General features: G+C 62.0%; 59 protein-coding genes and 1 tRNA gene (2 of these 60 cut by a window edge). 30 read left to right on the top strand and 30 right to left on the bottom strand.

All coding sequences use genetic code 11. The features are described from left to right. Positions 1-139: the 5' portion of a PAS domain-containing methyl-accepting chemotaxis protein gene (locus GH983_RS18430; protein WP_069042897.1), read on the bottom strand. Its footprint begins 1646 nt before the window's first position; the window shows 139 of its 1785 coding nt (coding positions 1-139); its start codon is at positions 137-139; the stop codon falls past the left edge of the window. A 235-nt stretch (positions 140-374) separates the two neighbouring features. Further along, positions 375-1310 (bottom strand): arginase, encoded by a 936-nt coding sequence (rocF, locus tag GH983_RS18425; protein ID WP_153763189.1) that lies wholly within the window; start codon positions 1308-1310, stop codon positions 375-377. 122 nt (positions 1311-1432) lie between these two features. Here rocF and GH983_RS18420 point away from each other — a divergent pair, with 122 nt between their 5' ends. Next, a complete protein-coding gene (locus GH983_RS18420) occupies positions 1433-1858 on the top strand; it encodes an Lrp/AsnC family transcriptional regulator (RefSeq protein WP_054149868.1) in 426 nt (141 codons plus the stop codon). 24 nt (positions 1859-1882) lie between these two features. On the opposite strand, the gene GH983_RS18415 is transcribed toward GH983_RS18420, so the two are convergent. From GH983_RS18415 to GH983_RS18405, 3 genes are all read right to left on the bottom strand, one after another. Then, a complete protein-coding gene (locus tag GH983_RS18415; RefSeq protein ID WP_153763188.1) occupies positions 1883-6043 on the bottom strand; it encodes a translocation/assembly module TamB domain-containing protein in 4161 nt (1386 codons plus the stop codon). 26 nt (positions 6044-6069) lie between these two features. Continuing rightward, on the bottom strand, positions 6070-8004 hold the full coding sequence (locus GH983_RS18410; protein ID WP_194842751.1) for an autotransporter assembly complex family protein: 1935 nt from the start codon (positions 8002-8004) through the stop codon (positions 6070-6072). Positions 8005-8151: 147 nt separating this feature from the next. Beyond that, on the bottom strand, positions 8152-8415 hold the full coding sequence (locus tag GH983_RS18405; RefSeq protein ID WP_054149957.1) for a glycine zipper domain-containing protein: 264 nt from the start codon (positions 8413-8415) through the stop codon (positions 8152-8154). A 318-nt stretch (positions 8416-8733) separates the two neighbouring features. Here GH983_RS18405 and GH983_RS18400 point away from each other — a divergent pair, with 318 nt between their 5' ends. The 4 genes from GH983_RS18400 to hemA all read left to right on the top strand — a co-directional run bounded on the left by GH983_RS18400 (position 8734) and on the right by hemA (position 13958). Beyond that, a complete protein-coding gene (locus tag GH983_RS18400) occupies positions 8734-9222 on the top strand; it encodes a (2Fe-2S)-binding protein (protein WP_054149870.1) in 489 nt (162 codons plus the stop codon). 118 nt (positions 9223-9340) lie between these two features. After that, positions 9341-11707, top strand: a complete 2367-nt coding sequence (locus GH983_RS18395) for a xanthine dehydrogenase family protein molybdopterin-binding subunit (protein ID WP_153763186.1) — start codon at positions 9341-9343, stop codon at positions 11705-11707. 14 nt (positions 11708-11721) lie between these two features. Continuing rightward, positions 11722-12522, top strand: a complete 801-nt coding sequence (locus tag GH983_RS18390; RefSeq protein WP_153763185.1) for a xanthine dehydrogenase family protein subunit M — start codon at positions 11722-11724, stop codon at positions 12520-12522. A gap of 221 nt (positions 12523-12743) precedes the next feature. Beyond that, positions 12744-13958, top strand: coding sequence for a 5-aminolevulinate synthase (gene hemA, locus GH983_RS18385; protein ID WP_153763184.1), 1215 nt, complete (start codon positions 12744-12746; stop codon positions 13956-13958). 74 nt (positions 13959-14032) lie between these two features. Here hemA and GH983_RS18380 read toward each other — a convergent pair whose 3' ends face one another. Further along, positions 14033-15022, bottom strand: a complete 990-nt coding sequence (locus GH983_RS18380; protein ID WP_153763183.1) for a GlxA family transcriptional regulator — start codon at positions 15020-15022, stop codon at positions 14033-14035. 69 nt (positions 15023-15091) lie between these two features. Here GH983_RS18380 and GH983_RS18375 point away from each other — a divergent pair, with 69 nt between their 5' ends. Then, positions 15092-15406, top strand: a complete 315-nt coding sequence (locus GH983_RS18375) for a DUF1272 domain-containing protein (RefSeq protein WP_153763182.1) — start codon at positions 15092-15094, stop codon at positions 15404-15406. Positions 15407-15608: 202 nt separating this feature from the next. Here GH983_RS18375 and dxr read toward each other — a convergent pair whose 3' ends face one another. Continuing rightward, the gene (dxr, locus tag GH983_RS18370; protein WP_153763181.1) at positions 15609-16793 is read right to left on the bottom strand and encodes a 1-deoxy-D-xylulose-5-phosphate reductoisomerase; all 1185 of its coding nucleotides are present in this window, start codon (positions 16791-16793) and stop codon (positions 15609-15611) included. A gap of 108 nt (positions 16794-16901) precedes the next feature. Here dxr and GH983_RS18365 point away from each other — a divergent pair, with 108 nt between their 5' ends. Next, positions 16902-18749 carry a heavy metal translocating P-type ATPase gene (locus tag GH983_RS18365; protein ID WP_153763180.1) on the top strand — a complete coding sequence of 616 codons (1848 nt, stop codon included), beginning with the start codon at positions 16902-16904 and terminating at the stop codon, positions 18747-18749. A gap of 7 nt (positions 18750-18756) precedes the next feature. Here the strand turns inward: GH983_RS18365 and GH983_RS18360 are convergent, their stop codons facing one another. Next, a complete protein-coding gene (locus GH983_RS18360) occupies positions 18757-19353 on the bottom strand; it encodes a BON domain-containing protein (RefSeq protein ID WP_153763641.1) in 597 nt (198 codons plus the stop codon). 312 nt (positions 19354-19665) lie between these two features. On the opposite strand from GH983_RS18360, the gene GH983_RS18355 reads away from it, so the two are divergent. Further along, positions 19666-20166, top strand: a complete 501-nt coding sequence (locus GH983_RS18355) for a ferritin-like domain-containing protein (protein ID WP_054149877.1) — start codon at positions 19666-19668, stop codon at positions 20164-20166. Between the two features lie 80 nt (positions 20167-20246). Here GH983_RS18355 and GH983_RS18350 read toward each other — a convergent pair whose 3' ends face one another. From GH983_RS18350 to GH983_RS18340, 3 genes are all read right to left on the bottom strand, one after another. After that, positions 20247-21344, bottom strand: a complete 1098-nt coding sequence (locus GH983_RS18350; RefSeq protein WP_153763179.1) for a DNA topoisomerase IB — start codon at positions 21342-21344, stop codon at positions 20247-20249. Continuing rightward, on the bottom strand, positions 21341-21868 hold the full coding sequence (locus tag GH983_RS18345; RefSeq protein WP_069042905.1) for a sigma-70 family RNA polymerase sigma factor: 528 nt from the start codon (positions 21866-21868) through the stop codon (positions 21341-21343). The genes GH983_RS18350 and GH983_RS18345 overlap by 4 nt, the downstream gene beginning before the upstream one ends. Before the next feature lie 98 nt (positions 21869-21966). Further along, complete coding sequence (locus GH983_RS18340) at positions 21967-22230, bottom strand: hypothetical protein (RefSeq protein WP_153763178.1); 264 nt, start codon at positions 22228-22230, stop codon at positions 21967-21969. A 156-nt stretch (positions 22231-22386) separates the two neighbouring features. Between GH983_RS18340 and GH983_RS18335 the strand changes: the two genes are divergently transcribed. From GH983_RS18335 to GH983_RS18325, 3 genes are all read left to right on the top strand, one after another. Continuing rightward, positions 22387-22719: a hypothetical protein gene (locus GH983_RS18335; RefSeq protein ID WP_153763177.1), complete on the top strand. Its 333-nt coding sequence runs from the start codon at positions 22387-22389 to the stop codon at positions 22717-22719. 119 nt (positions 22720-22838) lie between these two features. After that, positions 22839-23027, top strand: a complete 189-nt coding sequence (locus tag GH983_RS18330) for a hypothetical protein (RefSeq protein ID WP_153763176.1) — start codon at positions 22839-22841, stop codon at positions 23025-23027. 77 nt (positions 23028-23104) lie between these two features. Continuing rightward, complete coding sequence (locus GH983_RS18325; protein ID WP_153763175.1) at positions 23105-23293, top strand: hypothetical protein; 189 nt, start codon at positions 23105-23107, stop codon at positions 23291-23293. A gap of 21 nt (positions 23294-23314) precedes the next feature. On the opposite strand, the gene GH983_RS18320 is transcribed toward GH983_RS18325, so the two are convergent. The 3 genes from GH983_RS18320 to GH983_RS18310 all read right to left on the bottom strand — a co-directional run bounded on the left by GH983_RS18320 (position 23315) and on the right by GH983_RS18310 (position 24980). Beyond that, positions 23315-23542, bottom strand: coding sequence for a hypothetical protein (locus GH983_RS18320; RefSeq protein ID WP_069042909.1), 228 nt, complete (start codon positions 23540-23542; stop codon positions 23315-23317). 131 nt (positions 23543-23673) lie between these two features. Then, positions 23674-23750: transfer RNA gene (locus GH983_RS18315), tRNA-Arg, on the bottom strand. Between the two features lie 66 nt (positions 23751-23816). Beyond that, positions 23817-24980, bottom strand: coding sequence for a M20 aminoacylase family protein (locus GH983_RS18310; RefSeq protein ID WP_153763174.1), 1164 nt, complete (start codon positions 24978-24980; stop codon positions 23817-23819). 187 nt (positions 24981-25167) lie between these two features. On the opposite strand from GH983_RS18310, the gene GH983_RS18305 reads away from it, so the two are divergent. Together GH983_RS18305 and GH983_RS18300 are read left to right on the top strand one after the other, a co-directional pair. After that, positions 25168-26259, top strand: coding sequence for a D-alanyl-D-alanine carboxypeptidase family protein (locus GH983_RS18305; protein WP_153763173.1), 1092 nt, complete (start codon positions 25168-25170; stop codon positions 26257-26259). An 8-nt stretch (positions 26260-26267) separates the two neighbouring features. Beyond that, entirely contained in the window at positions 26268-27413 is a 1146-nt protein-coding gene (locus GH983_RS18300; RefSeq protein WP_153763172.1) for a GTP-binding protein, read from the top strand. Here GH983_RS18300 and GH983_RS18295 read toward each other — a convergent pair. The 5 genes from GH983_RS18295 to GH983_RS24160 form a co-directional block, all read right to left on the bottom strand. After that, a complete protein-coding gene (locus GH983_RS18295) occupies positions 27410-27652 on the bottom strand; it encodes a sulfurtransferase TusA family protein (protein WP_153763171.1) in 243 nt (80 codons plus the stop codon). The two genes, GH983_RS18300 and GH983_RS18295, sit on opposite strands and share 4 nt — an antisense overlap. 4 nt (positions 27653-27656) lie before the next feature. Continuing rightward, the gene (locus GH983_RS18290) at positions 27657-28895 is read right to left on the bottom strand and encodes a murein L,D-transpeptidase family protein (RefSeq protein ID WP_153763170.1); all 1239 of its coding nucleotides are present in this window, start codon (positions 28893-28895) and stop codon (positions 27657-27659) included. A gap of 182 nt (positions 28896-29077) precedes the next feature. Continuing rightward, a complete protein-coding gene (locus tag GH983_RS18285; protein ID WP_054149889.1) occupies positions 29078-30031 on the bottom strand; it encodes an acetyl-CoA carboxylase carboxyltransferase subunit alpha in 954 nt (317 codons plus the stop codon). 62 nt (positions 30032-30093) lie between these two features. Continuing rightward, entirely contained in the window at positions 30094-31035 is a 942-nt protein-coding gene (xerD, locus tag GH983_RS18280) for a site-specific tyrosine recombinase XerD (RefSeq protein WP_153763169.1), read from the bottom strand. A 13-nt stretch (positions 31036-31048) separates the two neighbouring features. Next, the gene (locus GH983_RS24160; protein WP_194842750.1) at positions 31049-31201 is read right to left on the bottom strand and encodes a hypothetical protein; all 153 of its coding nucleotides are present in this window, start codon (positions 31199-31201) and stop codon (positions 31049-31051) included. 144 nt (positions 31202-31345) lie between these two features. On the opposite strand from GH983_RS24160, the gene GH983_RS18275 reads away from it, so the two are divergent. From GH983_RS18275 to GH983_RS18265, 3 genes are read left to right on the top strand one after another with little or no spacing between them, the layout of a single operon-like run. Continuing rightward, positions 31346-31936, top strand: a complete 591-nt coding sequence (locus GH983_RS18275; protein WP_153763168.1) for a shikimate kinase — start codon at positions 31346-31348, stop codon at positions 31934-31936. Then, positions 31933-33060 (top strand): 3-dehydroquinate synthase, encoded by a 1128-nt coding sequence (gene aroB, locus GH983_RS18270; RefSeq protein WP_054149892.1) that lies wholly within the window; start codon positions 31933-31935, stop codon positions 33058-33060. Before GH983_RS18275 ends, aroB begins: the two co-directional genes overlap by 4 nt. Beyond that, positions 33057-34361 (top strand): HlyC/CorC family transporter, encoded by a 1305-nt coding sequence (locus GH983_RS18265; protein WP_054149893.1) that lies wholly within the window; start codon positions 33057-33059, stop codon positions 34359-34361. The genes aroB and GH983_RS18265 overlap by 4 nt, the downstream gene beginning before the upstream one ends. A gap of 13 nt (positions 34362-34374) precedes the next feature. Here GH983_RS18265 and GH983_RS18260 read toward each other — a convergent pair whose 3' ends face one another. Further along, complete coding sequence (locus GH983_RS18260) at positions 34375-34656, bottom strand: BolA family transcriptional regulator (protein WP_054149894.1); 282 nt, start codon at positions 34654-34656, stop codon at positions 34375-34377. 103 nt (positions 34657-34759) lie between these two features. Here GH983_RS18260 and GH983_RS18255 point away from each other — a divergent pair, with 103 nt between their 5' ends. Genes GH983_RS18255 through GH983_RS18240 form a run of 4 tightly spaced genes read left to right on the top strand, consistent with a single transcriptional unit; the run spans position 34760 to position 39370 of the window. Next, complete coding sequence (locus tag GH983_RS18255; RefSeq protein ID WP_069042914.1) at positions 34760-35386, top strand: J domain-containing protein; 627 nt, start codon at positions 34760-34762, stop codon at positions 35384-35386. A 59-nt stretch (positions 35387-35445) separates the two neighbouring features. Beyond that, the gene (gene cobS, locus GH983_RS18250; protein ID WP_054149896.1) at positions 35446-36438 is read left to right on the top strand and encodes a cobaltochelatase subunit CobS; all 993 of its coding nucleotides are present in this window, start codon (positions 35446-35448) and stop codon (positions 36436-36438) included. 12 nt (positions 36439-36450) lie between these two features. Further along, the gene (cobT, locus tag GH983_RS18245) at positions 36451-38346 is read left to right on the top strand and encodes a cobaltochelatase subunit CobT (RefSeq protein ID WP_054149897.1); all 1896 of its coding nucleotides are present in this window, start codon (positions 36451-36453) and stop codon (positions 38344-38346) included. Beyond that, the gene (locus tag GH983_RS18240; RefSeq protein WP_153763167.1) at positions 38315-39370 is read left to right on the top strand and encodes an esterase-like activity of phytase family protein; all 1056 of its coding nucleotides are present in this window, start codon (positions 38315-38317) and stop codon (positions 39368-39370) included. The genes cobT and GH983_RS18240 overlap by 32 nt, the downstream gene beginning before the upstream one ends. A gap of 72 nt (positions 39371-39442) precedes the next feature. Here GH983_RS18240 and GH983_RS18235 read toward each other — a convergent pair whose 3' ends face one another. Both GH983_RS18235 and rpmB read right to left on the bottom strand, forming a co-directional pair. After that, on the bottom strand, positions 39443-40081 hold the full coding sequence (locus GH983_RS18235; RefSeq protein ID WP_054149898.1) for a VUT family protein: 639 nt from the start codon (positions 40079-40081) through the stop codon (positions 39443-39445). Between the two features lie 150 nt (positions 40082-40231). After that, complete coding sequence (rpmB, locus tag GH983_RS18230; RefSeq protein ID WP_006724535.1) at positions 40232-40522, bottom strand: 50S ribosomal protein L28; 291 nt, start codon at positions 40520-40522, stop codon at positions 40232-40234. 239 nt (positions 40523-40761) lie between these two features. Here rpmB and GH983_RS18225 point away from each other — a divergent pair, with 239 nt between their 5' ends. From GH983_RS18225 to GH983_RS18215, 3 genes are read left to right on the top strand one after another with little or no spacing between them, the layout of a single operon-like run. Further along, positions 40762-41523: a DUF3108 domain-containing protein gene (locus GH983_RS18225; protein WP_153763166.1), complete on the top strand. Its 762-nt coding sequence runs from the start codon at positions 40762-40764 to the stop codon at positions 41521-41523. 33 nt (positions 41524-41556) lie between these two features. Beyond that, on the top strand, positions 41557-42435 hold the full coding sequence (locus tag GH983_RS18220) for a DMT family transporter (protein ID WP_153763165.1): 879 nt from the start codon (positions 41557-41559) through the stop codon (positions 42433-42435). An 11-nt stretch (positions 42436-42446) separates the two neighbouring features. Next, positions 42447-43088 carry a lysoplasmalogenase gene (locus GH983_RS18215; RefSeq protein ID WP_153763164.1) on the top strand — a complete coding sequence of 214 codons (642 nt, stop codon included), beginning with the start codon at positions 42447-42449 and terminating at the stop codon, positions 43086-43088. Between the two features lie 9 nt (positions 43089-43097). On the opposite strand, the gene GH983_RS18210 is transcribed toward GH983_RS18215, so the two are convergent. Then, a complete protein-coding gene (locus tag GH983_RS18210) occupies positions 43098-43520 on the bottom strand; it encodes a cupin domain-containing protein (protein ID WP_153763163.1) in 423 nt (140 codons plus the stop codon). After that, positions 43520-44290 carry a hydroxyacylglutathione hydrolase gene (gene gloB / locus GH983_RS18205; protein WP_153763162.1) on the bottom strand — a complete coding sequence of 257 codons (771 nt, stop codon included), beginning with the start codon at positions 44288-44290 and terminating at the stop codon, positions 43520-43522. Before gloB ends, GH983_RS18210 begins: the two co-directional genes overlap by 1 nt. 91 nt (positions 44291-44381) lie before the next feature. Between gloB and GH983_RS18200 the strand changes: the two genes are divergently transcribed. The 3 genes from GH983_RS18200 to GH983_RS18190 all read left to right on the top strand — a co-directional run bounded on the left by GH983_RS18200 (position 44382) and on the right by GH983_RS18190 (position 47295). Further along, a complete protein-coding gene (locus GH983_RS18200; protein ID WP_054149904.1) occupies positions 44382-45134 on the top strand; it encodes a class I SAM-dependent methyltransferase in 753 nt (250 codons plus the stop codon). Between the two features lie 134 nt (positions 45135-45268). Then, entirely contained in the window at positions 45269-46372 is a 1104-nt protein-coding gene (gene hisC / locus GH983_RS18195) for a histidinol-phosphate transaminase (RefSeq protein ID WP_153763161.1), read from the top strand. Continuing rightward, positions 46354-47295 (top strand): prephenate/arogenate dehydrogenase family protein, encoded by a 942-nt coding sequence (locus tag GH983_RS18190; RefSeq protein ID WP_245280860.1) that lies wholly within the window; start codon positions 46354-46356, stop codon positions 47293-47295. Before hisC ends, GH983_RS18190 begins: the two co-directional genes overlap by 19 nt. A gap of 15 nt (positions 47296-47310) precedes the next feature. Here the strand turns inward: GH983_RS18190 and GH983_RS18185 are convergent, their stop codons facing one another. Continuing rightward, complete coding sequence (locus tag GH983_RS18185; RefSeq protein ID WP_069042920.1) at positions 47311-48321, bottom strand: DUF2125 domain-containing protein; 1011 nt, start codon at positions 48319-48321, stop codon at positions 47311-47313. Between the two features lie 50 nt (positions 48322-48371). Between GH983_RS18185 and GH983_RS18180 the strand changes: the two genes are divergently transcribed. Continuing rightward, the gene (locus GH983_RS18180; protein ID WP_069042921.1) at positions 48372-48899 is read left to right on the top strand and encodes a gamma-glutamylcyclotransferase; all 528 of its coding nucleotides are present in this window, start codon (positions 48372-48374) and stop codon (positions 48897-48899) included. Between the two features lie 31 nt (positions 48900-48930). Here GH983_RS18180 and GH983_RS18175 read toward each other — a convergent pair whose 3' ends face one another. The 4 genes from GH983_RS18175 to ftsE all read right to left on the bottom strand — a co-directional run bounded on the left by GH983_RS18175 (position 48931) and on the right by ftsE (position 52274). Then, the gene (locus tag GH983_RS18175; RefSeq protein ID WP_153763160.1) at positions 48931-49716 is read right to left on the bottom strand and encodes a 1-acyl-sn-glycerol-3-phosphate acyltransferase; all 786 of its coding nucleotides are present in this window, start codon (positions 49714-49716) and stop codon (positions 48931-48933) included. Between the two features lie 81 nt (positions 49717-49797). Then, positions 49798-50514 carry a YdcF family protein gene (locus GH983_RS18170; RefSeq protein WP_153763159.1) on the bottom strand — a complete coding sequence of 239 codons (717 nt, stop codon included), beginning with the start codon at positions 50512-50514 and terminating at the stop codon, positions 49798-49800. Between the two features lie 85 nt (positions 50515-50599). Beyond that, positions 50600-51622, bottom strand: coding sequence for an ABC transporter permease (locus tag GH983_RS18165; RefSeq protein ID WP_153763158.1), 1023 nt, complete (start codon positions 51620-51622; stop codon positions 50600-50602). Next, entirely contained in the window at positions 51615-52274 is a 660-nt protein-coding gene (gene ftsE / locus GH983_RS18160) for a cell division ATP-binding protein FtsE (protein WP_054149910.1), read from the bottom strand. The genes GH983_RS18165 and ftsE overlap by 8 nt, the downstream gene beginning before the upstream one ends. A 200-nt stretch (positions 52275-52474) precedes the next feature. Between ftsE and GH983_RS18155 the strand changes: the two genes are divergently transcribed. The 3 genes from GH983_RS18155 to GH983_RS18145 all read left to right on the top strand — a co-directional run bounded on the left by GH983_RS18155 (position 52475) and on the right by GH983_RS18145 (position 54263). After that, positions 52475-53128, top strand: a complete 654-nt coding sequence (locus tag GH983_RS18155) for a hypothetical protein (RefSeq protein WP_153763157.1) — start codon at positions 52475-52477, stop codon at positions 53126-53128. A gap of 82 nt (positions 53129-53210) precedes the next feature. Then, positions 53211-53753 (top strand): hypoxanthine phosphoribosyltransferase, encoded by a 543-nt coding sequence (gene hpt / locus GH983_RS18150; RefSeq protein WP_006724552.1) that lies wholly within the window; start codon positions 53211-53213, stop codon positions 53751-53753. 150 nt (positions 53754-53903) lie between these two features. After that, positions 53904-54263, top strand: coding sequence for a response regulator (locus GH983_RS18145; protein ID WP_006724553.1), 360 nt, complete (start codon positions 53904-53906; stop codon positions 54261-54263). A 76-nt stretch (positions 54264-54339) separates the two neighbouring features. On the opposite strand, the gene GH983_RS18140 is transcribed toward GH983_RS18145, so the two are convergent. Beyond that, positions 54340-54377, bottom strand: the end of a protein-coding gene (locus GH983_RS18140; RefSeq protein ID WP_153763156.1) for a TIGR02302 family protein. The gene runs 2635 nt beyond the window's last position; only the last 38 of its 2673 coding nucleotides appear in the window; the start codon falls outside the window, past its right edge; its stop codon occupies positions 54340-54342.

The raw sequence follows: 54377 nt of genomic DNA, 5'->3' as shown, positions 1-54377 counted from the left end.
TATAGCCGAGCGCCCGACAGAAATTCTCGTTCGCTGTGATGATCGTACCGTCGAGCTTGAATTCGATGACTGCCTGTGACCTCCCCAATGACTCAAGGATCGCCTTTGACTCCGCCCCAGGCAACGCTATCAATCCCATCTGTATTCCCCCTCACAAGGATCCCTGCATGCACCGCTGACCAGTGCTCCTACGTGAATATTAGCCTTGTGGGTTTAAGCAATCGTCAATGTTCAACGATTTTCTGAGGTGTCAGTGAGCGAAATTCGGTCATTTACCCTAAGAATTTGGGGGTTCTGGATTGACAAAAGGCAATCTTGAATCGAAAAATGCGCATATTATAATGCTATAATGTTGAGTGCGTGGCTGGTGGCAGTCATCCGCCACGGGTCGGACGGTCAAGAATGCGGCGGCCGAAGAGGCTCGCAGCCAGCTCCACCATGACGCGGGCGCTGCGGCCTCGGTCATCGAGAAACGGGTTGAGCTCGACGAGGTCGAGGGATGAGACAAGCCCGCTGTCGTGCAAGAGCTCCATGATCAGATGCGCCTCGCGGAAGGTCGCACCCCCCGGAACCGTGGTGCCGACGCCGGGTGCAACGTCGGGATCGAGGAAGTCGACGTCGAGGCTGACATGCAGCAGCGCGTTGGCCTCGCGGACATCTGCCAGGATGCGTTTGACGATGCTGCCCATCCCCTCTTCATCGATAGCGCGCATATCATAGACATTGACGGCATTCTCGGAGATCAGCCGGCGTTCCTCCTCGTCGACCGAACGGATGCCGACCTGGTAGACATGCCGTGGATCGACGAATGGCCGCTCGCTCGGAAGGATCGGGGCAAATTCAGCCTTGCCGCAGAAGAACGCGACGGGCATGCCATGGATATTGCCGGACGGAGAGGTCTCAGGCGCATTGAAGTCCGAATGGGCATCCAACCAGAGAACATAGAGCGGTCGGCCCACCTCACTTGCATAACGTGCCATGCCGGAAACGCTGCCCATGGAGAGGCTGTGATCGCCGCCGAGCAGGATCGGGACGGCACCGCTTGCCGCCGCCTCGTAAGTGGCGGCCTCGATCGCACGGGTGAAGGCGCCGACAACAGGCAGGTTCTTGGCGCGTGGCATGTCCGCCAGATCCGATGCCGGCTCCGGCCGAAGATCGCCGCGATCCTCGACGGTATAGCCGAGGTCACGCATGGCCGGACCGATCCCGGCAATGCGATAGGCTGCAGGCCCCATGGCACACCCGCCGCGGCCCGATCCTTCCTCGAGCGTTACCCCGATGAGGGCGACAGTCTTCTGTTGCATGGCCATGTCTCGTCCTTCTCTTTATTGACCCGCATGATCGGGCAAAGCGACGTTCTCAAAAAGGTGGAACTTCGTCACAAAGCGCTATAGTTTGCGCAGATCGCAACCATCATGTGACAGTTTGTAAAATGGACGACCTCGATCGCACGATCCTCGGCGCATTACGCCAGAACGCCCGCCTGCCCGTCGCTTCGCTAGCGGCTATGAGCGGGGCTTCGCGCGCGACTATTTCGGCCCGTATCGACCGGCTGGTGGCGAACGGAACGATCGCGGCCTTCACCATCCTGACCGGCAGCGAGATCCAGCCCAGCGGTGTCAGGGCGATCATCATGATTGAAGTGGTCGGGAAGTTTCACGACCGGGTGGCCCATCAGTTGCGCGGCATGCCACAGGTGCGTTCCCTGCACAGCACGAACGGCAAGTGGGACTTCATTGCCGAGCTGGAGGAGCGGGATCTCGCGAGTTTCGACGAGACGCTCAGACGGATCCGGCTGATCGAGGGGATCAACTTCACCGAAACCAATATTCTCCTGAAGACCAGCAAGGTCGCCTGACGGAGTTGGCCATCGGCGACCGGCTCAGTATTCCTTCTCATAGAAGATGCCGCCGCCAGCTCCGGATCCACCTGCCTCGCCCTTCAGTTTCAATCCCCGGCCGATATCCAGGTTGATCGTCGCCTTGGCGCCGCCGTTGCCGCCCTGTTCCAGCTCGATATAGGTCCGGTCGTTCAGATACTTGCCGGCACTGATGCTGGTTCCCCCGGTCTCATCGGTGGAGATGTCGAGATCATCGATGCCGAGCGTGTTGCGCAGCGACTGGAAGAGCGAGGTGCCCTGTCCGCCGGCCAACTGCGCAGCCGCATCGGCAAGCTGGGCGATCTGCAGCGGCGACAGTCGCGACAGGGACTGGCCGAAGATCAACTGGGCCAGAATTTCGTCCTGGGGCAGGGCAGGGGTCGAGCTGAAGGTCACCTGCGGATTGCTGGCGAGCCCTGTCAGCAGGATGACGATTGTGGCGTTGCCGGATGTGGTTGTTGCTTCCAGATCGAGCAATGGCACGAGATCGCCGCCAAAGGTGATGGTGGCGCGAGTGATGTCCAGCCGCTTGGTCAGGATCTGCATGCGACCGCGCCTGAGTTCGAACGCGCCCGAGACCACCGGGGCGGCAGCGTTGCCGGTCAGGTTGATTGTTCCGCCGAGTTCCGCGTCGATACCGCGACCCCGGATGAAGGTCTGGGACGGCGAGGAAATGGTGAGGTCGAGTGCGATGGGGGCGCTTGCAGAGCGGCCCTCCGCCGGCGTCTGATCAGGTTGCTGCCGCAAGATTGCCGGCGGTGCATGGCGGTGTTCTATATCCAACGCCTCGAGGCTGGCAGGGCGGCTCTCGGAGAGGGTGATCGACGTGCGTGAAAGGTTGATCGCGCCGGCGAGTGTCGGGCCGTTCAGCAATTGCCCCGTGAGCGTGAGCCGGCCATCCGCCGTGCTGGTCACCGTATTGCCATCGACATAGACGGCCTGGTCCAGGTTGATCGTCAGGTCTGCCGGCAGCCCCGGGTTTGCGATATCGATGAAACCGCTTGCCGATATCCGTCCGCCGGTCGCGAGGTTTCCGGTGAGGCTCCCGATTTCGGCGCGCGTGCCGGTGAGGTTGACCGTCGTTGCAATCTGCTCGATCGCGAGGTTGCGTCTCACGTCGACGATACGGGCGCCGCTGGTGGACACGGTGCCAGTGATGTTCGGCTGTGCGCCGGTTCCCCCGATCGTCAGGTTGACGCTGGCATTGCCCTCGGCGACGAAACCCTGGGCGGCCAGCTGGCCGTTGGCCGCGGACAGGGGGACATCACCCTGGACCTGGATATCGAGGCCAGGACCGCTCTGCAACGAGACCGCGCCGCCCGCCGTGAGGCCGATGCCAGCGCCATTGATGCGGCTGTCCAGGGTCAGGTTCTGGTTTTCGAACCGGCCGTTTGCCGTGATGCCGAGCGGAGGCACCCCAGCGCCCCGCGTCTGGGCGATTGCCGCGTTCTGCCAGTCGAGGCGATAATCCGCAACGGGCGCCGCTGCCGTGCCACGCACCGTGACCGTGCCGGAAATCGTGCCTTCCGGCGCGATGTCGGGTGCAAGCGCTGCTGCGAGCGAGGCGGGAAGGGCGGTGATGTCGGCTGCGAGATCCAGCCTTTCACCCACGGTTCCAGACACTGCAATCCGGCCTGAACCTGCGGAAATGACGGTCTCGGCGATCGAGACCTGCCCGTCCGCGACGCGAACCGAGGTGGGGGATGCCAACGCGAGCGCAATGCCACGCGGTGCAGCGCTCAGTTCTTCGATCGCGACAGCGAGGCCTGCATCTCCCTGGTTCAGCGCGCCCCGGAGGAGCACAGGGGCATTGTCATAACGTCCGGTGATGTCGAAATCCGTGTCGGTGCCCGATCGCGTGAAGGCTAGTGTCACCGTATCCAGGCGGTTGGCGCCGGATGCAATACTCGCGGCGCGCACCGTGCCCTCGGCCGCAAGGACCATCACGTCGGACAGCCGAAGATCGATGGTCGGCTCCGCAATCGTCAGCGCACCTTGCCGGATTGCCGCGCCGGAAGCCTGAACGTCAGCCGCGAGCCTGCCCTCGCGAGATGCGAGCGTCACCTCTCCCTTGAGATCGCCCGCGACGGTCTGGCCGGCAAGTGCGGCAAGCAGGCTCAGATCCGGAAAGTCGAATGCAATGTCGCCGCTTGGCAGCATGTCCGGGCCGAGATCGAGCGCGCCGGTCAGCCGGTTCGGACCGATGGCCAGATCGAGTGCGTCGACCCGCGTCACGCCATCGGCGCTGACGACCTGCGCCTTCGCATCGACCGGTTTCCCATCGATCTGGCCGCTTGCCGTGAGGTTGGCGGAGGGCGCCTCACGGTTTGCCACGCCGTCGAGCTGGAGCGTCAGATCGTCAATACGATAACCGGCGGCTTGACCCTCCTCGACCACAAGGGTGACGGATGCCTCGATCGCATCGAGTGGGCCGGACGCCGACAGGTTGAAGGAGGCAGGTGCTTCAAGTCGTTCGACGAAAAGTCCGATGTCCCGCAGCTGGCCGGTCAGGTCGGTGGCGATCATGCCGTTCTGATCGAGGGAGAGGGAGCCTTCGGCCTGGGCAATGTCACTCGTCAGCACGATCTCCCGCAGCGCCACCGCACTCGGGGCGACGAAATCGACCCGGGCGGACAGATCGACAGGACCGTTGAGCCGGCTTGAAAGTGCGGGAGGCAGCAGGTCGGGTTCGGCCCGAACGGCAAGACGCCCGGAAAATCCGTTGCTCGCCAGCGTGTATTCGCCAGAGCCTTGCAGATCGAGACCGTTGCTGTCGAAAACCAGTTGCTCGAAGGCGATCGTCTCCGAGCTCACGGTGAGCGGCGCTGTCAGCGTCAGCGGGCCCCTGACATAAGGGCGAACGGACTCGTCGCGGATGTCTGTTTCCTTGACCGATGCCTGGAGGTTGACCGGTCCCGCGCGGTTTGCAAGGTCGAAGCTGTCACTGTCGGCCGACAGCGTCAGATCCGAGAAGCTGCCTTGGGGAACGGTGATTTCTGCCAGATCGGCGCGCAACGAAAGGCTTGCGGCCGGTGCCTGTCCGGTCACGGCAAGATCGAGGCTCCGCAGCCTCACGCCGCCGGTGAAATCTGATGACTGCGAGGTGATGCCGACCGGCTCACCGGTTGCACGGGCCGCCAGCCTGAGATCGTTTTGACCGTTCGGATCGTAAAGACCGGCGGCCTCGACTTCGGCCGTAGCGGTGGCAAACCGGCCCCGTTCGATGGCAACCGATCCGTCTGCACCCAGTCGGGCCGCGACATCGATCGCCGTTTCCCCGGCCAGGACGTCTCGCAGTTCGGGTGGAACGAGCCCGGCAAAAAGGCCGCCGCCATTTGCGGTCAGCACTCGCGTTCCGTCCTCGGCGAGTTTGTGGCTGACGTCGACTGTAATCGTGCGTTCGCCGTCGAGCGACGCCATGACTTCGCCTGCCCAGTCATCGAGCGGTCCGTCGCCGTCCACCTTGATCGCCAGCGCCGGGAGACCGGGCAGCTGCAGCCTTTCGCCGAGAAGACCTGCCGCCGGCTCCTGATAGTCCAGGTTGATGCGCAACTGGTTGTCGTTCGGTGCATAGAGCAGGTCGACCACGGCACTATTGCCGGGATCGTCCAGCCGTGTTGCGGTCAGTCGGCTTGCGATGGTTTCGCCGACGATCGTCAGTGACCCCAGTGCCGAAAGGTCAAGATCGCGCTCTGCGAGGGCCGCCCCGATTTCAATCGAGGGGAGGTCGATCGAGGCGACATCTATCTCGACCGGCAACGAGAAACGCTCTTCCGTTTGTGGCGTCTCTGCGGACGGAAGCGGTGCGCGCTCGACAGTCACCTGTCGTGCCGTGATGCGTTCGGCCGTGAAACGCTTGCGGATGAGATCGCGCGGCGTCCAGTCAAGCGAAAGATCATCTATGGTCGCATAGATGCCCTGACTGTCCGCCACCGTAATCTGATCGACGGAAAACTGGCTGCTGAGCAGTGGTCCGGTGCCGGTCAAAGTGATCTGCTGATTGTCGGTCGAGATGAGCTTGGCAATCTGGTCGGCGAGAAACTGGCTTCCCGTGCGCGACAAGCCGCCGACGAGAATGACCACCACAAAGAGCGCGATCAGCGCAGCCACCAGGCCGCCCAGCAGGCGAATCGTCCAGGTCAGGATGCGCTTCAACCAGATCATGTTCACTATCGTCCTGTCTTGCCCGGTCAGAAGCTCTGGCCGATGCCGGCATAGATTGCATAACGGCTGCTGCCATCATTCGGGTCCAGGGGAACCGCTACATCGAGCCGCAAAGGACCGAAGGGGGTCATGTAGCGCAGGCCGACCCCTGCGCCCATCTTGATATCCGAGAAATCGGGCACTGTGGTGTCGGTGACCGTGCCGATGTCGAGAAAGGGCACGATGCCGATCGTGTCGGTCACACCGATACGGGCTTCGAGATTGGCCGTCACATAGGATCGGCCGCCAGTGCCCTCGTCAGACGCTGTCCGCGGCGTGATCTCCTGGAAGGAATAACCGCGCACCGAGCCACCACCGCCGGCGAAGAAGCGTCGGGTCGCGGGGATAGCAGAGAGATCGCCACCGCCAACCAGCGTGCCTGCGTTCAGACGACCGGCAAGCACGAAGCGGTCCTCCTCGCCGAAGCCGAGATAGGCCGAAATCGAGCCCTCGAGCGAAGTGAAGAAGGTCTGGCCGAAGAAATCGTAGCTCGGTGTCAGCGAGATGGTGCCGTAATGGCCCTCGGTGGCGTTCAGCCGGTTGTCCCGCGTGTCCCTGATGTAGCCGAGCGGTACGCCGAAGGTCAGGTATTCATTACCATCGCCGAAGGCGTCGTCGATGCTGTCATAAGCCAAGGATATACCGGCATTGACGATGTCGGTGTCGGTCAGTTCATAGGCATAGGATACCTTGCCCGTCACCGTTGCGGCATCATAGTAATCGGTTTCGAGCGTGCTGCCCTTGATGCTCGCCTCGAGCGTTCCCGAGGGGACGAAGGCGCCCGGCTTGATGAAGGTGATGCCGGCCGTGTAGTCGAGCGAGGTGACGTCGCTGACGTCCTTCAATTCTCCAAGTCCACGCACCGCGCCTTCGATCCTGAGCGATTCCGCCTGGCCGAACAGATTGCGGTGGCCCCAATAGCCTTCGATGCCGCCGCCATCGAGCGAAGAGTAACTCGCGCCGACGCCGAAGTAGCGGTGTTTGCCTTCGGAGACGGTGATGCCGATCGGCAGGGATCCGCTCGGGTCCAGCCCGTCCGCTTCGTTGACGGTGACCGAGGAGAAGACGCCGAGTGTGCGCAGTCTCTCGCCTGCCTTTCGCAGCTGCTCGGGCGAATAGGTCTGGCCTGGCCTCAGCCGCGAGTAGTAGGCGATGAAGTCCGAATCGACTGCCCGAGCGCCCTTGACGGTGACGGCGCCGAGCGGCGCGACGGGGCCTGCTTCAACGGCGATGGTCACATCGACAGTGTTGGTCTCGTGGTCGGCGACGACTTGACGGCGGGTCACGTTGGTCAGTGGCCTGCCTTGCTCCTTGAGGCGCTCGGCCATCTGTTCCGCTGCGCGCAGGATCACCAGCGAGCCCGCATTGCCGCCCGGGGCAAGATCGAATTCTTCCGGGTCGAGACGCGCCGCATCTCCCTCGAGGCTGATATCGCCGAGTTCAAATGTCGGACCGGGCTGCACGGAGATGGCGACCGGGACGGGGCGTGAGCGGTCGAAGACCGGGTTCGGCGGCAGACTGTCGATGTCGCGACCGTCGATCGTCACGGTGACAATGCCGCCATAGAGCGCGTTTTCATAGAGTGTCGCAATAAGGCGATCACGATCGTCACGCGCCTTGATGACCAGGCCAAGATCGCCGGATACCGGTTGATCTTCGTCAGCAATCAGCAACGATGTACGTTCCAGAGATTTCTTCAGGGCGCGATCGGCGTCCCCGGTGTCAAGGGCAATGCTGAAATCGACGGGATCGATGATGTCGCGGTCGGCTTCGTCGCTGCCGAATAGACGTATTCCAAATAGCTCGAAAGCGTAGGCTTGCGAGGTTATGCCGACGGACAGGGGGCTCGCGACGGTCAGTAACAGCCCGAGCCGGAACGCATGACTAAATTTCGGCAATGTCCATCCACTCGGTCTCGGCATGTCGCTTTCATCGCGATCCGTCAGGCACTCCCCACCCGGCGGACAACTTAGGCGGAAATGCGCCTCATAGCATACCCCCTTTTTAAGCACTCATGAAAAAAGGCGGGAAGTGTTGCTTCCCGCCCTGTCTCGTTTGCGGCAAATGCGTCAGTAGCTGCGCGGGCAGGCGTCGATGTAACGGTTGCCGTAGCGGTCGCGGTAGTAGCACTGGCCCGGCTGTTCCGAGACGCGACCGATCACGGCACCTGCAACGCCGCCGATGGCCGCACCGACAGCGGCACCCCGGACGTTGCCCGTGGCAATGCCACCGATGATGGCGCCAGAGGCAGCGCCGATGCCGGCACCTCGTTCCGTCTGGCTGCAGCCTGCGACCGAAAGGCCGACCAGCATCAGCACAAGAGCTTTCTTCATCTTCATCTCTCCAAGTTCCACGCGTCCGGTCGATCCGGTCTTGTTTTGACACTTTGCCCCGCCGCTCGAGCACTCCCCACGCGGCTTCAGGCTTTCATCAGCATAGCCCCGACTCTTGGAAAGTCCATGGTCGTGGCTCACACCCTCGCGGGTGGTTCCATTACATGAGACACCGAAGATGAACCCAGGATTTACAGTCGGTTTAATGCTGCAATGCGTCACAGAATTTTTCGTTTGCGACCTTCTGGACAGTTGCACATGTCACATAAAACTCACACCATGCTTCCCGTGTCCGGGAGAGACACGAGGAGGAACAACATGGCTAAAGTGACACTGACGGTGAATGGCCGGACAGTGAGCGGAGAGTGCGAGGATCGCACCCTGCTCGTGCATTTCATTCGCGAAAAACTTGGTCTGACGGGAACGCATGTGGGCTGCGATACCACGCAATGCGGCACCTGCGTCGTTCACATGGACGGCAAGTCGATCAAGAGCTGTTCGATCCTGGCTGTTCAGGCGTCGGGATCCTCGATTACCACGATCGAGGGCCTTTCTTCCGGTGGCGAGCTGCATCCGGTGCAGGCTGCCTTCAAGGAGCATCATGGTCTGCAATGCGGCTTCTGTACGCCGGGCATGGTGATGACGGCGCTGGACATGATCTGTCGTCACAACGGCGCGCTCGACGAGGCCACCGTCCGCCATGAGCTTGAAGGCAATATCTGTCGCTGCACGGGCTACCACAACATCGTCAAGGCCGTGCTCTCGGCCAACGAAGCGATGACCGCCGGCCGTCAGGCCGCCGAGTGACGTCCAAGCGAGTAGGGAACAGTGAGTAGCGAAGAGAGCGTCGCGCCGCGACGCTAACTGAACGCACTCCGTACTCTATTCGCCATTCGCTATTCGCTCACTTCTGGAGGAGAAGACAATGGGTGTTGAAGGAATCGGCGCGCGTGTGGCGCGCAAGGAAGACAAACGTTTCCTGACCGGCAAGGGCCGGTATACCGACGACATGGTCGTCCCAGGCATGAAATATGCCTATTTCGTCCGTTCGCCTTATGCACATGCCAAGATCAAGTCGATCGATGTCGCCGCCGCCAAGGCCATGCCCGGTGTCATCGACGTGCTCGACGGCAAGCAGCTGCTCGCCGACGGTATCGGCAACCTGATCTGTGGCTGGATGATCCATTCGAAGGACGGCACGCCGATGAAGATGGGCGCCTGGCGTCCACTGGCACATGAAACCGTTCGCTACGTCGGTGACGCGGTCGCCATCGTGGTTGCCGACAGCATCGGCGAGGCACGTGATGCCTCGGAGGCCGTTTCGGTCGAGTATGAAGAACTGCCGGTCGTGACCGGTGCGGTCGACGCTCTGAAGTCCGGCGCGCCGCAGCTGCATCCGGAAGCCCCTGGCAACCTGATCTTCGACTGGGAGATCGGTGACAGCGCTGCGGCCGATGCCGCGATCGCCAGTGCCGCCCATGTCACCGAGATTGACATCTTCAATAACCGTCTCTCGCCGAACCCGATGGAGCCGCGCGCGACGCTCGGCATCTACGACACGGCGGAAGATCACTTCACCTGCTACACGACCTCGCAGAACCCGCATGTCGCGCGTCTCGTGATGAGCGCCTTCTACAATGTGGCGCCCGAGCACAAGCTGCGTGTGATCGCACCTGACGTCGGCGGCGGCTTCGGATCGAAGATCTATATCTATCCGGAAGAGGTGGTCTGTCTCTGGGCCTCCAAGAAGACGGGGGTCCCGGTCAAGTGGACTTCGGATCGCACCGAGGCCTTCCTGACGGACGCCCACGGTCGCGATCATGTGTCCAAGGTCAAGATGGCATTTGACAAGGACAACAATATCATCGGCCTCAAGGTCGACACGGTCGCCAATCTCGGCGCCTATATGTCGCTGTTCTCGTCTTCGGTCCCGACCTATCTCTACGCGACCCTCCTGTCCGGCCAGTATGCGATCCCGGCGATCCACGCCAATGTCCGCACCGTCTATACCAATACTGTGCCGGTCGATGCCTATCGTGGTGCCGGTCGCCCAGAGGCGACTTATCTCCTCGAACGTACCGTCGAAACGGCAGCCCGCGAACTCGGCATCTCGCCGGCAGAACTGCGCCGCAAGAACTTCGTGCGCACCTTCCCGTACCAGACGCCTGTGATCATGTGCTACGACGCCGGTGACTACGACGCCTCGCTGGAGGCGGCGATGTCTGCAGCCGATTGGAACGGTTTCCCCGCTCGCAAGGCCGAAGCCGCAGGGCGTGGTAAGCTGCGCGGCATAGGCATGAGCTGCTATATCGAGGCCTGCGGCATTGCGCCGTCGGCGGCGGTCGGCTCGCTCGGGGCAGGCGTGGGTCTCTGGGAATCCGCCGAAGTCCGCGTCAATGCGGTCGGCACGGTCGAAGTGCTCACCGGCTCGCATAGCCACGGCCAGGGTCACGAGACCACCTTCGCCCAGCTTGTCTCCGAACGCTTCGGCCTGCCGATCGACAATGTCTCGATCGTGCATGGTGACACCGACAAGGTGCAGATGGGCATGGGCACCTATGGTTCCCGTTCCGGTGCCGTCGGCATGTCGGCCATCGTCAAGGCGCTCGACAAGGTCGAGGCGAAAGCCAAGAAGATCGCGGCGCATCTGATGGAAGCTGACGAGAGCGATATCGTCATCGACAATGGCGAACTGAAGGTCGCCGGGACCGACAAGTCTGTGCCGTGGTTCCAGGTGGCGCTTGCAGCCTATACCGCCCACAACCTGCCGTCGGGCATGGAGCCCGGACTGAAGGAGGGCGCCTTCTACGATCCCTCAAACTTCACCTTCCCCGCCGGCTGCTACATCGCGGAAGTCGAGGTCGATCCGGAAACCGGCAAGACCGAGATCGTGCAGTTCGTCGCAGCCGACGACTTCGGCAATATCATCAATCCGATGATCGTCGAGGGACAGGTGCATGGCGGTATCGCGCAGGGCATTGGCCAGGCGCTGCTGGAAAGCGTGCATTACGATCCGCAGACCGGGCAGCTTCTGACCGCGAGCTACATGGATTATGCCATGCCGCGCGCCGACGACCTGCCGTCGTTCAATGTTTCGCACCAGAACACGCCTTGCCCGGGCAATCCGCTCGGCATCAAGGGCTGCGGCGAGGCAGGCGCCATCGGGTCTCCGCCGGCACTGATCAACGCGATCACCGACGCGATCGGCAATAACGACCTCAACATGCCGGCGACGCCGCTTGCCGTCTGGAGTGCGCTCCAGGCCAATGCGACCCGCCAGGCTGCCGAATAAGGAAGGAGAGAACCATGCAGCTCTATTCCACCAGCTATCACCGCGCCTCGTCGATCGAGGATGCCGGAAAACTTCTTTCTGGTGCCGAAGACGGCAAGTTTATCGCCGGCGGCCAGACGCTGATCGCGGCGCTGAAGCAGCGCCTCGCCCAGCCGTCGGATCTTGTCGATCTCAGGCACATCGACACCCTCAAGGGCATCAAGGTGGATGGTCGCCGCGTCACGATCGGCGCTGCCACCACTCATGCCGAGGTCGCCTCTTCGGCGGCCATCCGCGCGGTGTGCCCGGCGATTTGCCATCTCGCCTCGATGATCGGCGATCCGCATGTGCGCCACATGGGCACGATCGGCGGCTCTGTCGCCAATGACGATCCGGCTGCCGACTATCCGTCGGCCGTGCTCGGCCTCGGGGCGACTGTCGTCACCAACACGCGCGAGATCGCGGCTGACGACTTCTTCGTCGGCCTGTTCGAAACAGCGCTTGCCGAAGACGAGATCATCACGGCGATCCGTTTCGACGCTCCGGAAAAGGCAGGCTATGCGAAGTTCGCCAATCCGGCCTCGCGCTATGCGATGACCGGTGTCTTCGTGTCGAAAGGTGCAGGGGGCGTTCGTGTCGCCGTGACCGGTGCCGGATCGTCAGGCGTCTTCCGCCATGCCGGACTTGAAACCGCACTCTCGGCCAACTGGTCACCGGAGGCTGTCGCAGGTGTCGAGATCGATTCGTCGGAGCTGATGTCGGACCTGCATTGCACGGCCGAATACCGGGCAAACCTCATCCGGGTCATGGCCAAGCGCGCCGTCCAGGCATCTTGATGCCTGGCGTCTCATCAAAAACGGAAAAGGACGGCCTCGGTCGTCCTTTTTCTCTGCGGCTTGACGCAGATCAAGTTTCGCCAGCTGCAATCCATTAGGATTTACGTGAGAAAGTTCTGAAATTCGCGCCTTTTGTCGCAGTTTAGAATGAATATACACAAGCAGGGTTGACCGGAACCGCGGACGGACCCAAAAGAGGCTGAAAGACTGGAGTGACAGGCATGGATTTCGAGGCGTTTTTCAAGGATCAGCTCGCGGGGCTTCACGAGGAAGGCCGATACCGCGTCTTCGCTGATTTGGAACGCCAGCGCGGCAACTTCCCGCGCGCGACCCGCTACACCGAAAACGGCACCCAGGAAGTCACCGTCTGGTGCTCCAACGACTATCTCGGCATGGGCCAGAATCAGCTCGTGATCGATGCCATGAAGCAGGCGATCGACGACTGTGGCGCCGGTGCCGGCGGCACTCGCAACATTTCCGGCACCAATCATTACCATGTCCTGCTTGAGCGCGAACTTGCTGATCTGCACGGCAAGGAATCGGCGCTGATCTTCACTTCGGGTTACGTCTCGAACTGGGCAGCGCTCGGCACGCTCGGCGCCAAGATTCCCGGTCTCATCATCTTCTCCGACGCCCTCAACCATGCTTCGATGATCGAGGGCATTCGCCATTCCAAGGCCGAACGCGTCATCTGGAAGCACAACGACGTCAAGGATCTGGAAGCGAAGCTTGCTGCCGCCGATCCGCGCGCGCCGAAGATGATCGCGTTTGAGTCCGTCTACTCGATGGATGGCGACATCGCCCCGATCAAGGAGATCTGTGATCTCGCTGACAAATATGGCGCGATGACCTATCTCGACGAAGTCCATGCGGTCGGCATGTACGGCGCGCATGGTGGCGGTATCGCCGAGCGCGAAGGTCTGATGGATCGCCTGACGATCATCGAAGGCACGCTCGGCAAGGCCTTCGGCGTCATGGGTGGTTATATCGCCGCTTCGACCGCTCTTTGTGATTTCGTCCGTTCGTTTGCTTCGGGCTTCATCTTCACTACGGCGCTTCCGCCGGCGCTCGCTGCCGGCGCTGTCGCCTCGATCCGCCATCTGAAGACCAGCCAGGTGGAGCGCTTCGCCCATCAGGAGCGCGTGCGTCGCCTGCGTGCCATGCTCGACAAGGCTGGCATTCCGCATATGCCGAATCCGAGCCATATCGTGCCGGTCATGGTCGGCGATGCCGCCAAGTGCAAGTGGATCTCCGACCTGCTGCTCGATAACTGTTCCATCTACGTGCAGCCGATCAACTATCCAACGGTCCCGAAAAAGACCGAGCGGCTGCGCATTACCCCGACGCCCCTGCATTCCGATGCCGATCTCGAACATCTGGTCGGTTCGCTTCACCAGCTCTGGTCGCGCTGCGCGCTGGCACGTGCGGTGGCTTGATCGGGCTAAAACCTTCAGAAGTGTAAAACGGGCTGCGGTGACGCGGCCCGTAACCGAGATATCGAAATCCAAACCTACTTACCAAAGCGGATTAGATAGTCTGAGGGAGCAATCCCCTTGTTTCTGTGAAAAGCCCGGCGCATTCGTTCCGCGTTACCGAAGCCGAAAAGAAGCGGTAGTTCCGACAGGCGGGCTTCTCCCCTTTGGAGAGCTTCGCAAGCTGCATCGACCCGCAGATCTTCCACGAAACGAGCCGGGGCGGTGCCCATCGTAGCAGTGAACTTGCGGGCAAAGCTTCTCTCGCTCATCCGTGCCATCGCGGCCAGACGGGGCACAGACAAGTCGGATGACAGGTGCGCAAGCATCTTGGCAATGAGGTCATCAAACTCCCCGCCTTTGCTCTGCATCTGCCTCGTGAGAGCTGCACTGAACTGGCGCTGCCCTCCTGTTCGCCTGACATAGAGAACAAGAGACTGAGCCAGCCGTAGTGCTTCTGAACGACCCAAGTCTTGCTCGATCATCTCCAGTGCCATGTCTATGCCTGCGGTGACGCCGGCAGAGGTCCAGATCCCGCCATCCTCTTCAAAAATGGCGTCACTGCGCACGTCGATTTGTGGAAATTCCTCTCGGAGTTGCGCGCAGTTTTCCCAATGGGTCGTCGCGCGCCGCCCGTTCAGATGGCCGCCATGCGCAAGCACGAACGCGCCGAGACATACCGAGGCGAGGCGGCGGCATTGCCCCGCCATCTCACCCAGGAAAGACAGCAGCGCGGCTGATCGCGCGGCAAGGATGGCACTGTCGCCACCGGATACGATCACTGTATCCGGCATCCTTGCCCGGCATGCCTCAAACGGCTGGGTTTCCAGTGCAAAGCCCGTGTCAGTCACAACAGAGCCGCCGGCTTCGGAAACGAGCGATACCCAGTAGGCTTTTTCGCCATTAGACAGCCGAGCATCGTTGAAAACCTGCAAAGGTCCGGTGACGTCTATAAGCTTGGTGCGGTCGAACAGCACAATGGCGACATGGCGCTGGAACGGAAGACGATTGGCGGAAAACGAGGGCATATTGTCATTTCTGCCAAAATCGTCCCGATGTAGCAATATGGGCTGACGTTGTTGTTGAAGGAGGCCCCTTTGCTGGAATTGCGCCCCAACTGCGAACTCTGCGACCGTGACTTGCCCCCGGATTCCGCCGATGCTCGCATTTGCACCTATGAATGCACCTACTGCGTGGCCTGTGTGGAATCCGTCCTGCAAAACGTCTGCCCGACCTGCGGCGGTGGGTTCGCACCACGTCCGATCCGACCCGCCAATGCGTGGCGCCCTGAAAAGCGATTAGGGCTGCGCTATCATCCAGCAACCACAACCCGTCGTTATACCCCCTTCACGCTCGACGACATAAAGGCACATGTCGAACGCATCAAAGACTTGCCGCCAGCGGATCGTTGAGGTCGCCGGCTCTCGGTGTGCCGGCAATCCTGAATTCTGAAGCAAAAACTGGGTCACTGAGTTCTGAGCGGAGGTCTGAGGAGAGGTCTGCCACAACAGTGAGGTGCAAAAAAACCGAGTTTCGGGTTAGGCAGCACTCCACCTTCACCGTTCGGGTTAGGCGGTAACGCGGCCCTTTTGTGTTTGTGTCGGTCGTTTCAGGTCAGGCGGCGCGCCTATCTATCACCTCAGCCGCCATGCGCCTCGCCTCGCGATCCGCCGCATAGACGTCAGCGATCGTATCCGCCGGAACGCCCTCGACCATCGCGTCCATAACGGCCTCAACGACATCTGCCATGTCGAGGAAGCGGATCTTGTCCTCGACGAAGGCGTTGAAGGCGGTTTCTTCAGCGGCGTTCAGGATCGCCCCTTGCAATCCGCCACGCTCCAGCGCCGTGCGGGCAAGCCGCAGGGCCGGGAAGCGTGTTTCGTCCGGGGCTTCGAAATCGAGCCTTGCCAGTTTGGCAAAATCGAGCCGGTCGACATTGAGCGCCGGACGCTTCGGATAGGTCAGCGCATAGCCAATGGCGGTGCGCATATCCGGCACGCCGAGCTGGGCGATGACGGAGCCGTCGGTGTAACCGACCATCGAATGGATGATCGACTGGGGATGCACGACAACCTCGATCTGGTCTGGGCGGACATCGAAGAGGTGCTTTGCCTCGATCATCTCCAGCGCCTTGTTGAACATCGAGGCGCTGCCGACAGATATCTTCAGGCCCATCGACCAGTTGGGATGGGTGCGTGCCGTCTGCACCGTGACATTGGCCATCTGCTCGCGGCTATGGGTGCGGAAAGGGCCACCGGAGGCGGTCAGCACGATCCGCTCAAGCGCGTGGCGCTGGTCCTGCTCCAGACACTGGAAGATCGCCGAGTGTTCGCTGTCGACCGGGATCAGCCGTCCACCGCCATGTCTCACAGCATCGACGAAAAGGTGGCCGGCAGAGACGAGGCATTCCTTGTTGGCAAGTGCGATATCGGCGCCGCGGGCGGCAGCCTTCAGGGTCGGCGCGAGGCCGGCGGTGCCGACGATGGCTGCCATGACCCAGCCGGCTTCCATGTCGGCAGCCTCTTCCAGTCCGCTTGCGCCGGCTGCGACATCCGTGCCGGTGCCCGCCAGCAGGTCCTTCAACGTCCTATACTGGCTTTCGTCGGCGGTGACGGCCAGCTTTGCCCCCGTGCGGCGCGCCTGTTCGGCCAGCAGATCGAGATTGCCGTTGCCGGTCAGCGCCATCACCTCGAAGCTGTCGCGACCGCCGAGCTGTTCGATCACGTCGAGCGTGTTGACGCCAATCGAGCCGGTCGAGCCGAGGACTGAAAGGCGCCGGGGCCGGGCATTGTCGATCATGCTGCTTACGTCCGATTGCTTCATGCTTAGAAGGCTCTACAAGGGAAAGGGAAGACCAGCAAGAGAGGTCGATCCCGACCCCTCGCCAGCCCGCTTGGGAATATGAGAATGCCGGACATTTTGCAGTCGACACGTTTGCGTGAGAGCCTGCCGGTCCTGCTCGCGGCGCTTGCCTTTCTCTGTCTTACCGGCGGCGGCATTCTTGCGTTGACGGATTATCCCGAGCTTGCGCGTCAGGTCTGGCTGGTCGGTGCTGGTTCCGTCTTCATCGTCCTCGTCATCGATATCCTGCGGGCGCTTCTCAACGGCCGGATGGGCGTCGATGCCATCGCTGCGCTTTCGATCGGTGTTGGCCTCGCGCTCGGAGAGAACCTTGCCGCGGCCATCGTCGCTGTCATGTATGCCGGCGGCCAATTGCTCGAAAGCTTCGCCGAGGGCCGCGCCCGACGCGACATGACGGCGCTGCTCGGTCGTGTCTCGCGTACGGCCATGCTCTATCGTGGCGATGCGCTCGAAAGCGTGCCGATCGAAGCGCTCAAGCCGCAGGACCGAATACTCGTGCGCAAGGGTGAGGTCGTGCCGGTCGACGGGCGCCTGCTGGCCGCGACTGCTGTCCTCGATCTTTCGGCGCTCACTGGCGAATCGCTGCCCGTCCCCATCCAGATGGGCCATGAAGTGCCGAGCGGCTGCACGGTGCTTGGCGACGCCTTCGATCTTCTGGTGCTGCGCGAATCCAAAGCAAGCACCTATGCCGGTATCGTCCGCCTCGTCGAACAAGCGCAGGCCAGCCGGGCGCCGATGGCGCGGCTTGCGGATCGTTATGCCCTCGTCTTCCTCGGCATCACGCTTCTGCTCGCCGGTGGCGCCTGGTGGTGGAGCGGAGAGGCAACGCGGGCGCTTGCCGTGCTCGTCGTCGCCACCCCCTGTCCGCTGATCCTTGCCGTGCCGGTTGCCGTCATCGCCGGCATGTCGCGGGCTGCGTCGCTTGGCGTGCTGGTCAAGACGGCCGGCGCGCTCGAGGCGCTGGCTGCGGTGACCACCGTCGTTGTCGACAAGACGGGGACCGTGACATCCGCACGACCCGAAGTGTCCGAGGTCCGGCCGCAACCGGGCTTCACGTCTGATCAGGTGCTGGCGCTGGCTGCCTCTCTCGATCAGGCCTCCGGCCATGTCGCGGCAGAAGCGCTTGTACGCGCCGCCACCGCGCGGGGTCTCGGCCTGACCCTGCCACAGGGCGTCATCGAAGAGGCAGGGCGGGGGCTCTCCGGCTTGGTCGGAGGTGTCAAGGTGGTGCTCGGTGGCAGCGGCTATGTCCGCTCGCAGTTGGTTGCCGGCGAGGATTTCGCCAGAGGCGGCATCGAAGGCGGCACGGCAGTGGTCGCCGTCGGCATTGATGGGCGGGCAGCTGGCCTCATTCTCCTCTCCGATCCGTTGCGTGCGGATGCCGGGGCATCAATCTCCGCCTTTCGGGCCGGTGGTATCAGTCGGATCGTCATGGCCTCCGGGGACCGCAGCGATGTGGCGGAAAAGGCCTCGGCCAGTCTCAGCCTTGATGCTGTCGCCGGGGATCTCACTCCTGAAGGCAAGGTCGATCTCATTCGCAGGGAACGCGCCGGTGGCGTGGTGATGATGGTGGGAGACGGGGTCAATGATGCCCCGGCGCTGGCGCTTGCCGATGTCGGCGTGGCGATCGGTGCGCGGGGTTCGGCGGCTTCGTCGGAAGCGGCCGATGTCGTGTTGCTGGCGGACGATCTTTCGCGGTTGCCGCTTGCCTGCGGGATCGCCAGACGTTCCCGCAACATTGCCCGGCAAAGTGCGATTGCCGGGCTGCTGCTCTCTTTCGGCGCTATGGTCTTTGCCGCCTTCGGTTATCTGTCGCCCGTTCAGGGCGCGCTGCTTCAAGAGGTCATCGACGTTGCCGTCATCCTCAACGCCTTGCGCGCCCTTCGGGGCTAGCTGCACCTCAGGCCTGCGTCATGACGCTGCCTTCGCCAGAAATCCGCACACGCAGATTGTTCTGCACATGGGTGACGCCGCTGACGCGATCGGCGCAGTCTTCGGCGCGGCGCTTTTCCCAGCGATCCGTCACATGACCGGATAGGGTCACCTCGGCGTCCTTCACCGTCACCTCGATATCGGAGGCATCGACGGCGGGGTCGTCGGCCAAACGGTCGTTGGTGTCCTCGAGAATGCGGGCATCCGAGCGGCGATAGCCCTTGGGGCCCTTGCCGCGGTGGTTGTCCATCTCGCGACGCCGGGCGGCCTCCTCGTCGCCGAACCAGGATGCAACCTCGTCGCTGGCACGGTCGACAAAGCCACGATCGTCATCATGGTCGCGACTGCTGCGGCCATAACCACCGCGATAGGATGGTTTGTCGGACGGGTGGGAGCCTCGTCCGGCACCCCGGGCATAGCGGCGTTCGTCGTCTCCGTATCCACGGTCGCTCAGGTCGCCGTAGTAGCCCAGATCATCCGTCGTCCAGTCGGAGCGCCCCGTGCGGGGATAACGCGACCCGCTGGCTCTGTCACCGCCGTCCATGCCGTGGTCGCGCTGGCGCATGGCGTCGTAGCGATCAGCGTCCGGTCGATTGTCGCCATAGCCACCGACGAAGCCGCTGTCGCCGGGGCCGTAGTCACCGGTCGGGCTGCGGCGCGTGTTGCGGTTTCGGCCGTCTCCGGCATCCCAGTTGTCGTTGCGATTGACCATTGTTTCCTCCTTCGGGTCTGGAGGGTGGCGTCCTGCGCCACCTGCGAAACTAACCCTGCGGAGCTCTTGATCGTTCCCGTCGGCGCGGCAAAAACAAGTCAGGAACAAAGCGCCATCCGGCCGGTTCTTTTCTCGCCACAACCGATAACCGAGGAGATACCGACAATGGCTACCAAGACACTCGAAGACCTGTTCCACGAGACCCTCAAGGATATCTACTACGCCGAACGGAAGATCCTGAAGGCACTGCCGAAAATGGCGCGTGGCGCTCAGGACGAGAAGCTGAAGGCTGCCTTCCTGCAGCACAAGGAAGAAACCGAAGGCCAGGTCGAGCGCCTGCAGCAGGTGTTCGAGATCATCGGCAAGCGTCCGCGCGCCAAGACCTGCCCCGCCATTGACGGCATCGTCGAAGAGGGTGAGGAGATTATGGAAGAGTTCAAGGGCTCGCCCGCCCTCGACGCCGGCCTGCTTGCCGCCGCCCAGGCAGTCGAGCACTACGAAATCAGCCGCTATGGCACGCTGCGCGCCTGGGCGCAGCAGCTCGGCTACAAGGATGCGGTCAAGCTGCTCGACGAGACGCTGGCGGAAGAATCCAAGACCGACGAAGCGCTGACCAAGCTTGCCGAAAAGGCGGTCAATGCCGCAGCCCAGAAGAAGGCGGCCTGATAGCAGTTGCTTGCCAATTCAAGGAAGGGGTCGGATCTGTCCGGCCCCTTTTTCCGTGCTTTTGTCCTGCCGGGACGCACTCAGTCTTTGTCTTCGTCCTTCCGGGCATAATGAGCCTGAAGAAACGTCATGAGCCTGTTCTCGTCGGCGCGGAGCAGGGCGCGGGCCGGCGCTGCCTGGATGAGTTCGCGGACTTGATCCAGGTCCGTGTTCTTGTCGGCCAGGTTGAGGATCGCCGGATGCACATAGCTCGAGCGGCACATCGTCGGCGTGTTGTGCAGGCGGTCGGAGGCGATCTCACACATTTGTCGTATCGTCGGTCGTTCCGACGCATCGATGTGCTTCCAGGCTTCGGCAAATGCGGCGACGGATCCGCCCCAGGTGCGGAAGGTCTTGGCCGAGAGCCGTCTGCTGGTGATCTCCGTGAGGTAGGTGTTGAGCCGGCCCGAATCGATGCGATGCAACTGCCCCTCCTGATCCCGCCAGGAAAAAAGATCGCGTCCGGGCAGGTCGGCAATCTCTTCGAGGATCTTCTGCAGTTTCGGATGACGAAGCTTTCGGCGCACCCGCTTGCCGCCCTTGGCGATGAAGCTCAGCCGGATGCCATCCGGCTCGAAGGTCAGATGGCGCTTCTGAAGCGTGGTTGCGCCATAGGTCTTGTTTTCCTGCGCATAAGCGCGGTTGCCGACGCGCATGCAGGTCACGTCCAGCAGGCTGATCAGGGCTGAGAGCAGGAAATAACTTGAATCGGCGTGTTCGGCGATGTCGCGGGCGATCCTCCGCCGGATGGTCGGCAGAGCCTCACCGAAGCCGATGAGATCGTCAAACTTCCGCTCGCTGCGCCATGTGGCCCAGTCAACATGGTAGCGATACTGCTTGCGCCCCTTGGCATCGTAACCCGTCGCCTGCAGGTGGCTGCGCGGGTCGAGGCTGATCCAGACGCGTTCATAGGCTGGCGGCAGCGCGAGCCTGCGGATGCGTGTGAGGAGGGGCTGATCAGCGATGACGGTGCCGTCTGGAAGGTGATAGGAAAAGCCCTTGCCGCGGCGGCGGCGACTGATGCCGGGCTCCGCATCGGTGCCGTAGACCAGACCGATCTCGGTCAGCTCAGGCACATCGTCCGTCGAAGGCGGAGGTCCCGCACTCGCGTCTGCATCCCCGCTGTCGGACTTGCTCATCCGACGGGACTGTCCGTCCCGGTTTCACCGAGTTCACGGCGCAATTGCTGGCGCGCGCGGCTCAGGCGGCTCTTGACCGTGCCCACGGCACAGCCACAGATTTCGGCTGCATCTTCGTAGCGTTCGCCGAGCATGACGATGAGGACCAGCATTTCCCGGTGATGTTCGGGCAATCGGTTCAGAGCCCTGCGGACCTCGTCGGCCTGCACGGTCCACTCCTGGCTCGCCTCGCTGGTCAGTCGCGAGGCTATACCCTCGGGCAAGCCAACGGTCTCGCGGCTGCTCTTCTTGAAGCGCGTGCAGAAAGTGTTGCGCATGATGGTGAAGAGCCAGGACTTCAGGCGTGTTCCAGGCTCGAATTTGTCGAGGTTAGCTAGCGCCTTGGTCAGCGTCTCCTGGACGAGATCATCCGCCTCTTCAGGCTTGTTGCAAAAGGTCCGCGCAAAGGCGCGCAATGCCGGTATCAACTCGACCACTTCAGACTGTGCGGCAAGCTCGGCTCTACGGGTCGTCAAGATCGCCATCCTCCGATGTCTGTGGTACCAGGCAGAACGACGCAGAAACGCGCGTCATTTACCTTGGTTCCCGAAATTGTGAGTGGTCAGCCAGGCCGGCGACCATGTCAGCTACGGCTTACAAACTTGCTGAAGCGGCTCAGTTCGCCGTCGGCGGTTTTGTCCTGGTGGACAAAGGCGAGGTCGTTCTTTTCAAAGATCTGAAAGAATTCCTCCCACTCAATCTTCTCCAGCGCCTCCTCCGGCTTGCCGAAATCCACCCTCAGAATGCCGCCGTCGCCGCTGTCCTTGACGCGCGTTGGCATGCCATTCCGCTCCTCGATCCAGCGGCGTATCTCGTCATGGTCCGTCGTTTGACGCGCACTGCTCATGGTGTGTCTCGCTCGTTCTCATTCCTCCCCTTGACCCGTTGATTGAACGCCTCTGTCAGCCAGTGGTTCCCGCGTCTGGGCCGCTTTTTCCGACGGAACAGAGAGCGTCTCCGGATGTTCTCTTTTGCGAGAGATCCGCAAGCGAGAGTGAGAAACATGACACATGTGCAGAATGTCGACGGCCAGGGACAGTTGCTGATCGGCGATCGCGTCTCGCCCATCACCTACCACGTGGCGGTCGAACGCCGCGGAGAAGGCTATAGCGCCAAGGTCGAGATACAGGCGCCGCGCGACTGGCTGCTGCGGCAGGGCTTCGAGACACGCGCAACACTGGTGTTTGCATCGGGGGAGCAGGCCGAGCTTGAACACGACGGCCGGCTCGACGTATCCGAAAGCATCAGTGTGATCCTTCAGGCCGAGCCGCTTGAATACAAGGATCGCCAGAAGCTGATCGAAGCCTTTCCCGAAGCGGACCGGAGCGTACACTGACCGCGGCAGGTGATGTCTGCAAAAGATGACTGATCCGAGATGGTCCGGATGGCGTAGAAGACGCATCAAGGACAAGTCGAATTCAACATGCCAGCAATGCCGTCAAGTCGGAGGTCCACATGGAAGAACAGAAAACCTCGTCTCCGGAGACGCGACGCGACAGGACGGGCGGAATCGTACGCGACAAGCTGGACCTGCTGATGCACGAGACGCGCCGGGAAGCGGTCCCGGGGCATCTGATCGCCTTGGCGGAAGAGCTGCAATCGGCCCTCGACGAGAAGGCCGCACTCTCAAAGAAACCTGCCTGATTCCTCTCGGAACCTTTTCCCTCCGCGACAGGTTGCAATCCTGAACGTGCACCCAGATTTGAGGAAAAGGGTATTTCATGATCAACTATTTATGGTTGTTTGTCGTCATGCTTGGGCCGATCCTGCTCGGCGCTGCCGTTTTCTATGCCATCATGCGGCAGAGACGGCTCACGGGGCGGGAGCGCGTCAATCAGGATGCGGCCACGCGAGAACTGTATGAAAAAGATGAAAGGGCCGATACCGGCCCTTATGGCGGCCGCCGATAGGCACCGGCGGCGCATTGGCCTTTACAGGAAACTTCCGTTGTTCGGGTCGTAACGCTTCCCGTTCGCAATGCTGGCAAGTTCGACGAGATCGTCTTCGTCACGAATGCCGCTCTTCACAAGATAGCTGACAAGCGCCTCGGCATTTTCCTGCACATGCCTGTCGGCATGCATACGCTCGTACAATCGCCGTACGGCCCGCTCCACGATTGCGTTTTCTTCATTGCTCTTGCCCGGGGGTCTTGGTGCCATGGCATTCCCTCCGTTCGAGGCCGACGATAAAAAGAATAAGCACCCGTCGGCGTGGCATGAAATCATCATGCCGTATAACGGCACGAACGCAACCCTAGATTCGTAATGGCGAGATGTGGGCAGTGAGAGGATGGTGATCCCGACGCGATTCGAACGCGTGACCCTCAGATTAGGAATCTGATGCTCTATCCTGCTGAGCTACGGGACCACTTCCTCCTCCATACAAAAGCAGAGCCTTCAAGCCAAGCGGTTTTGCATGGTCGAAATGCCGTGTTCAGCGCGGCAGGCGTTGCTCGGCCAGACGCACCCAATAGGATATCCCCGCCGCGATTGCCTCGTCGTTGAAGTCGTAAGCCGGATTGTGCAGGCCCGCCGTTTCCCCATTGCCGATCATGATGTAGGCGCCGGGGCGCGACTGGAGCATGAAGGCGAAATCCTCGCCGGCCATGCTCGGATCCACTTCGGTGTCGACATTGTCAGGGCCGACCACGTCGATCGCTGCGCGCGTGGCATAATCCGTCTCGGCGGGATGGTTGACGGTGACGGGGCAGGCGCGCTCGTATTCGTATTCGATGGTCGCGCCATGGGCGGCCGCAATGCCGGTTGCGATCTCGCCGATGCGCCGCTCCGCCAGATCGCGCACGCCTTCGTCCAGCGACCGTACTGTGCCGGAGATGAAGGCTTCTTCGGGAATGATGTTATGGGTCGTGCCAGCATGAAACTGGGTGACGGAGACCACGACCGAGCGTAGCGGATTGGCGTTGCGAGCAGCAATGGTCTGAAGGGCGCCGACGATCTGGGCCCCGATGACGATCGTGTCTGCCGTGTTGTGCGGTTCGGCAGCATGGCCGCCGACGCCGGTCAGCTTGAGCTGGAACTTGTCCGGAGCCGCCATGATGCCACCCTTGCGGATGGCGAAGGTGCCGACAGGTTTTCCGGGCATGTTGTGCATGCCGTAGATCTCGTCGATGCCAAAGCGCTCCATCATTCCGTCTTCGACCATGGCGAGCGCCCCGCGCCCACCTTCTTCGGCCGGCTGGAAGACAACGGCAACGCTGCCGGAAAAATTGCGGGTTTCCGCGAGGTACTTGGCCGCGCCCAGTAACATGGCGGTGTGACCGTCATGGCCGCAGGCATGCATGCGGCCTGCAATGGTCGAAGCCCAGGGCTTGCCCGTGATTTCGTCGAGGGGAAGCGCATCCATGTCGGCGCGAAGGCCGATGGTCCGGCCTTCGCCGCCAGAGCCCTTGATGATCCCGACGACGCCCGTGCGCCCGAGGCCGGTTGCGATCTCGTCGACGCCGAATTCCCGCAGCTTTGCCTCGACAAAGGCTGCAGTGTTTTCAACGTCGTAAAGGATTTCCGGATTGGCATGCAGATGGCGGCGCCATTCGGTGGCTTCCGACTGGAGTTCGGAAGCGCGGTTCAGAAGCGGCATTCTCTCGTCCTGCGTTTATTCTTGATCACGGTCGCGGGGATCACGTGATTGTCGGCATGAATGTGCGCCTTTCAATTGACGTATTCAATGGGCTTTGCCATTCCTTCCCTACATAAGATCTCGTCATGCGTTGACGAGAGCCCAGCCGAACAAGAGGATCGAAGTCGTGTTTGCGAAACGTCCCCGCATGTTGTCTTCAACTGGATACGTTCGCCGAGTGGCGGTCGCCGTCTCGCTGGTGGCGATGGTTCTGCCGGGTCTGGCTGCCGCCAATCCGATGATGGTGGTCGATGTCGGCAGTGGCCGGGTCATCGCCCATGAAGAAGCCTTCCGCAAATGGTATCCGGCCTCTCTGACCAAGCTGATGACGGCTTACACGACCTTCCGTTCGATGCGCTCAGGCGAGCTTTCGCCCGAGACCGTGGTCGTCATGAGCAAACATGCCGCCGATCAGCCGGCAAGCAAGATGTATTTCAGGCCGGGCTCCAAGCTGACGCTCGACAGTGCCTTGAAACTTCTGATCATCAAGTCTGCCAACGACGTGGCGGTCGCCATCGGGGAGACGGTCAGCGGCAGCGAAGCGGCCTTCGTGCAGCGCATGAACCAGGAAGCCGCCCGGCTCGGCATGACGTCGACGCGGTTCGTCAATCCGAATGGTCTGCCGGGCAAGGGGCAGTATACGACTGCCCGCGACATGGCCGTGCTTGCGACGACCATCCGGCGTGAATTCCCTGAATATGCGGGTTATTTCGCGCTGGAAGGCGTGACGACCGGCAAGAAGGATTATCCGAATTTCAACCTGCTCGTCGGCCGCTTCCCAGGCGCTGATGGCATGAAGACCGGCTATGTCTGTGCCTCCGGCTTCAACCAGGTCTCGTCTGCCACGCGCAATGGACGCACCGTGATCTCCGTGGTGCTCGGTTCCGACAGCCTCGGTGCGCGTGCCGATCTTTCGGCCGAGCTGCTGCAGAAGGGGCTGACCACCTCGGTGGCCGGCAACCGGCTGGATCAGCTCGCGCCCTATGGCGAAGGGCAGGATCAAGTGACCGACATCAGCGCCGAGATCTGCAATCCGAAGGCGCGCCAGATCCGCAGCGAAGGTCGTGACGAAGCCGGGCGCATGAAGCTGACCTCTCCTTACATCCAGGAAATGGGTCGCCCGCCGGCGATGAGCTTTGCCGGCCTCATTCCCGGCAGTGAGCCGGTAGCGACAAAACAGGGCTCCGGCACGGGCGAGATCGCCAATGTGCCGATCCCGAGGCCCCGTCCCACATTCTGAGTATCGCAATGAGCCAGTCGCGCATTCCCGTCTCCATCCTCACCGGCTTCCTCGGGGCCGGCAAGTCGACGCTTCTCAACCGCCTGCTCAAGGATCCGGCGATGAAGGATGCGGCCGTCATCATCAACGAGTTCGGCGAAGTGGGTATCGATCATCTGCTGGTCGGGACCTCGAACGACGCGGTGGTGGAACTCGCCGACGGTTGCCTTTGCTGCACGGTGCGGGGCGAACTGGTCGATACGCTGGCGGAACTGATCGACGGCATGCAGACCGGCAAGGTGAAGCCGCTGTCGCGCGTCGTCATCGAGACGACGGGCCTTGCCGATCCAGCACCCGTGATGCAGTCGGTCATGGGCCATCCGTCGATCGCCCAGCATTTCGATCTAGACGGTGTCGTGACGGTCGTCGACGCGGTCAATGGCCTCTCGACCATCGATACCTTTCCGGAGGCCTACAAGCAGGTCGCGGTCGCCGACCGGCTGATCCTGACCAAGAAGACACTCGCTGACGAGGCCGCCGTCTCTGCCATCACGCAGCGCCTGCGCTCGCTCAATCCCCGCGCGCCGATCACCGATGGCGATGCTGATGATGCGGGCTCTGCCGCCATGCTGATCAACGGGCTCTACGATGCCTCAACCAAGATCGCCGATGTCGATCGCTGGCTGAAGGACGAAATGGCGGCGGCCGGCGATCACCATCACCACGATCATCATCATGATCACCACAGCCACTCCCATGGTCACGGCCACCATCACCATCATGATGTGAACCGACACGGTGCTTCGATCCGCTCCTATTCCATCCTCCATGACGAGCCGATCGATCCGATGGCGATCAACATGTTCATCGATCTCCTGCGCTCCACGCATGGCGAGAAGCTCCTCAGGATGAAGGCGATCGTGGCGCTCACCGACCGGCCGGACAAGCCGCTGGTGCTGCATGGCGTGCAGTCGATCTTTCATCCGCCCGTGCGCCTGACGGCCTGGCCTGAAGGGTCCGACCGCAAGACGCGGCTGGTGCTGATCACCAGGGATTTGTCGGAAAGTTATGTGCGGGACCTGTTCGGTGCTTTCACCGGCAAGGTGGCGATCGACCGCCCGGATCGCGCGGCGATGATGGACAATCCGCTGTCGGTTCCCGGCCTCAAGTTCTAGCCGAGCGTCACGCCGCCCTTGCGGATGTGAAAGCGGTGACCGGCGTCGAGCCGTTCCTGCGCGACCAGTTCATGGCCGTCTTCATTGCAGAAATGCGGAATGTCGATGCCGGCGAGGGGGTCGCTGGTCTGCACCACGAGTTCGTCACCGTGCTTCATGTCGGCCATACGCCGACGGGTCTTCAAAACGGGAAGGGGGCATTTCAGCCCCCTGAGGTCGTAGATCACCGTCTCGGTCATGCCCTTACCAGAGCTTCCAGAAGGGCTTCTTGTCGGCCGGTGCCGGAGCTGCAACGGCCGCCTCGGCCGTCTGGGGTGCGAGCGGATTGGGCTGCGGCACCGGGACGGCATTGGTGGCCGGCGCGGCGGGTGCGGCCGTCGTCGTCTGTGCAGCCTGTGCCTGCGGGTCACCGTTCGGGTTGGTCGCCATCTGGTTGACGGCAGCCGTGCCGTTGGCGGCAGGCAGCCTGGCCGGATCGACGTCGTCGAGGTCGAGCAGCTTGCCCGCCTTCAAGGCCGAACCCGTGGGCGCGAAAGCGAGGTCGTGCGAGCGCGACTTGCGCAGATCCGCCACCAGCGCCTTGCGCTCGGCTTCCGTCGGGTCGTACCAAATCTTGCCGTCGTATTTTTTCATCGCCTTGGCATAGGCGGCATCATAGGCTTCGTTGAAGCCGTTAAGTGCGACCGAGAGTGCAGGGGGCGTGCTCATCGGTGGGCACGAGGCCTGCGGATTGAAGCTCGATCCGGCCGGGACCGACTGGTTGAAGACGTATTTCTTCTCGCAGACATTGACTTCGGGTGGTCGCTTGGTGACCTCGAAATTGTCGTAGCCGACCTTCAGCATTTTCCAGAAATCGAAGTGCGGGCTATGGCGATGACGCGCCATGTTTTCAGCGGTCATGCGGAAGGGGAAGGCCTGCAATTGCACCGCCTGCTGGCCGCCCTTGAAAGCGTCGCGCGCAAACGCATAGATCTCCAGCATCTGCGCATCGGTCATCGAATAGCAGCCTGACGAAGAGCAGGCGCCGTGGATCATCAGGTGTGAACCTGTGCGGCCGTTGGCGCGGTCGAACTGGTTCGGAAAGCCGGTGTTGATCGCCAGGAAATACTTGGAATTCGGGTTCAGGTGATACGGCGTCAGCGGGTAGAAGCCTTCCGGCGCCTGGCGGTCACCTTCCTTCACCTTCGGGCCGAGGCGACCCGACCAGGCGCAGATATCGTATTCCACGACCTTGTCGAAGCGGCCGTTGGTCTTGGCTTTCCAGACCTCGAGCTTGCCTTCTTCCTTGAAGATGCGGATCATGATCGGCGAATTGCGATCCATGCCCTTCTTCTGGATTTCGGCAACGAGGCGCGCCGGCAGCGGCTGCTGGACCTTGTTGGAAACCCGCGGCGTGTCATAGGCCGCGCTCTCGAGCGCGTCATTGCAGCCTGCCAGAGCCGCAGCGAAAACCAGAACCAGGGCCGTTGATGTCAAACGCATGCGCGAAGGCTCTTTCCAGAAACACATGTTGGTGGCTCAAATCGAGCCGATCATGCGTAGTTTAGAACTGCTTTCTTCACAAATTATAAACCAATGGCCGTCGATTTCGCCATCCGTCTTCCGCCGCTACCGCTGCAAAGCGGCGGAGTGATGGCAAATTGCCGCAGTCGCAACCTTCAATCTCAGAGGTTGCGGCCGATATCGAGGAATTTCTGGCGTCGATCGGCGCGCAGCTTGTCGCCCGGAAGCGGCGTCAGTTCGGCCAGTGCGCTGGCGATCACGTCGCCGGTCATGCCGATGACCCGGTCTGGTGCGCGATGGGCGCCGCCGACGGGCTCGGGGATGATGGCGTCAATGATGCCGAGCCCCTTCAGGTCCTCCGCCGTGATCTTCATGTTGGTCGCGGCTTCCTTGGCGCGGGTGGAATCGCGCCAGAGAATGGAGGCGGCGCCTTCCGGCGAGATCACCGAATAGATCGCATGCTCGAGCATGTAGACGCGGTTGCCGGTGGCAATCGCGATCGCGCCACCCGAGCCGCCTTCGCCGATGACGACGGAGACCATCGGCACCTTGAGGCCGAGGCACATCTCGGTGGAGCGGGCAATGGCTTCCGCCTGGCCGCGTTCTTCTGCTCCAACGCCCGGATAGGCGCCGGCCGTATCGATCAGTGTGATGACTGGCAGGCCGAAGCGGTCGGCCATTTCCATGACGCGGATCGCCTTGCGATAGCCTTCAGGGCGCGGGCTGCCGAAGTTGTGCTTGATGCGCGACTTGGTGTCGTTGCCCTTTTCCTGGCCGATCACGGCGACAGGCTGGCCGCGGAAGCGGGCGAGGCCGGCCTGGATGGCGGCGTCCTCGGCAAACTTGCGGTCACCGGCCAGCGGTGTGAATTCTGTGAACAGCGCTTCGGCATAGTCGACGAAATGCGGACGCTGCGGATGCCGCGCGACCTGCGTCTTCTGCCAGGCGTTGAGCTTCGAATAGATCTCCACCATCGCCTCATCGACGCGGCTTTCCAGCCGGCTGATCTCTTCCGAGGTGTCGATGCTCTCGTCCTCTTCCGCGATCTTCTTCAGTTCGCGGATCTTGGCCTCGAGGTCGGAGATGGGCTTTTCGAAGTCGAGATAGTTGTGCATGAACTCCGTTCCGATCGTTCGTTCCTGGCGCTCGCCGCCCGCAGGAACCGGCTTTGCCGGTCCTAATCGGGGTTTTTGGCCTGTTTTGCAAGGGGGTGATGCGTATGCACCAGTTGCTGCAGGCGCTCGTCGAGCACATGCGTATAGATTTGTGTCGTTGAAATGTCGCTGTGGCCGAGCAGTTCCTGCACGGCGCGAAGGTCCGCACCATTGCCGAGAAGGTGGCTGGCAAAGGCATGTCGCAGAACATGTGGAGACACGGCATTCGCCGATAACCCCGCCCGGATGGCGAGATCCTTGAGTTCACGGGCGAAGACCTGGCGGGGCAGATGGCCTTCCTTGCTCGCCGCAGGAAAGAGGAAGGGGCTGTCTGCCTGTGTCGGGTCAGCTCCCCGGATTTTACCGTATCGTGCCAGCGCTTCGATTGCTGTCCGCGACAGCGGCACCAGCCGCTCCTTGTTGCCCTTGCCGCGCACCAGAAGGAAACGGCCCTCCTGCGTCAGCACCTTTACCGGCAGCGATACGAGTTCGCTGACGCGCATGCCGGTCGCATAGAGAAGCTCGATCAGCGCCAGTCGCCGGATCCGTGCTCCCTGATCCGGTCCTTCGAGGTTTGCTTCCTGCTCGGCGAGCGACAGAAGCCCCGTGACATCCTCGACGGTCAGCACCTTGGGCAGGGGGCGGGTCTTCTTCGGCGCGTCGAGGATCGCGGTCGGATCATCGCCCCGCAGCCCTTCCGCATAGAGAAACTTGTAGAACTGGCGCATCGCCGACAGGCGTCTTGCCTGGGACGTCGGCTGGAAGCCGCGTCGCGCGAGATCGGAGAGATAGGCGGCGAGATCTTCCCGTGTCGCTGCACCCAGGGTAACCTTGCGGCCGGAAAGAAAATCGGCGAGGTCGTCGAGGTCTCGCTCATAGGAGATGAGCGTGTTCTGGGCTGCTCCGCGCTCGGCGCTCAGCATTTCCAGAAAGGCTTCGACGCGAGCCCGGCTCAGATCCGACATGTCCTGTTTCCCGCTATTGCTCGACCGGATTGATCCGCTCGGAAGGAATGCGCACCGTCACGTCGCGTTCCCGCGGTTCGACGAAGACGGCAAAGGACCACATGGTGACATAGACCAGACCGACGATGGTCCCGCAGATGAACATGAAGCGAAACAGAGTGGGCATGGTCGGTCCTTCACCGGTTCCGAGAATAAATAGGTAGAAACATGGAGTTTACCAAGGCCGGGACAGGCCTTGCGGAAATGCTGCCATGGCTTGACGCTAGCCCTCTATATGTCAATAGGTCATGAAACAGTCGTGAACAGGCCGATGACCGATACGATCCTCAACCTTGCTCCCAGTCTGGGTGTGCGTGCCAAGACGGCGCTCGGCAAACGCAATCTTGTTCTCGTTGGTCTGATGGGGGCCGGCAAGTCGGCGATCGGTCGGATTGTCGCGCAGCAACTCGGTCTGCCCTTCGTCGATACCGATACGGAGATCGAGCGGGTGTCGCGGATGACCATCGCCGAACTCTTTGCCGCCTATGGCGAAGAGGAGTTCCGCGCGCTCGAAACCCGTGTCATCAAGCGCCTGTTGCGGACGGGGCCGCGGGTCGTGTCGACCGGCGGCGGCGCCTTCATCAACGAGAGGACCCGCAAGCAGATCGAGCGTGGCGGGCTTTCGGTGTGGCTCAATGCCGATCTCGACGTTCTCTGGGAGCGGGTGAACAAGCGCGATCACCGGCCCCTGTTGAAGACCGAGAACCCGAAGCAGACGCTGAAGGATCTGATGGACAAGCGATATCCGATCTATGCACTGGCGGATATCACTGTCCAGTCGCGTGACGTGCGTAAGGAAGTGATCGCCAACGAGGTCCTGACCTCTGTGATCGAACATATCGGCAAGGACAAGACGCAATGACGAAGCTCGAGACATCGGAACGCCTGGTGCATGTGCCGCTGGGCGAGCGCTCCTATGACATCCTCATCGGGCCTGGCCTGATGGCGCGTGCCGGCGGCGAAATCTCGACCCGCATCAAGGGTCGCCGTGCGGCCATCGTCACCGACGAGAATGTCGGTGCGCGCTATCTCGACGGCCTGATGGACAGCCTCCAGACCGATGGCATCGAGGCAGTCTCGGTCACGCTTCCCGCCGGCGAGAAGACCAAGAGCTTCGACTATCTCACCAAGGTCTGCGACGTGCTGCTTGAAGCGCGCATCGAGCGCAACGACACGGTGATTGCGCTTGGCGGCGGTGTCATCGGCGATCTCACCGGTTTTGCCGCCGGCATCGTCCGGCGTGGTGTGCGTTTCGTGCAGATCCCGACATCGCTGCTCTCGCAGGTCGACAGTTCGGTCGGCGGCAAGACCGGCATCAATGCGCGGCAGGGCAAGAACCTCGTCGGCATCTTCAATCAGCCGGATCTGGTGCTCGCCGATACCGACGTGCTCGACACGCTGTCGGAGCGAGAATTCCGCGCCGGCTATGCGGAAGTGGCAAAATACGGCCTGATCGACAAGCCAGACTTTTTTGAATGGCTGGAGACGAACTGGCGCGAGGTGTTTGCGGGCGGTGCGGCCCGTATCGAAGCGATCGCCGTCTCCTGTCAGGCCAAGGCCGACGTGGTCGCCGCCGACGAGCGGGAGAACGGCCGTCGTGCTCTGCTCAACCTCGGCCACACCTTCGGGCATGCGCTCGAAGCCGCAACACAGTATGACAGCAGCCGGCTCGTGCATGGCGAGGGGGTCTCGATCGGCATGGTGCTTGCGCATCGCTTCTCGGCGCGCATGAACCTGGTCAGTCCAGATCTCGCGGATCGCGTCGAGGCGCATCTGAAGGCCGTCGGCCTGCCAACGCGCATGGATCAGATCCCCGGCGAATTGCCGCCGACCGGTGTCCTGATGGATGCCATCGCCCAGGACAAGAAGGTCAAGAGCGGTCAGCTCACCTTCATCCTCACCCGTGGTCTCGGCCAATCCTTCGTCGCAGACGATGTGCCGGCATCCGAAGTTCAGCGTTTCATTGAGGAGATGCGCCCATCATGATCGAGCAAATCCTTGCCGGCCTCGCCGAGTATTGGCTGACGCTGGTCGCCATCCTGTTGTTGATCTGCTGTTCTGGTTTCTTCTCCGGCTCCGAGACAGCGCTGACCGCAACGTCGCGTGCGCGCATGCACACATTGGAGGTCAATGGCGACGACCGCGCCGGGGTGGTCAACATCCTGATCGAACGGCGCGACCGGCTGATCGGCGCTCTGCTGATCGGCAACAACCTGGTCAACATTCTCGCCTCGTCACTGACGACCAGCCTGTTTCTCGGCCTTTTCGGCGATTCCGGCGTGGCGATCGCAACGCTCTTGATGACCGTTCTGCTCGTCATCTTCTCGGAAGTCCTGCCGAAGAGCTGGGCGATTTCTGCGCCGGAACGTTTCGCGCTGTTTGTTGCCCCGCTCGTTCGCCCGTTCGTCGCCGTGGTTGGGCCGCTTTCCAGCCTTGTCAACTGGATCGTGCGCAAGCTGCTTGGCATGTTCGGTGTTTCGATCTCCGGCGAAGCGTCGATGCTTTCTGCGCATGAGGAACTGCGCGGCGCAGTCGCCCTCCTGCATCGCGAGGGATCGGTGATCAAGGCCGACCGCGACCGCCTCGGGGGTGTCCTCGATCTGGGCGAACTCGAAGTGTCAGATATCATGATCCATCGCACGGCCATGCGGGCGGTCAATGCCGACGAGGCGCCGGAGACCGCGATCCGCAACATTCTCGAAAGTCCTTACACCCGCATGCCGGTCTGGCGTGGCGCGACCGACAACATCATCGGCGTGATCCATGCCAAGGATCTGATCCGCGCGCTCGCCGAGCCGAATGTCGAGCCGCAGGACATCGACATCGTCAAGATTGCCCAGAAGCCGTGGTTCGTGCCTGACACCACCAACCTCAAGGACCAGCTCAACGCCTTCCTGCGCCGTAAGACCCATTTCGCCGTGGTCGTCGACGAATATGGTGAAGTGCAGGGTGTGGTGACGCTGGAAGATATCCTGGAGGAGATCGTCGGCGATATCTCCGACGAACATGATCTGGAGATCCAGGGTGTGCGTCAGGACAGCGACGGGTCGATCGTCGTCGATGGCGGCGTGCCGATCCGCGACCTCAACCGTGCCATGGACTGGCTGCTGCCGGATGAGGAGGCAACGACGATTGCCGGTCTCGTCATCCACGAGTCGAAGTCGATCCCCGAGGAGCGCCAGGCCTTTACCTTCTACGGCAAGCGCTTCATCGTCTTGAAGCGGGAGAAGAACCGCATCACGCGTCTGCGCATCCGGCCGATCGATGCGGCCGAGCCGGAGGTCTGATTTCAGACGAAAACTACCAGCGTGTGGGCTCGCCGGGGGCGGCGGGCTCGATGGCCAGCGCATGCAGGCCGGCGTCCAGTTCGGGTTTCAGCAGATCGGTCACGGCCCGGTGGCGCGCAAGCCGCGTCATGCCCTCAAAGGCGGATGCGACGATGCGAACACGCATATGTGTTTCACCCGTGCCGGTGATGTCGGGCTGGTGGCCGGCATGGTGCTGGCTCTCGTCGATCACGACGAGCCGTTCGGGGCTGAAAGCCTCCGTCAGACGGGTCTCGATCCGGCTCTTTACCGACATGGTCTTACCTCTTTCTGCTGCTTCGCAAAACGCCCCACAAAGCGCGCAACAAACCGGTTTGTCAATTCTTGTCCGACCCCTTCCTGAGCCCCATAATTAGCGCATGAAACTCGACTCGAAATATTTCGACGGGATACGTACCCGGCGAAAGCGGGCAGCGGAGCCCGAACCATCCAATCCTGTGTGCCAATGGGACGGCTGCGACAAGCCGGGGGCCCATCGCGCGCCTGTGGGTCGGCATGCCGAGGGCCAGTTCTTCCTGTTCTGCTTCGAGCACGTGAAGGACTACAACAAGGGCTATAACTACTTCTCCGGCCTCTCGGACACCGAGATCGCGCGTTACCAGAAGGAGGCGATCACCGGTCATCGCCCGACCTGGACCGTGGGAGTCAACAAGGCGGCGAAGGCGAGCCCGCTTCACTCCACCATGCGTTCCGGTTCGGCTGCGTCACAGGCGCGCATGAAGGACCCGTTCGGCTTCGTGCAGCAAGGCCGCGGCGGTGCGTCGCGCTATCAAGCGGCGGATCGAAAACTCAAGGCCCTTGAGGCAAAAGCGCTTGATACGCTTGGACTTACCGTCAGCTCCACGCCGACCGACATCAAGACCCGCTACAAGGAGCTTGTAAAAAAACACCATCCCGACGCAAATGGCGGAGACAGGGCTTCGGAAGAGCGTTTTCGCGCTGTTATTGAAGCCTACAAATTGTTAAAGCAGGCCGGTTTCTGTTAATCCGAACACACAGCAGCGATGAGATGCGGCCGGTCGGTGGCGCCCGGCATGGAGAAACGATGAGCAAAATTGATCTTGATATTACCAATCTCCCCGACACCACCGTGTCGGTGCGCGAAGTGTTTGGTATCGACAGTGACATCCGGGTGCCGGCCTATTCCAAGGGTGACGCCTATGTGCCGGACCTCGATCCGGACTATCTTTTCGACCGTGAAACCACGCTCGCCATCCTCGCCGGCTTTGCCCACAATCGCCGCGTCATGGTCTCCGGCTTCCACGGCACGGGCAAGTCGACGCATATCGAACAGGTTGCGGCCCGCCTCAACTGGCCTTGCGTGCGCGTCAACCTCGACAGCCATGTCAGCCGTATCGATCTCGTCGGCAAGGACGCCATCGTCCTCAAGGACGGCAAGCAGATCACCGAATTCAAGGACGGCATCCTGCCCTGGGCCTATCAGCACAATGTCGCGCTCGTCTTCGACGAATACGACGCAGGCCGCCCGGATGTCATGTTCGTCATCCAGCGCGTGCTGGAATCGGCCGGCCGCCTGACGCTGCTCGACCAGAGCCGCGTCATCCGCCCGCATCCCGCCTTCCGCATCTTCGCGACCGCCAACACGGTTGGCCTCGGCGACACGACGGGCCTCTATCACGGCACGCAGCAGATCAACCAGGCGCAGATGGACCGCTGGTCGATCGTGACGACGCTGAACTATCTGCCGCATGACAAGGAAGTCGATATCGTCTGCGCCAAGGTGAAGAGTTTCGGCTCGACCGCCGAGGGTCGCGACACCGTTTCGCGCATGGTCCGCCTTGCAGACCTGACACGTGCCGCCTTCGTCAACGGCGATCTTTCGACCGTCATGAGCCCGCGTACAGTCATCACCTGGGCCGAGAACGCCGAGATCTTCGGCGATGTCGCCTTCGCCTTCCGCGTCACCTTCCTCAACAAGTGTGATGAACTTGAGCGGACGTTGGTGGCCGAGCAGTATCAGCGCGCCTTCGGCGTGGAACTCAAGGAAAGTGCGGCCAATATCGTACTCGGCGCATAAGGACTGAGAAGCATGGCAGGGCGCGGCGACAATTCGAAGGCGAGAGCCGGCGGTGGAGTAGACACGGAACCGATGCGCCGGGCCATCACGGGCTGCGTCCGTTCGATTGCGGGTGATCCGCAGGTCGAGGTCGCCTTCGCCAACGAGCGTCCTGGTCTTGCCGGCGAGCGCATTCGCCTGCCGGAACTCTCCAAGCGTCCGACCGCCCATGAGCTCGCCGTGACCCGCGGTCTTGGCGATTCCATGGCCCTCAGGCTCGCCTGCCACGACCAGAAGGTCCATGCGGCACTGGCACCGCAGGGCACAGATGCCCGCGCCATCTTCGATGCGGTCGAACAGGCTCGTGTGGAATCGCTCGGGTCGCTGCGCATGCCAGGCGTGGCCTCCAACATCCAGTCGATGAACACCGAGAAATACGCGAAAGCGAATTTCTCGACGATCAGCCGGCAGGAAGATGCGCCGATCGGCGAGGCCGTCGCCATGCTGGTGCGCGAAAAGCTCACCGGCCAGAAGGCGCCGGAAACGGCCGGCAAGGTGCTTGATCTCTGGCGTCCCTTCATCGAGGACAAGGCCGGTGCCGACCTCGACAATCTCTCGTCCGTCATCGAAGACCAGCAGGCCTTTTCCCGCGTGATCCGCCACATGCTGTCGGCCATGGACATGGCAGAGGACATGGGCGACGATCAGGAGCAGAGCGAGGACGAGCAGTCCACCGACGAGGAGCAGCCGCGCAGCGGCGAGCAGGACCAAGAAACGTCCGAAGACGAAGCCGGTCAGGATTCCGCGCCTGCGGAAGAAAGCGAAGCCTCGCAGGAACAGCTCGACGACGGCGAGATGGACGGTGCCGAAATCTCCGAAGAGGAGATGTCGGACGAGGGCGACGACGACAGCGAGACGCCCGGCGAAATGCGCCGTCCGGCGACCCCGTTCGACGATTTCAACGAGAAGGTCGACTACAAGATCTTCACCCAGGAATTCGACGAGGAGATCACGGCTGAAGAGCTTTGCGATGAGGCCGAGCTCGAGCGCCTGCGCGCTTTCCTCGACAAGCAGCTCGCGCACCTGCAGGGTGCCGTGGGCCGGCTCGCAAACCGCCTGCAGCGCCGCCTGATGGCGCAGCAGAACCGCTCCTGGGACTTCGATCTGGAAGAAGGTTATCTTGATCCGGCGCGTCTCACCCGCCTGATCATCGACCCCATGCAGCCGCTCTCCTTCAAGAAGGAGAAGGACACCAAGTTCCGCGATACCGTCGTGACGCTGGTCATCGACAATTCCGGCTCGATGCGCGGCCGTCCGATCACGGTTGCCGCCTCCTGTGCCGACATCCTTGCCCGCACGCTCGAGCGCTGCGGCGTCAAGGTCGAGATCCTCGGCTTCACCACCAAGGCCTGGAAGGGCGGACAGGGCCGAGAGAAGTGGCTTGCGAGCGGCAAACCGCCAGCGCCCGGCCGCCTCAACGATTTGCGCCACATCATCTACAAGTCTGCCGACGCCCCTTGGCGCCGGTCGCGCCGCAATCTCGGCCTGATGATGCGCGAGGGCCTGCTCAAGGAAAACATCGACGGCGAAGCGCTGATGTGGGCGCATAACCGCCTGATCGGGCGGCGCGAGCAGCGCAAGATCCTGATGATGATCTCGGATGGTGCTCCGGTCGACGATTCGACGCTGTCGGTGAACCCGGGCAACTATCTCGAGCGCCATCTGCGCGCCGTCATCGAGCAGATCGAGACGCGGTCTCCGGTTGAGCTTCTGGCGATCGGCATCGGCCACGATGTCACGCGCTACTATCGCCGCGCTGTCACCATCGTGGACGCTGACGAACTGGCCGGCGCCATGACCGAACAGCTCGCCTCGCTCTTCGAGGAAAAGCCGTCCGGTGGCACAGGCCGGGCGCGCCTGCGTGCCTGAGCGATCGATCTATGGGCGGCGTCTTGGCCTGAGCTCTGCGCTGGCAGGCCTGCTTGCGCTCTCCGCCTGTACGCCTTCGGTCATCCCGCCCGGTCAGACCTTGTCCATCCCGGTCGACAGCGACATGTTCACTGAACTCGGCGGCAATCCGACCATCGCGCCCGGACTGACATTCCTCAGCGGTGTCGAGCTGTCCTCATCCGAGCCGCTGTTCGGCGCCTTCTCGTCGATCCGGTTCCTGGACGACAGCCGCTTCCTCGGCGTGTTCGACACGGGCTACTGGATCGAGGGAGAGATCAGGCGCGATGCCGAGGGCCGACTCGCTGGTGTCGACGCCGTCAAACTTGCGCCGTTGCTGGACGCGTCGGGGCAAGAGAGCCCGAGCAAGTTCTTTGTCGATGCCGAAAGCCTTGCCGTCGATGGCAACAGTGCCTTCGTGGGTTTCGAACAGCGTCACCGCGTCGTGTCCTACGCTTCTCTGGCCGACCTCGGCAAGGCAGTGCCGTCTGAACCGCTCGCCTTCCCCTTCGATCTCGACGTCCTGCGCAGCAATGGCGGTTTGGAGGCGCTGGTGATCGCCGAAAAGGACGGACCGCTCGGCGGGGCGCTGGTGGCGATTTCCGAAAAGAGCTTCGACGGCAACGGCAATATCTATGCGGCGATCCTCGGTGGTCCGCTTGCCGGCGAATTTCGAGTGCGTCCGCGTGACGGTTTCGACATCACCGATGCGACTTTCCTGCCGGATGGCGATCTCCTGCTGCTCGAGCGCCGCTTCACCATCGCCAGAGGTGTGGGCATGCGTTTGCGCCGCGTCGACGGGGGCAGCATTCGACCGGATGCTGTTGTCGATGGCGAGATCCTGTTCGAGGCCAATTACCGATCCCAGATCGACAATATGGAAGGCATCGATGCCATTCCCGAGCCCGACGGCTCCGTTCGGCTGATCGTCGTCTCCGACGACAACCATTCGATCCTGCAGCGGAACTTGATGCTGGAATTCCGGCTCTCCGCGCCTCAGTCCTGACGTCTTCACCCCTAGAAAACGAAACAGCCCCGGTTTCCCGAGGCTGTCTTTGATCGTTTGGTTTCGCTGCCGTCAGGCCGTGCGCGAGGCTGTCGGCATGGGGCGAACGACACTCATCAGCGCGCCGTAGGGCAGGAGCATGATGAAACCGATCAGCATCTTCACGCCGAAGTCGGCGATCGCCCAGGAGATCCAGCGTGGCGCTTCTGTCGACATCACGCCGAGGATCGGGGCTGCGGCAATCGCGAAGTCGTCGTTCGGGCCGATGAAGCCGAAGACGGGCGCGAAGGACAGCGAGAAGAAGATGATCGTGTCCAGCACGGAGCCGATCAGCGAGCCCATCAGCGGTGCCTTCCACCAGGTCTGCTGGCGCAGCCTGTTGAAAACCGAGATGTCGAGCAGCTGGCCGACGAGGAAGGCCGAGCCCGATGCGATCGCAATGCGCGGCGTGGCCAGCAGGATCGACAGGAGAACACCCGCGATGAAGCCGACGAGAACGACGCGGCGCGCAACCTGAGGGCCGAACTGACGGTTGGTCAGGTCGGTGACGAGGAAGGCGATCGGATAGGTGAAGGCGCCAAAGGTCAGGAGGTCGGCGAGATTGATGCCGGCCAGAACGCCATTGACCGGATGCTGGACGAGGAAGTTCGAGGCGACGACGATTGTCGTCATCAGCAGACTGTAGGCAAAGAAATAGCGCTTGTTCAGCATTTTTTTATCCTGGGTGATGCCACCAGTTGGAGGGACAAAAATGTAAGGGTAGGGCGGTATGCGAGGCTCTCGCCTCTCAGTATACCCCAAACGAAAAGGCTTGCCCGGCGTGCCGGTCAAGCCTTTCGAAAGTCTGGCCGGATGACGCTATTAAGCGGCTTCGGCGGTCTTCTTGACGATCTGGCGACGCAGCAGACGAGCGCGCATGCTCAGTTCGGTTTCGGAAGCCTTGATCAGGAAAGCATCGAGACCACCGCGATGCTCGACCGTGCGCAGGGCAGCAGCCGAAACGCGCAGGCGGAAGCGCTGGTTCAGAGCGTCCGAGATCAGCGTGACGTCGCACAGGTTCGGAAGGAACCGGCGCTTGGTCTTGTTGTTCGCGTGGCTCACGTTGTTGCCCGACTGGACGCCCTTGCCGGTCAATTCGCAACTGCGGGACATGGTACACCTATTGTTTTTCTAGGCCATCGCATCGCTTCCGGCCAAATGCCGGCGAGGCAATCCAACAGCGTCTGATTGGAAAGTTGCGGTTCTATAGTCAGTGAGAACCGGCGCGTCAAGCCAAACCTTGGATTTTCCGGGCGGCAGACCGGGTGTAGGATATTTTCTTGCCACAGTCCACGGCGAGACTGCATGTTCTAGACGCCGGCCCGCCGGCATTCCCATGATGGAGATGGCATTTGCGTCCGACCGGCTTCCTTACCGCCTTCCTCGTCCTTGCCGCCGGTGGTGCCGGGGCTGCCGATTATCGCTACGACACATCCTACAAGGTTTCTCTCGGTGTCTTGCCGATTGCGCGCATGACCTTTCAGACGGCCGTCGAAAACGACCGTTACACCATTTCCGGCCAGTTCCATTCGTCGAGCCTCGTGGACATCGTGCGCGAGGTGTCTGCCGACAGCACCGTGTCCGGGCGCATGTCCGGCGGGACCATGAACCCCGAGCGCTATGTGCTCGACTACAAGAGCGGCAAGCGGAAACATACCTACGAGGTGCTTTTTGCCGGTGGCAATGTGGTGGAAACCAGGGTCACGCCGGAGCGGCCGAAGCCGGGCACCTGGGTCCCCGTCCAGCCTGACGACCTGAAGTCGGTGCTTGATCCCATCGGTGCTCTCCTCATCCCCGGAGATGCTGACGTTTGCGGTCAGATACTGCCCGTCTATGACGGCGAAAGCCGCATGGATCTCGTTCTATCTCCGAACCGCTCCGAGACCTTCTCTGCTGGCCGTGCCAAGGGCGAGGCCATCGTCTGTTCGGTCCGCTACGTGCCGAAGTCCGGATACCGCCAGGGCCGCAAGGACATCGAGTATCTGAAGTCGGTGACCGGCATGGAGATCTGGTTTGCCAAGACTGCGACGCTGCAGCTATATGCACCTGTCTATGCGAGGATCCCGACCCGCTACGGAACCGTGCATGTGACAGCAGAAAAGTTCGACGGCTAGTTTCAGCGGGCGTGCCCCGCGTCAGGGGATTTCATGAAGACCAAGGCAACGCTGATCGGGTTCACCGCGATCCTGATGTGGTCCTTCCTCGCGCTGATGACGGCGGCCTCCGGGACGATGCCGCCCTTCCAGCTTTCGGCCATCACCTTTGCGATCGGCAGCCTGCCCGGCATCTTCGTGTTCATCGCCAAACCGGAACGGTTGAAGGAGCTCCGCCAGCCGCCGAAGGTCTGGCTCGCCGGCGTCGGTGGCCTCTTCGGCTATCATTTTCTCTATTTCACCGCACTCCGGAATGCCCCGGCCGTCGAGGCCGGGCTGATCGCCTATCTCTGGCCGCTGCTGATCGTCGTTGGTTCGGCGCTCCTGCCGGGTGAGAGACTTGGCTGGCACCATATCGTCGGTGCTTTGTGCGGCCTTGCCGGAACCGCGCTCATCGTCGGCAAGAACGGTTTCGCTTTCGACCCGGCCTATAGCCTCGGCTATTTCACCGCCTTGCTCTGCGCCTTCACCTGGGCCGCCTATTCGCTTGTCAGCCGCAAGTTCGAGACGGTGTCGACCGATGTCGTCACCGGCTTCTGCCTTGCGACATCGGCTCTTTCACTTCTCTGCCATCTCGCGCTCGAAACCACCGTCTGGCCGGATACGACGGCGCAATGGGCCGCGGTGATCGGGCTCGGGCTGCTTCCTGTGGGTCTTGCTTTCTATGTCTGGGACTATGGGGTGAAGAACGGCGACATCCAGATCCTCGGCGTTTCCAGCTATGCCGCGCCGCTTCTGTCCACGCTGATCCTGATTATTTTTGGCTTTGGCGAGATTAGCGTCAGAATTGGCCTTTCATGCCTGCTTATCACAGGTGGCGCTGTGCTCGCGGCTCGCGATATGGTTTTCCGCAAATCGGAGCGCGCGACCTGACGGGAGATTGAATGGCCACTGCGACCGGCATCCTCTGGCTTTCGGTCGCGCTCGGTACCAGCTATCTCTGGATCCTGCCGCGGGAAAAAACCGTGTTCCGGGCCGTCTGGAAGACGTTGCCTGTCCTGCTGCTCGCCCTCTATGCCTATGCCGTCGGCGCCCATCCGCTGCTGATTGCCGCCCTTTTGTTCGGAGCCCTTGGCGACTGGTCACTCGCCTTTGAAGGAGACCGAGCCTTTGTCGGTGGTGTCGCCGCCTTTCTCTCGGCTCATATCGCCTATGTGGCCTTGCTCGCGACCCTTGCCGACCTGGAGATCGCCTTTGCCGAACCCTGGCGGGTGATCGCCGGCGCGCTTGTCGCGATCCTGACCTTCGGCGTGCTTATGCGCATCTGGAAGCCTGCCGGACGATTGGCGCTGCCCATAGGCATTTATGTCTTCTTGTTCATGGTCCTGGTCTGGCTGACGCTCGGTCTCGCCAATCCGATCGCCTTTGTAGGCGCGACGCTCTTCATTCTCTCGGACATCGTGCTGACGATCCGGAAATATTGGACGGGCCCCGATCACCCGATCGATGGCATGGCCGCTTACTTCGTCTGGGCGACCTATTATGCAGCGCAGGTGATCCTGACGGTGACGCTGTCCGAGATCTGATTGGCGGGCTTATGCGCCCGGTGCCCAGCCTGACGGCGCCATTTCGAAGGCGGAAAAGTCGAAGCCGGGCGCTACGGTACAGCCGACCAGCGTGAATTCGCCGAGACTTTCCGCCGCCTGCCACTCATCGGCATCAATGATTGCCTGAGGACGCTGACCGGCCGCGAGATCGAGCCCCAGCACGACCGTCTCCTGCGTCACGCCGTCCTTCGAACGGTGCAGGGCAAGCGGCGCACCGGCATAGTAGTGCCAGGCCTCGGCGGCATCGTTGACCTTGTGCCAGTGAGACCGTTCGCCGGCCTGCAGGAGATAGTAGATCGCCGTCGAATGGCCGCGGGGGCCGCCGTGTTCGTCCCGATAGGTTTCCACATACCAGCCGCCCTCGGGATGACGCTGCATGCCGAGGGTTTCGATGATATCGGCTGCCTGCATCAGAAGGAGTCCTTGCGCTTGCGGATTTCCGCGAAGACCTCGTCATTTGTCGCGCCCTCCATGCCGAGCGTGCGGCGGATATCCGGGTCGCCGGCGCGCAGGAAGGGATTGGTTTCCTTCTCCAGTCCGATCGTCGTCGGAATGGTGAAATCGCCACGCTTGCGCTGCATTTCGATCAGTTCGACGCGGGATCTGAGCCGGGCATTCTCCGGATCGACCGTCAGTGCGAAGCGGGCATTCGAGAGTGTGTATTCATGGCCGAAATAGACGATGGTCTCGTCGGGCAGCGCCGCAAGCTTCTGCAGGGAATGCCACATGTCGAGCGCGGATCGTTCGAAGAGGCGCCCGCAGCCGAGGGCGAAGAGCGTGTCGGCGGCAAAGAGCAGCATATCCTCGGGTAGGTAGTAGCAAATATGCCCCGCAGTGTGGCCCGGCGTCTCGATCACCCGCACTGGCCGCTTGGCGAAGGTGAACTCGTCGCCGTCGCCCACAGTCCGATCGATGCCGGGAATCGCCGCCGCCTCGTTGCGCGGGCCGATGATCTCGCAGCCGTATTTCTCCTTCAGTGCCAGATTGGCCTCGACATGGTCACCGTGGTGGTGGGTCGTGAAGACGTGGGTGATCGCCCAGCCCCGCTTCTCCGCGGCCGCCACGATCGGATCGAGTTCCGGTGCGTCGATCGACGCCGTCTCGCCGGTTTCCGGGCAATGGAGGAGGACGCCGAAGTTGTCACTTCGGCAGAGGAATACCTCGATCTGCAGTGATTTCATTGTTGACCCGCTTTTTTATGTCCCACCTCGTTGGCGCGAATGTATCCTCTTGCAGCTTGAAGTCCAAGGATGGGCTGCTAACAATAAGTTCATGCATGTCGATATCGTGGATCTGAGGCAGTTTTATTATACGATGCTCGGCCGAGTGGCGGAGCAGTCGGTCGCGCTGGCAATATCCTCGGTCTGGGCGCGCCTGCCACAGGAGCGGCTTGTCGGCCTTGGTTACTGTATTCCCTTTCTCGAACGCTTCCGTGCCGACACCGAGCGCACCATGGCCTTCATGCCGGCGGGGCAGGGAGCGGTGAATTGGCCGGTCGGCGAGCCCTCGGCCACGACGCTCGTCTTCGACGAGGAGCTGCCGCTGCCGGACAGTTCCGTCGACCGCGTGCTGATGGTGCATTCACTCGAATTCGCCGAGAACCCGCGGGAGACGCTGAAGGAGGTCTGGCGGGTGCTCGCCCCCGGCGGCCGCCTCGTCATCGTCGTGCCCAACCGTCGTGGTGTGTGGGCGCGCATGGAGCACACGCCCTTCGGTTCGGGCCGTCCCTATTCGCGTGGCCAGCTCACGGCGCTGCTGCGCGAGACCAACTTCACACCCGGTGCCTCGGCAGAGGCCTTGTTCTTCCCGCCGTCGAAGATCCGTGCAGTCCTCCGCCTTCGCCGAGGCTTCGAGCGGCTTGGTAAGGTACTCTGGCCGGCCTTTTCCGGCGTCATCGTCGTCGAGGCGCAGAAACGGCTCTATCAGGGACTGCCCGTTGCCGCGCGTGCCTCCCGCCGCGTCTTTGCGCCGGTGCTCGCACCGCAGGGCGTGCCGACGACCCGCAATCGGTCTCCCGAGGTCTGAAAAGCGTGTTGTGTCGGGCGTCCCATTGCCAGGCTGCGGCGCTCGCCCGCCTCGACAAAGCGCGTTTTCCGCAGTAATCCCAATCCCATGTGAAGGGGTGGCCTCTTGCCATCCATTGGCCGGGAATGCGCCTCATGAACGCCTCGACGAAGCCGACACCCCGTGCCGGGGTCATGGAGATCGCCGCCTATGTTCCTGGCAAGGACCATGCGGGCGGTGTTTCCCGCGTCTTCAAGCTGTCGTCCAATGAAACGCCGGTTGGTCCAAGCCCGAAGGCCATGGACGCCTTCCGCATGGCGGCCGAAACGCTCGAGATCTATCCTGACGGACAGGCGCGCGTGCTGCGTGCTGCGATCGCCGAGGTGCATGGGCTGAACCCGGCCAACATCCTCTGCGGCAATGGTTCGGGCGAGTTGCTGGCCCTGCTCGCCAACATCTATGTCGGGCCCGGCGACGAAGCCATCATCACCGAACATGGCTTCCTGCTCTATCGGATCCAGATCCTGGCGGCCGGCGGCACGCCCGTGACGGTCAGGGAAGCCGATCGGCGCGTCGACGTGGATGCAATCCTTGCCGCCGTGACCGAGCGGACGAAAATCGTCTTCCTCACCAATCCGGGCAATCCGACTGGCACCTATGTGCCCTATGCCGATATCAAGCGACTGCATGCGGCCTTGCCTGCGCATGTCATCCTCGTGCTCGACGCCGCCTATGCGGAATATGTCCGCCGAAACGATTACGAAGCGGGTATCGAGCTCGTGTCTGCAAACCGCAACGTTGTGATGACCCGGACCTTCGCCAAGGTCTACGGGCTGGCTGCTCTGCGCATCGGCTGGATCTATGGCCCCGCCGAGATCATCGACACGCTGAACCGGGTGCGCGGGCCGTTCAACATTAACACGCCGGCACTTCTCGCCGGGGCTGCCGCCATGCACGACCAGGCGCATGTGGCGAAAGCCCTCGAGCATAACCAGGTCTGGCTCGCCCGGGTCTCGGAAGCGCTCACCGCCCTTGGCCTCGAGGTCACGCCCTCGGTCACCAATTTCATCCTGATCCACTTCCCTGACCAGGACGGAAAGCGCGCGTCTGATGCCGATGCCTTCCTGACTTCGTGCGGCTTCGTCTTGCGCGCCGTCTCGTCCTATGGTTTTCCCAATGCACTCCGCATGACGATCGGCAGCGAGGAGGCCAATACCGGCGTCATCACTGCCCTCACCGAATTCATGGAACGCACCTGATGTCTGAAATCCTGTTCGACCGCATCGCCCTGATCGGTATCGGCCTCATCGGCTCGTCGATCGCCCGCGACGTGAAGAAGCTTGGGCTGGCTAAAGAGGTCGTCATCTCGACCCGCAGCGCCGAGACGCTGAAGCGGGCAGAAGAACTGGAGCTCGGTACTGCTTATGTCGAGTCTGCCGCCGAGGCGGTCAAGGATGCCGATCTCGTCATCGTCTCCGTTCCCGTCGGCGCTTCGGAAGCGGTCGCCAAACAGATCGCGCCCAACCTGAAGCTGGGCGCCATCGTCACCGATGTCGGCTCGACCAAGGCATCCGTCATCGCGCAGATGGCGCCGCATATGCCAGACGGTGTGCATTTCATTCCCGGTCATCCGCTGGCGGGTACGGAGAAGTCCGGTCCCGACGCCGGTTTTCCCGGCCTGTTCAAGGGCCGCTGGTGCATCTTCACGCCGCTCGAGGGTACGGACGGGCAGGCGATGGCCCGTCTGCGCGGCTTCTGGGAGGCGCTGGGATCGATGTGTGACGAGATGGATCCGCAGCACCACGACAAGGTGCTGGCCATCGTCTCGCATCTGCCGCATATCATCGCCTACAACATCGTCGGCACGGCGGACGATCTGGAGGCCGTGACGGAATCGGAAGTCATCAAGTATTCCGCTTCGGGTTTCCGCGACTTCACCCGTCTGGCCGCTTCCGATCCGACCATGTGGCGGGATGTCTGCCTGCACAACAAGGATGCGATCCTCGAAATGCTGGCACGGTTTTCGGAGGATCTCGCCTATCTACAGCGGGCGATCCGCTGGGGTGAGGGCGACAAGCTGTTCGAACTCTTCTCGCGCACCCGCACCATCCGCCGCTCGATCGTCCAGGCAGGCCAGGATGTCGATGTGCCGGACTTCGGCCGTCACGCGCTCGACAAGTGAGCCAATCCCGCCGCCTCAGAGGGGCGGGATCTGTCCAAGCGGGATGAAGCCGAGCGATGCCACGCCATTCTGGATGGTGATCTCGGCTTCGCTGTCGTCGCGGCCGAAGGCGAGTGCCCGCAGCACGTTGGCGACATTGTCGATCATGTCTGATTGCTCGGGATAAGCCGTCTTCACAGCATCGCGCCAGGCACGGATTTGCTCGACCTGCAACTTGATCCGCCCGGAGATCAGGCCGTCCTCACCCACCTCGAAGGGGCCACTCAGCGTCAGGACGCGGCCTTCACCCATGTCGATCACCATGCGACGAATTTCGCCCCTCGTGCCGTAGAGCTTCTGCTCCTGTGCCACACGCGGATCGAGCAATCCGCCCTTGTCGGCAAAGGTGGCGTCGAGGCTCGCCGCTACGGGTGGAAGCGCGATCTGGGTGCCGTCGATCGAGACCGAGACATCGCGCACCAGCGTCGCGTAGTCGAGATTGCCTTCGTTCTGGCGGACATGCGACTGGGCGCTCGGCGCCGTCATCTGCACCTGCAGGTTCGACACGGTGGAGGTGACCGTCGCGCTGAGCCCTTCCATCATCAGCGAACTGCGCGACAGGCCTGATAGTCCGATGCGGAAGCTCGACTGCATGTTGGTCCAGTCCAGCGCCGTGTTGAAGCCGAGTGCCGAGCGGATTTCCGCCGGCCCGTCCAGTTCCCAGACGATATGGCCAGGATTGTAGATCTGGGCTGCGGCGCGCATCGGGCCGAAGGAGGCGGCCACACCCTGGAAGTGATCGTCGAAGGCAAGTCGCGTGCAATTCAGCCGGAAGCGGAAAGGATAGCCGCCAAGCGTCGCATCCTCGCAGGTCGCGGTCACGCCTGCCGGATTTCCGCCGCCGAAGAAGGTCAGAATGCGTTTCTTCAGAAATTCCGCAGCAAAATACCAGCCGACACTATAGACAGCGATGACGAGGACGATCAAAACGCCGAGCCGGACAACCTTTCGGCTGATCGTGCTTTCCGGCGCGGTCGACATGGCCATGGGATGCTCCTCGTTGCGATCACTTCACGTGTCTTGGATTGGCGTGCGATATGGACGAATTTTGGGTCTTTGGCTACGGATCGCTGATGTGGAATCCGGGCTTTCCCTATGAAGAAAGAGTGCTTGCCCGGCTCGGCGGCTATCGTCGTTCCCTCTGTGTGCGCTCCTATGTCCACCGCGGAACCGAAGAGCGCCCTGGACTGGTCCTCGGGCTCGACCGGGGCGGCTCCTGCAAGGGCGTCGCGTTCCGTGTCGCGCCATCTTCGTGGCAATCCACCGTTGACTATCTGCGCGAACGCGAACTCGTCACCAGCGTCTATCTTGAGCGCCACGTCCGCACCACGTTGGCCGACGGCCGCTCCGTAAGGGCACTCACCTACGTGATCGACCGGGCCCACCCGCAATATGCAGGCGCCGTCACGGTCGAGGAGGCGGCGCAGATCGTCGAGGGCGCCGTCGGTCGCTCGGGTCCCAATCCGGTCTATGTCGCCAACACCGTCGCCCATCTCAGGGAAATCGGCATCCGTGACCACTGGCTCGAGAGCGTGGCTTCCGCCATCACCGCGAACGGAGCCTGAAGCCCCACACGTATTCCCGTGTTGAATGCGTTCAGAGTGCTCCGAGTTCCTTCAGCCTGTTCACGGCCGTGTGAGGCAGCGGCAGATGCGGGTTGTCCTTGGCCGTCTTGATCAGCAATTCGTCGCTTGCCGCCTCCAGGCGTTCCATCAGGGTCGCCTGCATGACGTCGGGATCGAGACCCGGCTCGATTGGCGGCAGGATGCGCACGACGAAGTGACCCGGAAAACGCAGGAACTTGCGGCGCGGCCAGAAGAGACCGGGATGCATGGCCACGGGTACGACGGGCACGTTGATGTCGCGGTAGAGACGGGCGATGCCATATTTGTATTCCGGCGGCGCACCCGGCGGACGGCGGGTGCCCTCGGGATAGATGATCAGCTGGCGGCCATTGGCCATTTCCACCTTGGTCCGCTCGATGACCTGCGCCATGACCTTGCCCTTGGCGCCGCGATTGACCGGGATCATCCGCTGCTTGGCGACATACCAGCCGAAGACCGGGATCCACATCAGCTCGCGCTTCAGGATGTAGACCGGATCATCCAGCCAGGGCAGCAGCGCATAGGTGTCCCAGAAGGACTGGTGCTTCGGCGCCAGGATGTAGCCGCCGCTCTTCGGGATGTTCTCCAGCCCCTCGACCGTAAACGTCGTGCCGACGATCTTCTCCATCAGCCAGTGATTGGCGCGCGCCCAGTCCTTCGGCACGAAGAAGGCCTTCTTGCGCGGCAAGAGGAAGTAGATCGGAAACAGCACGATCATCCGGATGATGATGTTCGCGTAGAAGGCGATGTTGAAGATGATGGAACGCAGGGCAATCATGATCTGGAGCTCTCGAGGGCGGGCGAAACCGTCATTAGAGCAAAAGTCCCGCCAGCAAAAGCGCTAGCTTCTTCTTGCTGGTCAGGATGTGCGGCCAGATTCGGTGATTTCGCCGTCCGGGCGCAGGCCCTGATCCCGGCTCCATCCGGTAACGCCCCTGACATAGGCAATCACCGTCTTTCCGTATTCGGCCAGCATGGTGCGCATCGCATCCGGCTCGCTGTACCAGGCGCGCGTCTTCAGATCGGCATTGACCACGGGATAGCCGATGAATTCGGTGTGCGGATCGCTGCGGCGCAACTCCATCAGGCTGCGGGAGAGATGGTAGTTACTGGTGACGACCAGGATGGAGCGATAGCCCTTGTCGCGTATCCAGATCGCCGTCTCGTTGGCATTGCCGATCGTGTCGATCGCGGCGTAACCGATGTCGACGCAGCAGTCGAAAAGGTCGGGCGAGGTGCGCGTCGCCTTGCGGATCTGCCCTGCGGTGGTCGAGGGATTGACCCCCGAGATCAGAAGTCTTTCGCCGTAGCCGCGCTTCAGAAGATCGATCGCCTGCTCGATGCGCTGGTAACCTCCGGTCAGAACGACGATCGCATCCGCCTTCACCGTCTCGGGTGGCCGCATGTTACTCACCGAATCAGCGAAGATCAGAAAACCGGCCACCAGCACCGCCGCGCTGAGGATCACCAGCATCCCGCCGTAGCGCAAAGCCCGGCGTATCAGGCCTTTGCGCGCAAAGAGGCCGTCTCCGGAAGGAGGGCGGCCGCCGTCACGCAGCGGTTGATTCGAGGTCATCCGATCCATGCTCATAGCCCGTGAATAGCCGGGATTTCCCACAGCGAACAGGCGGCTTTAAGGCAAGTCAACATGCGAGATTTCGTCAATCGTCGAGAAGGCCGTCCGTGCGGGCCGGATCGGAGCGAATGAGATCGATTTCATAGATCGTGCGCATGACCGTCAGGCGCGCGGTAATGGTGGTCAGAAGCGCAATCACGATCATCGTCGCGAAGATGCCGAGATAGCCACCCCAGCCGATCGTGAAGGTGCCGAACAGTGCCGTCGCCTGGTCGCTTTCCGGGGTCGCCAGCGAGCGGCTTTGCCAGAAACTGGCAAGCGCAAAAAAGCTTGCTGCCAGCACGGCCCCGACGGCTGCGCCCTTCATGCTGATCTTCAGAAAGTGTTTCTGAAATTCCTGGGCGACGAAGCTGCCCTCGGCGCCGACGAAATGCAGCACTTCGATGATGTGGCGGTTGCCTGACAAAGCACCGCGCGTCGCAAAGACCACCGTCAGCACCATGGCCGTGAAGACGAGGATCAGGATGCCCGAGCCGATCAGCACCGTCGTGCGGGCCATCTGCACCAGCCGATCCACCCAGGTGCGGTGATCGTCGAGGAAGGCCTGTGGCACTTCTTCATTCAGGAGCGCGCGCATGGCGTCGAAGTCGGGCGGATTGGTCTCGTCGATGGTAATGACGATCAGCCGAGGAACCGGGAGGTCTTCGAGGTTGAGCCCCGTGCCGAGCCAGGGTTCGAGAAGACGCGCTGTTGCGCTGTCGTCCATGATCTGGCCGTCGCGGGTGCCAACGAAGGTGAGCGCGAGGTCACGCGCCTTGACAAGGGCGGCCCCCATGTCGAGGCCTTCTTCGGGTTTGATTTGGATGGTGATCTCGCGAGAGATCTGGCTCTGCCAGCCGGCGGCCGTGGCGCGGACCATGGAAACGCCGCCCAGCGTCAGGCAGGCGAGGAAGGCCATGATGGCGATCACCACCATCAGGGCATTGCCCTGGATGTTGGATGGCGGCAGGATCGGGCCTGTCGGCCTCACCGTCATCTCGACGCGGCGCTTCTTCTGACCAGGGGTCTGGTTTGCGTTCTGATTTGGGTTCTGGGTGATCTCATTCATAGATGTCGAGCCGCCCGTCGGTCAGGATCATCCGGCGCGCATCCACCTGGTCCATCAATGCGAGATCGTGGGTGGCGATCACCACCGCGGTGCCGAGACGGTTGAGTTCCAGGAAAAGGCTCAAGAGTCTGCGTGCCATCGGCGGGTCTACATTGCCCGTCGGCTCGTCGGCGAGCAGGATTTCCGGCCGGTCGATCAGAGCGCGGGCGATCGCCACGCGCTGCTTCTCGCCGCCCGAGAGCACCGGCGGCAGCACATTGATGCGCTCGCCGAGGCCCACCCATTTCAAGAGTTCGATGACATCCTGCTTGTAGGTCTGCTCGGCCTTGCCGCGTACGCGCAAGGGAAGCGCCACGTTCTCATAGGTCGTCAGGTGGTCGAGCAGGCGGAAATCCTGAAAGACGATGCCGACGCGACGGCGCAGCATCGGCAGCTCATTGCGGGGTATGCTGGTGATGTCGCGGCCAAAGCTCTTGATCAGTCCGCGCGTCGGCTGCAGCGACATGAAGAGCAGGCGCAGAAGCGTCGTCTTGCCGGCGCCCGACGGCCCGGTCAGGAACTGGAAGGATCCCTTCGGCAGGTCGAAGGTCAGGTCGCGGAGGATCTCCGGTCCCATCCCATAGCGCAGGCCGACATTTTCGAAATGGATCAAAGGGGGCCCAGTCTGACGTGTCCGAGGTCTGGGGCGCGTAAACGACGATCGTAAACGGCCGGTAAACATGCCCCGGGGCGCCGGGCTTTCTCAGCCGTCTTTCCGAAGCATTAACCAATTGAATTTACGACTGGTGAGGATTCGTTTCAACCGCCGACTTTCGGGGTATCCGATTTTGGCTGTGCGAAAGGTCCGCACACATGAGTGCTTTCCGTTATCAGAAGCAGGCCGCCGCCGCGGACCTCGATCTCCTGCCGCCGGATCGTGCCCGTCGACGGATCGATCACCAGCACCAGCGTGCGACCCGTCACGAAGTCGTCGATGCGCAGTTCGTCACGGTCCGTGAGCCGCCCAAGGCGTCGCCGCGCCCGGAGGCGTCCGCGTCATCCGCCGCCGTCGCCCCTGATCTGCGTGCGATCCTCCGTCATGCGATCGATGCCGTCGAACAGCGTCTGCAACGGCTGTCGGACGTCGCTTTTTCGCTTCTGGTGGCGATTGCCTTCGTCTCGATCTTCTCGCTTGCCGGACAATTGGTCTTCGGCAGTGGCGAGCATCCGGAGATTGCTGCCAAGCCGCTTGACTTCACGCATGTCAACCTGACGCCGCAGGACCGCAACGGAATGCGTGTTCTACTGCTCAATGCCATCGTCGAGAACCGCACCGCCCGGGAAGTGTCGGTGCCCAAGCTTCGCGCCGATCTTCTCATCGACGGGCAGGTGATCGCCAGCACCTATATCGAGCCGCCGGTCGCGAGCCTGGATGGCGGCGAGAGCCGTGGCATCGTCACCCGTCTCCAGCATCCCGGTGGAAAAACGCCGGAAGTCCGGCTTTCCTTCGAAGAGTCGGGTGCCTAAGCCCTTGCCAGTGTGCTAAGGCCCTTGCCTTTCCGGCATGCCGCCGGCCAAGGACCTGAGGTCGACAAGCAAGGAGTTCCCCATGCCCGTAGTTCGCGGAAAGAACATCGAACCGCTCTTTACCGCCGAGCAGATCCGGCAGCGTAATCTCGAACTCGCCCAGGATATCATCAAGGGTCCCTGCGACGACCTTCTGGTCATTTCGGTACTGAAGGGCTCATTCATCTTCGCTGCCGACCTCATTCGTGCGTTGCATGACGTCGGCCTCGCCCCGGAAGTCGAGTTCATCACCCTGTCCAGCTATGGCACAGGCACGGTCTCCCAGGGCGTGAAGATCATCAAGGACATCGACAGTGACGTGAAGGGGCGCAACATCCTCCTGATCGACGATATTCTGGAGTCCGGCCGCACCCTGCTTTTCGCCAAGGAACTGATGTTCGAGCGGGGTGCCGCCAATGTCACCATTGCCGTGCTTCTCGACAAGAAAGTGAAGCGAAAAGAACAGTTTGAGGCTGATTATGTCGGCTTCGAATGCCCCGACTATTTCGTCGTGGGCTACGGCATGGATGTGGCCTATGCCTTCCGCGAACTGCCGTTCGTCGGCGTCGTCACCGGAGACGCGTGAGCTGTTTCGAAACGGAACATCTCGCCATCTGATGGCAGTGACCTGTTAACCATGGCGCCGGACTGCATGTCCGGCGTTTACCACTCGACAAGGAAAGTCTGGTGATTTGCCTCTCGCAAGGCTCAAATGACGCGGGAGAGAACTTCAACCATGGCGAGAATCCTCATCACCGAAGACGAAGACTCCCTGCGTTCGTTCGTGGCCAGGGCGCTCCGCCTCGACGGTCACGAGACGCATGAAGCCGCCGATGGCGCGGAAGGTCTCGAAAAGCTCTCCGAAGGCGCCTTTGACCTGCTTCTGTCGGATATCCGCATGCCCGTCATGGACGGCATCGAGCTCGCGCACCGCGCCCATTCCGAATTTCCGGCCATGAAAATCCTGCTGATGACCGGCTATGCCGAGCAGCGCGAACGTGCAGACGACCTCTCGGCAAAAATCGTCGACGTCGTCTCCAAGCCCTTTGCCCTGCCTGACATCCGCAAGGCCGTCGCTTCGGCGCTCGCTGGCTGAGGCAGCCGACTACATCGCTCAACAAACAAACGCCCGCTGATGCGGGCGTTGTCGTTGCTGTAAAGCCGCTAGAGGCTTACTGGATGTCAAGCAATCGCTCCAGATAACGCCGCT

The sequence above is a fragment of the Agrobacterium sp. MA01 genome (genome assembly GCF_009650195.1).
Lineage (GTDB): Bacteria > Pseudomonadota > Alphaproteobacteria > Rhizobiales > Rhizobiaceae > Allorhizobium.
The sequence above is the reverse complement of the archived record's forward strand: the minus strand, read 5'-3'. Positions and strand labels throughout refer to the sequence as shown.

Excerpts from the sequence above, each read along its gene's own strand:
- GH983_RS18325 (WP_153763175.1), top strand. The coding sequence starts at position 23,105 with ATGATCAACTATTTATGGTTGTTTGTCGTCATGCTTGGGCCGATCCTG.
- GH983_RS18340 (WP_153763178.1), bottom strand. The coding sequence starts at position 22,230 with ATGAGCAGTGCGCGTCAAACGACGGACCATGACGAGATACGCCGCTGG.
- xerD (WP_153763169.1), bottom strand. The coding sequence starts at position 31,035 with ATGTCGGATCTGAGCCGGGCTCGCGTCGAAGCCTTTCTGGAAATGCTG.
- GH983_RS18415 (WP_153763188.1), bottom strand. The coding sequence starts at position 6,043 with ATGATCTGGTTGAAGCGCATCCTGACCTGGACGATTCGCCTGCTGGGC.
- GH983_RS18210 (WP_153763163.1), bottom strand. The coding sequence starts at position 43,520 with ATGCAGGCAGCCGATATCATCGAAACCCTCGGCATGCAGCGTCATCCC.
- GH983_RS18420 (WP_054149868.1), top strand. The coding sequence starts at position 1,433 with ATGGACGACCTCGATCGCACGATCCTCGGCGCATTACGCCAGAACGCC.
- GH983_RS18265 (WP_054149893.1), top strand. The coding sequence starts at position 33,057 with ATGATCGAGCAAATCCTTGCCGGCCTCGCCGAGTATTGGCTGACGCTG.
- hemA (WP_153763184.1), top strand. The coding sequence starts at position 12,744 with ATGGATTTCGAGGCGTTTTTCAAGGATCAGCTCGCGGGGCTTCACGAG.
- cobS (WP_054149896.1), top strand. The coding sequence starts at position 35,446 with ATGAGCAAAATTGATCTTGATATTACCAATCTCCCCGACACCACCGTG.
- GH983_RS18260 (WP_054149894.1), bottom strand. The coding sequence starts at position 34,656 with ATGTCGGTAAAGAGCCGGATCGAGACCCGTCTGACGGAGGCTTTCAGC.
- GH983_RS18145 (WP_006724553.1), top strand. The coding sequence starts at position 53,904 with ATGGCGAGAATCCTCATCACCGAAGACGAAGACTCCCTGCGTTCGTTC.
- GH983_RS18405 (WP_054149957.1), bottom strand. The coding sequence starts at position 8,415 with ATGAAGAAAGCTCTTGTGCTGATGCTGGTCGGCCTTTCGGTCGCAGGC.
- GH983_RS18410 (WP_194842751.1), bottom strand. The coding sequence starts at position 8,004 with ATGCCGAGACCGAGTGGATGGACATTGCCGAAATTTAGTCATGCGTTC.
- GH983_RS18220 (WP_153763165.1), top strand. The coding sequence starts at position 41,557 with ATGAAGACCAAGGCAACGCTGATCGGGTTCACCGCGATCCTGATGTGG.
- GH983_RS18390 (WP_153763185.1), top strand. The coding sequence starts at position 11,722 with ATGCAGCTCTATTCCACCAGCTATCACCGCGCCTCGTCGATCGAGGAT.
- GH983_RS18330 (WP_153763176.1), top strand. The coding sequence starts at position 22,839 with ATGGAAGAACAGAAAACCTCGTCTCCGGAGACGCGACGCGACAGGACG.
- GH983_RS18305 (WP_153763173.1), top strand. The coding sequence starts at position 25,168 with ATGTTGTCTTCAACTGGATACGTTCGCCGAGTGGCGGTCGCCGTCTCG.
- GH983_RS18155 (WP_153763157.1), top strand. The coding sequence starts at position 52,475 with ATGAGTGCTTTCCGTTATCAGAAGCAGGCCGCCGCCGCGGACCTCGAT.
- GH983_RS18355 (WP_054149877.1), top strand. The coding sequence starts at position 19,666 with ATGGCTACCAAGACACTCGAAGACCTGTTCCACGAGACCCTCAAGGAT.
- GH983_RS18185 (WP_069042920.1), bottom strand. The coding sequence starts at position 48,321 with ATGGCCATGTCGACCGCGCCGGAAAGCACGATCAGCCGAAAGGTTGTC.
- GH983_RS18360 (WP_153763641.1), bottom strand. The coding sequence starts at position 19,353 with ATGCGCCAGCGCGACCACGGCATGGACGGCGGTGACAGAGCCAGCGGG.
- hpt (WP_006724552.1), top strand. The coding sequence starts at position 53,211 with ATGCCCGTAGTTCGCGGAAAGAACATCGAACCGCTCTTTACCGCCGAG.
- GH983_RS18235 (WP_054149898.1), bottom strand. The coding sequence starts at position 40,081 with ATGCTGAACAAGCGCTATTTCTTTGCCTACAGTCTGCTGATGACGACA.
- GH983_RS18400 (WP_054149870.1), top strand. The coding sequence starts at position 8,734 with ATGGCTAAAGTGACACTGACGGTGAATGGCCGGACAGTGAGCGGAGAG.
- GH983_RS18275 (WP_153763168.1), top strand. The coding sequence starts at position 31,346 with ATGACCGATACGATCCTCAACCTTGCTCCCAGTCTGGGTGTGCGTGCC.
- GH983_RS18395 (WP_153763186.1), top strand. The coding sequence starts at position 9,341 with ATGGGTGTTGAAGGAATCGGCGCGCGTGTGGCGCGCAAGGAAGACAAA.
- hisC (WP_153763161.1), top strand. The coding sequence starts at position 45,269 with ATGAACGCCTCGACGAAGCCGACACCCCGTGCCGGGGTCATGGAGATC.
- GH983_RS18175 (WP_153763160.1), bottom strand. The coding sequence starts at position 49,716 with ATGATTGCCCTGCGTTCCATCATCTTCAACATCGCCTTCTACGCGAAC.
- GH983_RS18215 (WP_153763164.1), top strand. The coding sequence starts at position 42,447 with ATGGCCACTGCGACCGGCATCCTCTGGCTTTCGGTCGCGCTCGGTACC.
- GH983_RS18365 (WP_153763180.1), top strand. The coding sequence starts at position 16,902 with ATGCCGGACATTTTGCAGTCGACACGTTTGCGTGAGAGCCTGCCGGTC.
- GH983_RS18165 (WP_153763158.1), bottom strand. The coding sequence starts at position 51,622 with ATGAATGAGATCACCCAGAACCCAAATCAGAACGCAAACCAGACCCCT.
- GH983_RS18380 (WP_153763183.1), bottom strand. The coding sequence starts at position 15,022 with ATGCCCTCGTTTTCCGCCAATCGTCTTCCGTTCCAGCGCCATGTCGCC.
- aroB (WP_054149892.1), top strand. The coding sequence starts at position 31,933 with ATGACGAAGCTCGAGACATCGGAACGCCTGGTGCATGTGCCGCTGGGC.
- rpmB (WP_006724535.1), bottom strand. The coding sequence starts at position 40,522 with ATGTCCCGCAGTTGCGAATTGACCGGCAAGGGCGTCCAGTCGGGCAAC.
- GH983_RS18320 (WP_069042909.1), bottom strand. The coding sequence starts at position 23,542 with ATGGCACCAAGACCCCCGGGCAAGAGCAATGAAGAAAACGCAATCGTG.
- cobT (WP_054149897.1), top strand. The coding sequence starts at position 36,451 with ATGGCAGGGCGCGGCGACAATTCGAAGGCGAGAGCCGGCGGTGGAGTA.
- GH983_RS18300 (WP_153763172.1), top strand. The coding sequence starts at position 26,268 with ATGAGCCAGTCGCGCATTCCCGTCTCCATCCTCACCGGCTTCCTCGGG.
- GH983_RS18255 (WP_069042914.1), top strand. The coding sequence starts at position 34,760 with ATGAAACTCGACTCGAAATATTTCGACGGGATACGTACCCGGCGAAAG.
- GH983_RS18285 (WP_054149889.1), bottom strand. The coding sequence starts at position 30,031 with ATGCACAACTATCTCGACTTCGAAAAGCCCATCTCCGACCTCGAGGCC.
- GH983_RS18295 (WP_153763171.1), bottom strand. The coding sequence starts at position 27,652 with ATGACCGAGACGGTGATCTACGACCTCAGGGGGCTGAAATGCCCCCTT.
- rocF (WP_153763189.1), bottom strand. The coding sequence starts at position 1,310 with ATGGCCATGCAACAGAAGACTGTCGCCCTCATCGGGGTAACGCTCGAG.
- dxr (WP_153763181.1), bottom strand. The coding sequence starts at position 16,793 with ATGATCGACAATGCCCGGCCCCGGCGCCTTTCAGTCCTCGGCTCGACC.
- GH983_RS18200 (WP_054149904.1), top strand. The coding sequence starts at position 44,382 with ATGCATGTCGATATCGTGGATCTGAGGCAGTTTTATTATACGATGCTC.
- GH983_RS18180 (WP_069042921.1), top strand. The coding sequence starts at position 48,372 with ATGGACGAATTTTGGGTCTTTGGCTACGGATCGCTGATGTGGAATCCG.
- GH983_RS18290 (WP_153763170.1), bottom strand. The coding sequence starts at position 28,895 with ATGCGTTTGACATCAACGGCCCTGGTTCTGGTTTTCGCTGCGGCTCTG.
- GH983_RS24160 (WP_194842750.1), bottom strand. The coding sequence starts at position 31,201 with ATGCCCACTCTGTTTCGCTTCATGTTCATCTGCGGGACCATCGTCGGT.
- GH983_RS18335 (WP_153763177.1), top strand. The coding sequence starts at position 22,387 with ATGACACATGTGCAGAATGTCGACGGCCAGGGACAGTTGCTGATCGGC.
- gloB (WP_153763162.1), bottom strand. The coding sequence starts at position 44,290 with ATGAAATCACTGCAGATCGAGGTATTCCTCTGCCGAAGTGACAACTTC.
- GH983_RS18170 (WP_153763159.1), bottom strand. The coding sequence starts at position 50,514 with ATGACCTCGAATCAACCGCTGCGTGACGGCGGCCGCCCTCCTTCCGGA.
- GH983_RS18345 (WP_069042905.1), bottom strand. The coding sequence starts at position 21,868 with ATGGCGATCTTGACGACCCGTAGAGCCGAGCTTGCCGCACAGTCTGAA.
- GH983_RS18350 (WP_153763179.1), bottom strand. The coding sequence starts at position 21,344 with ATGAGCAAGTCCGACAGCGGGGATGCAGACGCGAGTGCGGGACCTCCG.
- GH983_RS18310 (WP_153763174.1), bottom strand. The coding sequence starts at position 24,980 with ATGCCGCTTCTGAACCGCGCTTCCGAACTCCAGTCGGAAGCCACCGAA.